This window comes from Fischerella major NIES-592, from assembly GCF_001904645.1.
GTDB classification, from domain to species: Bacteria; Cyanobacteriota; Cyanobacteriia; order Cyanobacteriales; family Nostocaceae; genus Fischerella; species Fischerella thermalis.
In genome coordinates, this window is record NZ_MRCA01000010.1 from 1 (window position 1) to 57,671 (window position 57,671).

38 protein-coding genes, 1 tRNA gene and 2 pseudogenes (1 of these 41 running past the window's edge) are annotated in these 57,671 nt (G+C 40.7%); 26 read left to right on the plus strand and 15 right to left on the minus strand.

The genetic code is table 11. The features are described 5' to 3' along the window. The first annotated feature begins 150 nt into the window (after positions 1 to 150). From glyQ to NIES592_RS16985, 4 genes are all read left to right on the plus strand, one after another. The gene (gene glyQ, locus NIES592_RS16970; RefSeq protein WP_073556373.1) at positions 151 to 1,029 is read left to right on the plus strand and encodes a glycine--tRNA ligase subunit alpha; all 879 of its coding nucleotides are present in this window, start codon (positions 151 to 153) and stop codon (positions 1,027 to 1,029) included. 138 nt (positions 1,030 to 1,167) lie between these two features. Then, complete coding sequence (locus tag NIES592_RS16975) at positions 1,168 to 1,647, plus strand: DUF4079 domain-containing protein (protein ID WP_073556374.1); 480 nt, start codon at positions 1,168 to 1,170, stop codon at positions 1,645 to 1,647. A gap of 119 nt (positions 1,648 to 1,766) precedes the next feature. Continuing rightward, positions 1,767 to 4,103: a ComEC/Rec2 family competence protein gene (locus tag NIES592_RS16980; RefSeq protein WP_073556375.1), complete on the plus strand. Its 2,337-nt coding sequence runs from the start codon at positions 1,767 to 1,769 to the stop codon at positions 4,101 to 4,103. 508 nt (positions 4,104 to 4,611) lie between these two features. Continuing rightward, positions 4,612 to 4,696: transfer RNA gene (locus NIES592_RS16985), tRNA-Ser, on the plus strand. Between the two features lie 344 nt (positions 4,697 to 5,040). On the opposite strand, the gene NIES592_RS16990 is transcribed toward NIES592_RS16985, so the two are convergent. Together NIES592_RS16990 and NIES592_RS16995 are read right to left on the minus strand one after the other, a co-directional pair. After that, positions 5,041 to 6,570, minus strand: coding sequence for an SAM-dependent methyltransferase (locus tag NIES592_RS16990; protein ID WP_178379572.1), 1,530 nt, complete (start codon positions 6,568 to 6,570; stop codon positions 5,041 to 5,043). Continuing rightward, a complete protein-coding gene (locus NIES592_RS16995) occupies positions 6,563 to 7,222 on the minus strand; it encodes a restriction endonuclease (protein WP_073556376.1) in 660 nt (219 codons plus the stop codon). Before NIES592_RS16995 ends, NIES592_RS16990 begins: the two co-directional genes overlap by 8 nt. Before the next feature lie 135 nt (positions 7,223 to 7,357). On the opposite strand from NIES592_RS16995, the gene NIES592_RS17000 reads away from it, so the two are divergent. From NIES592_RS17000 to NIES592_RS17010, 3 genes are all read left to right on the plus strand, one after another. Continuing rightward, positions 7,358 to 9,979, plus strand: coding sequence for a U32 family peptidase (locus tag NIES592_RS17000; protein WP_073556377.1), 2,622 nt, complete (start codon positions 7,358 to 7,360; stop codon positions 9,977 to 9,979). 187 nt (positions 9,980 to 10,166) lie between these two features. Beyond that, the gene (locus tag NIES592_RS17005) at positions 10,167 to 11,099 is read left to right on the plus strand and encodes a tetratricopeptide repeat protein (RefSeq protein WP_073556378.1); all 933 of its coding nucleotides are present in this window, start codon (positions 10,167 to 10,169) and stop codon (positions 11,097 to 11,099) included. Positions 11,100 to 11,427: 328 nt separating this feature from the next. Beyond that, positions 11,428 to 11,937 carry a hypothetical protein gene (locus tag NIES592_RS17010; RefSeq protein WP_062245502.1) on the plus strand — a complete coding sequence of 170 codons (510 nt, stop codon included), beginning with the start codon at positions 11,428 to 11,430 and terminating at the stop codon, positions 11,935 to 11,937. Between the two features lie 241 nt (positions 11,938 to 12,178). On the opposite strand, the gene NIES592_RS17015 is transcribed toward NIES592_RS17010, so the two are convergent. Then, positions 12,179 to 13,327, minus strand: coding sequence for an extracellular solute-binding protein (locus NIES592_RS17015; RefSeq protein ID WP_073556379.1), 1,149 nt, complete (start codon positions 13,325 to 13,327; stop codon positions 12,179 to 12,181). A gap of 362 nt (positions 13,328 to 13,689) precedes the next feature. Here NIES592_RS17015 and NIES592_RS17020 point away from each other — a divergent pair, with 362 nt between their 5' ends. Then, positions 13,690 to 14,067 carry a hypothetical protein gene (locus NIES592_RS17020; RefSeq protein ID WP_009458143.1) on the plus strand — a complete coding sequence of 126 codons (378 nt, stop codon included), beginning with the start codon at positions 13,690 to 13,692 and terminating at the stop codon, positions 14,065 to 14,067. 71 nt (positions 14,068 to 14,138) lie between these two features. Here the strand turns inward: NIES592_RS17020 and cobT are convergent, their stop codons facing one another. The 3 genes from cobT to NIES592_RS17035 all read right to left on the minus strand — a co-directional run bounded on the left by cobT (position 14,139) and on the right by NIES592_RS17035 (position 16,945). Further along, complete coding sequence (gene cobT, locus NIES592_RS17025) at positions 14,139 to 15,293, minus strand: nicotinate mononucleotide-dependent phosphoribosyltransferase CobT (RefSeq protein ID WP_073556380.1); 1,155 nt, start codon at positions 15,291 to 15,293, stop codon at positions 14,139 to 14,141. A gap of 75 nt (positions 15,294 to 15,368) precedes the next feature. Then, positions 15,369 to 16,040 (minus strand): DUF2232 domain-containing protein, encoded by a 672-nt coding sequence (locus NIES592_RS17030; protein WP_009458141.1) that lies wholly within the window; start codon positions 16,038 to 16,040, stop codon positions 15,369 to 15,371. Positions 16,041 to 16,246: 206 nt separating this feature from the next. After that, positions 16,247 to 16,945: a Crp/Fnr family transcriptional regulator gene (locus NIES592_RS17035; protein WP_009458140.1), complete on the minus strand. Its 699-nt coding sequence runs from the start codon at positions 16,943 to 16,945 to the stop codon at positions 16,247 to 16,249. 412 nt (positions 16,946 to 17,357) lie between these two features. On the opposite strand from NIES592_RS17035, the gene NIES592_RS17040 reads away from it, so the two are divergent. After that, positions 17,358 to 21,587, plus strand: coding sequence for a hypothetical protein (locus NIES592_RS17040; protein ID WP_073556381.1), 4,230 nt, complete (start codon positions 17,358 to 17,360; stop codon positions 21,585 to 21,587). Between the two features lie 276 nt (positions 21,588 to 21,863). Here the strand turns inward: NIES592_RS17040 and NIES592_RS17045 are convergent, their stop codons facing one another. Then, positions 21,864 to 22,703: a carbohydrate ABC transporter permease gene (locus tag NIES592_RS17045; RefSeq protein WP_073556382.1), complete on the minus strand. Its 840-nt coding sequence runs from the start codon at positions 22,701 to 22,703 to the stop codon at positions 21,864 to 21,866. A gap of 716 nt (positions 22,704 to 23,419) precedes the next feature. On the opposite strand from NIES592_RS17045, the gene NIES592_RS17050 reads away from it, so the two are divergent. The 6 genes from NIES592_RS17050 (at position 23,420) to NIES592_RS17075 (ending at position 30,053) form a co-directional block, all read left to right on the plus strand. Next, entirely contained in the window at positions 23,420 to 23,944 is a 525-nt protein-coding gene (locus NIES592_RS17050; RefSeq protein WP_009458136.1) for a hypothetical protein, read from the plus strand. A gap of 177 nt (positions 23,945 to 24,121) precedes the next feature. Next, positions 24,122 to 25,192, plus strand: a complete 1,071-nt coding sequence (locus NIES592_RS17055) for an Mrp/NBP35 family ATP-binding protein (protein ID WP_073556383.1) — start codon at positions 24,122 to 24,124, stop codon at positions 25,190 to 25,192. Between the two features lie 117 nt (positions 25,193 to 25,309). Next, on the plus strand, positions 25,310 to 26,623 hold the full coding sequence (rodA, locus tag NIES592_RS17060; protein WP_073556384.1) for a rod shape-determining protein RodA: 1,314 nt from the start codon (positions 25,310 to 25,312) through the stop codon (positions 26,621 to 26,623). 113 nt (positions 26,624 to 26,736) lie between these two features. Then, complete coding sequence (locus NIES592_RS17065; protein WP_009458130.1) at positions 26,737 to 26,934, plus strand: NAD(P)H dehydrogenase subunit NdhS; 198 nt, start codon at positions 26,737 to 26,739, stop codon at positions 26,932 to 26,934. A 90-nt stretch (positions 26,935 to 27,024) separates the two neighbouring features. Next, the gene (locus NIES592_RS17070; protein ID WP_073556385.1) at positions 27,025 to 27,681 is read left to right on the plus strand and encodes an HAS-barrel domain-containing protein; all 657 of its coding nucleotides are present in this window, start codon (positions 27,025 to 27,027) and stop codon (positions 27,679 to 27,681) included. Positions 27,682 to 27,911: 230 nt separating this feature from the next. Continuing rightward, positions 27,912 to 30,053, plus strand: coding sequence for a cation:proton antiporter domain-containing protein (locus NIES592_RS17075; RefSeq protein WP_073556386.1), 2,142 nt, complete (start codon positions 27,912 to 27,914; stop codon positions 30,051 to 30,053). Positions 30,054 to 30,213: 160 nt separating this feature from the next. Here NIES592_RS17075 and NIES592_RS17080 read toward each other — a convergent pair whose 3' ends face one another. Further along, on the minus strand, positions 30,214 to 32,886 hold the full coding sequence (locus tag NIES592_RS17080; protein WP_073556387.1) for a two-partner secretion domain-containing protein: 2,673 nt from the start codon (positions 32,884 to 32,886) through the stop codon (positions 30,214 to 30,216). A 735-nt stretch (positions 32,887 to 33,621) separates the two neighbouring features. Here NIES592_RS17080 and NIES592_RS17085 point away from each other — a divergent pair. Together NIES592_RS17085 and NIES592_RS17090 are read left to right on the plus strand one after the other, a co-directional pair. Beyond that, positions 33,622 to 34,557, plus strand: coding sequence for a UDP-glucuronic acid decarboxylase family protein (locus tag NIES592_RS17085; protein ID WP_062245472.1), 936 nt, complete (start codon positions 33,622 to 33,624; stop codon positions 34,555 to 34,557). A gap of 120 nt (positions 34,558 to 34,677) precedes the next feature. Next, on the plus strand, positions 34,678 to 36,069 hold the full coding sequence (locus NIES592_RS17090) for a UDP-glucose dehydrogenase family protein (protein ID WP_073556388.1): 1,392 nt from the start codon (positions 34,678 to 34,680) through the stop codon (positions 36,067 to 36,069). 169 nt (positions 36,070 to 36,238) lie between these two features. On the opposite strand, the gene NIES592_RS17095 is transcribed toward NIES592_RS17090, so the two are convergent. Beyond that, positions 36,239 to 36,685: a TOBE domain-containing protein gene (locus NIES592_RS17095; RefSeq protein ID WP_009458119.1), complete on the minus strand. Its 447-nt coding sequence runs from the start codon at positions 36,683 to 36,685 to the stop codon at positions 36,239 to 36,241. A 497-nt stretch (positions 36,686 to 37,182) separates the two neighbouring features. On the opposite strand from NIES592_RS17095, the gene psaC reads away from it, so the two are divergent. The 4 genes and pseudogenes from psaC to NIES592_RS17120 all read left to right on the plus strand — a co-directional run bounded on the left by psaC (position 37,183) and on the right by NIES592_RS17120 (position 42,217). Further along, positions 37,183 to 37,428, plus strand: coding sequence for a photosystem I iron-sulfur center protein PsaC (gene psaC / locus NIES592_RS17105; RefSeq protein ID WP_009458117.1), 246 nt, complete (start codon positions 37,183 to 37,185; stop codon positions 37,426 to 37,428). Between the two features lie 345 nt (positions 37,429 to 37,773). After that, the gene (gene glmS, locus NIES592_RS17110; protein ID WP_073556389.1) at positions 37,774 to 39,675 is read left to right on the plus strand and encodes a glutamine--fructose-6-phosphate transaminase (isomerizing); all 1,902 of its coding nucleotides are present in this window, start codon (positions 37,774 to 37,776) and stop codon (positions 39,673 to 39,675) included. 504 nt (positions 39,676 to 40,179) lie between these two features. Further along, positions 40,180 to 40,350, plus strand: a pseudogene (locus tag NIES592_RS17115) (ATP-binding cassette domain-containing protein); the annotation flags it as partial. Positions 40,351 to 40,405: 55 nt separating this feature from the next. Continuing rightward, positions 40,406 to 42,217, plus strand: a complete 1,812-nt coding sequence (locus NIES592_RS17120; protein ID WP_073556390.1) for an ABC transporter ATP-binding protein — start codon at positions 40,406 to 40,408, stop codon at positions 42,215 to 42,217. 196 nt (positions 42,218 to 42,413) lie between these two features. Here the strand turns inward: NIES592_RS17120 and NIES592_RS24640 are convergent. Then, positions 42,414 to 42,560: pseudogene (locus tag NIES592_RS24640) on the minus strand (IS701 family transposase); the annotation flags it as partial. 9 nt (positions 42,561 to 42,569) lie between these two features. Here NIES592_RS24640 and NIES592_RS25300 point away from each other — a divergent pair. Then, complete coding sequence (locus NIES592_RS25300; protein ID WP_178379573.1) at positions 42,570 to 42,710, plus strand: hypothetical protein; 141 nt, start codon at positions 42,570 to 42,572, stop codon at positions 42,708 to 42,710. A gap of 59 nt (positions 42,711 to 42,769) precedes the next feature. Here the strand turns inward: NIES592_RS25300 and NIES592_RS25965 are convergent, their stop codons facing one another. From NIES592_RS25965 to NIES592_RS17140, 4 genes are all read right to left on the minus strand, one after another. Continuing rightward, positions 42,770 to 43,099, minus strand: a complete 330-nt coding sequence (locus tag NIES592_RS25965; RefSeq protein ID WP_256678164.1) for a hypothetical protein — start codon at positions 43,097 to 43,099, stop codon at positions 42,770 to 42,772. 661 nt (positions 43,100 to 43,760) lie between these two features. After that, the gene (locus NIES592_RS17130) at positions 43,761 to 44,723 is read right to left on the minus strand and encodes a chlorophyll a/b binding light-harvesting protein (protein WP_062245458.1); all 963 of its coding nucleotides are present in this window, start codon (positions 44,721 to 44,723) and stop codon (positions 43,761 to 43,763) included. 118 nt (positions 44,724 to 44,841) lie between these two features. Continuing rightward, the gene (locus NIES592_RS17135; RefSeq protein ID WP_062245457.1) at positions 44,842 to 45,876 is read right to left on the minus strand and encodes a chlorophyll a/b binding light-harvesting protein; all 1,035 of its coding nucleotides are present in this window, start codon (positions 45,874 to 45,876) and stop codon (positions 44,842 to 44,844) included. 792 nt (positions 45,877 to 46,668) lie between these two features. Beyond that, on the minus strand, positions 46,669 to 47,325 hold the full coding sequence (locus tag NIES592_RS17140) for a DUF3386 domain-containing protein (protein ID WP_073556391.1): 657 nt from the start codon (positions 47,323 to 47,325) through the stop codon (positions 46,669 to 46,671). Between the two features lie 107 nt (positions 47,326 to 47,432). Here NIES592_RS17140 and NIES592_RS17145 point away from each other — a divergent pair, with 107 nt between their 5' ends. Both NIES592_RS17145 and NIES592_RS17150 read left to right on the plus strand, forming a co-directional pair. Next, positions 47,433 to 48,104 carry a LuxR C-terminal-related transcriptional regulator gene (locus tag NIES592_RS17145; RefSeq protein WP_062245450.1) on the plus strand — a complete coding sequence of 224 codons (672 nt, stop codon included), beginning with the start codon at positions 47,433 to 47,435 and terminating at the stop codon, positions 48,102 to 48,104. A 407-nt stretch (positions 48,105 to 48,511) separates the two neighbouring features. Next, entirely contained in the window at positions 48,512 to 51,907 is a 3,396-nt protein-coding gene (locus tag NIES592_RS17150) for an alkaline phosphatase (protein ID WP_073556392.1), read from the plus strand. A gap of 189 nt (positions 51,908 to 52,096) precedes the next feature. Here the strand turns inward: NIES592_RS17150 and NIES592_RS17155 are convergent, their stop codons facing one another. Then, entirely contained in the window at positions 52,097 to 53,608 is a 1,512-nt protein-coding gene (locus NIES592_RS17155; RefSeq protein WP_073556393.1) for an AAA-like domain-containing protein, read from the minus strand. Positions 53,609 to 54,397: 789 nt separating this feature from the next. On the opposite strand from NIES592_RS17155, the gene NIES592_RS17160 reads away from it, so the two are divergent. Then, positions 54,398 to 56,788, plus strand: coding sequence for a response regulator (locus NIES592_RS17160; protein ID WP_073556394.1), 2,391 nt, complete (start codon positions 54,398 to 54,400; stop codon positions 56,786 to 56,788). Positions 56,789 to 56,876: 88 nt separating this feature from the next. Continuing rightward, positions 56,877 to 57,671, plus strand: partial view of a PAS domain S-box protein gene (locus NIES592_RS17165; RefSeq protein ID WP_073556395.1) — the 5' portion only. Its footprint extends 4,140 nt past the window's final position; only the first 795 of its 4,935 coding nucleotides appear in the window; it begins with the start codon at positions 56,877 to 56,879; its stop codon lies beyond the right edge, outside the window.

Genomic DNA, 57,671 nt, shown 5'->3' on the forward strand with positions numbered 1-57,671 from the left:
GGCACTTTCTTATAGTAGCTAACCCCCCTCATCTTGTCAACTACTTCTAAGAAAATATTTTTCTCCATTTTTTAGTAGCCAAAAGCTGCTTGCAACAACGACTTTAAGCAACAATGGGTTAGGCAATGTTGACTTTACGGAAGGATTGTTGTGAATTTTCAGTCGGTAATAGAGGTTTTGCATAAGTTTTGGAGCAGTCGCGGATGTTTGATTGCCCAACCATACGATATAGAGAAGGGAGCAGGAACCAAGAACCCCCATACATTTTTAAGAGCCTTGGGACCAGAACCTTGGGCTGTAGCCTACGTTGAACCTTGTCGCCGTCCTACTGATGGGCGCTACGGCGAAAATCCAAATCGATTTCAACACTATTATCAGTACCAAGTACTGATCAAACCTTCACCTGATAATATCCAAGAAATTTATCTAGACTCTTTGAGGGCTTTGGGTATCCGTCCGGAAGACCATGATATTAGGTTTGTGGAAGATAACTGGGAAGATGCAACTGTAGGTGCTTGGGGTACTGGTTGGGAAGTTTGGCTAGATGGAATGGAAATTACCCAGTTTACCTACTTTCAACAGTGTGGGGGTATTGATTGTCGTCCAGTCTCGATTGAGATTACCTATGGTTTGGAACGTTTAGCAATGTATCTCCAGGGAGTGGAGGCTATGGTTAAAATCCACTGGACAGATAACATTACCTATGGTGATGTTCACCTTCAAGGCGAGATAGAACAGTGTGTTTATAATTTTGAAGCTTCTAATCCTGAGATGCTGCTGACTTTATTTAATATGTATGAGCAGGAGGCACAGCAATTAACAGAGAAAGGATTGGTTTTACCTAGCTTGGATTATGTAATGAAGTGTTCACACACATTCAACTTGCTGGATGCGAGAGGGGTAATTTCAGTGACCGAACGGACTCGCTACATTGGTAGAATTCGACATTTGGCACGCAAGGTGGCACAACTTTATGTAGAACAGCGAGAAAAACTAGGTTTTCCACTGTTAAATAAGACAGGTGGTTAAATTGGCATCTAACAGAGATTAAATAGCTCAGTGGCAAATGTAATTAAGTTATAACTTACGCATATATTCCCCTTGTCTCATACCAAATAGGTGATGTGAGGGGAAACTTGGCAAATAAGTGATGGTGTGGGATTAACGATGATTAACTTTACTGAGATTTTAGAACCGATCGCAGCTTGGTTCCGTTCTTTGGGAGTTCCCGAACCGATTGTACATTGGGGACATCCGGCGATGATGGGTATTGTCATTTTTATTATGGGCAGCTTTGTGGGGTTCAGTGGCTGGCGGGGACGACTTGCTGAAGATAAAGAAGTAGCCTTGAAAAGTCGCAGTGATCATCGCAAACTTGCACCGTGGATGTTTTTGTTTATGGTGTTGGGTTATACCGGAGGAGTGTTATCCCTGGTGATGCAACATCAGCCAATTTTTCAAAGTCCTCACTTTTGGACTGGTTCAATTTTGCTGTTATTGCTGGGGATGAATGGTGCAATTTCTTTAAGTAAATTTGGTGGTAATAAACCTGGTTTACGTGCCCTTCATGCATACTTGGGTAGTAGTGCGCTTTGTTTAATGCTTGTTCATGCCTTATTAGGATTACATTTAGGTATATCTTTGTAATCTAAATTAAGTTAAGGCGATCGCAATCGAGTATTACAAGTCCACATGAGTGGACTTTTTTACATTTATACTTAGTTTAATTCCAGGCGTGAGGCGCTAATTTTTTTACAAACAGTCTCATGATTCAGACCAGTGGTGTAATTATTTGTCTAGGCTATATTCTTGGGTTGTTGTTTACAGCAATTCCTTGGGGCGGAGTTTGGATACTGCTTTTAGGTATAGTAGGAGCAGTTTTTTTGCAAAGACGACGCCTATATTTACAGAAAATTTTGTCAAAAACTCAGACAGCAACACAGTTGTCTAATATTCCTCATGCCAGAGTATGGTTAATTGCTGGAGTAGTTGGCTTATTGGCGACTTTATATTTTCCACTACGAGTTCCCCAAGCAGGGGAAAACGATATTAGTAAATTTGTTCCGCCAGAAAGTAGTAATCAAGAACAACTTTTGATCGTTCGGGGTGAGGTAATCAGTACACCACGCCTCACTCGTAGTCAAAGAGGACAGTTTTGGTTAGAAGCAAACAAGCTAGATGAAGTTAAAAATGATAAGGGCCCAGTAGGTTTAGGTAAAGGTGTAACGGGTAAATTGTATGTAACAGTACCAATACTTCAGGCTACTGGATTGTATCCTGGTCAGGAAGTAGCAATTACTGGGATTTTATATAAACCCAAACCGCCATCCAATCCTGGCGCTTTTGATTTTCAGAAATATCTCCAACAGGAAGGGGCGTTTGCTGGTTTAGTGGGACGATTAGTAAATGTGTTAGATGAAGAACAACCTCAATGGGGATGGTGGCAAGTCAGAGAACGCATTGTGCGATCGCAAGTAAAATTATTGGGTGTTCCAGCAGGGCCACTTGTGAGTGCAATGGTGTTAGGTAGCAAGGCTGTTGATTTACCTTACAATACCCGTGATACTTTTGTCCAAGCTGGTTTAGCTCACGCCTTAGCAGCATCTGGGTTTCAAACTTCGTTGATTTTGGGTGTAATCCTGGGCTTAACAAAAGGCTTTAAAAAATCAACGCAAATTACTCTGGGTAGTTTAGCTTTAATTCTATTCTTATGTTTAACAGGTTTCCAGCCTGCGGTATTGAGAGCTGTAATCATGGGATTTGCGGCTTTAATTGCTTTGGGATTAAAACGCAAAGTCAAACAATTGGGATCATTACTAGTTGCGGCAACTATATTATTGTTATTTAATCCTTTATGGATTTGGGATTTAGGATTTCAGTTAAGTTTTTTAGCAACACTGGGGTTAATAGTTACAGTCCCGGCTTTGACTGAACGTTTGCAATGGCTACCGCCTGCGATCGCTTCTTTAATTGCTGTTCCCCTAGCTGCGATGATTTGGACTTTACCACTCCAACTTTTTGTTTTTGGAGTTGTACCAACTTACAGTCTGCTATTAAATATCATTAGCACGCCTTTAATTTCAGTAATTAGTATAGGTGGAATTATTAGTGCAGTAGTTGCCTTAATTATTCCCGATGCTGGGAGTACTTTAGCTGGATTATTAAACTACCCTAGTAATTGGTTAATTAAATTAGTAGAATTTTTTAGTAGTCTCCCAGGAAATTCTTACGCTGTCGGCAAAATTGGCATTTGGCAACTACTTACTGTTTATGCACTTATTATCTTGGTTTGGGTAACAACTTGGTGGCAAAAACGATGGTGGTTTGCCAGTTTTATTGCTTTTGGTTTGGTATTGATTCCGGTTTGGTATTCTGCTAGTACATTATTTCGGATTACAGTTTTAGCAGCTGATGATCAGCCCGTGATCATAGTGCAGAACCAAGGTAAAGTAACACTTATTAATAGCGGAGATGAAGGAACAGGACGCTTTACAATATTACCATTTTTACAACAACAGGGAGTCAATCAAATTGACTGGGCGATAGCTTCAGATTTTCAACACAATGGCAATAGTAATAGTTGGTTAGAAGTAATGCAAGCTCTACCAATCAAATTTTTCTATGATTATGCTCCCTCACAAGAAAATTTTCTCATCAGTCAGGTAATTCAACAGTCAGTACAAAAGCAGAAGGGAGTTTACCAAGCTTTACCAGTAGGTCAAACACTCACTACTGATATCATCGTGGCTCAATTAATTAATCAAGAATCACCCATTTTACAAATGCAAATTCAAGGTCAATCTTGGTTATTAGTAGGCAATATTAAATCTGCAGAAATACGTCAATTAATTCAAACAGGAGGACTACCTCGTCCACAAGTTTTATGGTGTTCCGGTGAATCCTTAAAAGAACTAGTGAAGGCTCTGCAACCACAAGTAGCGATCGCCACTAGCCCTAATCTTGATCAAAAAACTTTGTCAGAAATTAATCAAGGTCAAACAAAACTATACTTTACAGCAAAAGATGGGGCAATTCAATGGACTCCTCAAAGAGAATTTGAGCCATTTATCCAGACAACGGAAAATAAAACTTCGGTATTGTGAAGTTTGAGCATTAGAGGATGTTTGAAAAGTACTTAGCGATGTATCAAATACGTTTGGATCCCCCTAAATTCCCCGCTAATTTGGGGGACTTTAATAAGCTTTCCCCCCTTGGGAAGGGCAGGGCTGTTTAATTCGCTCAGGTAAGGTTTTGTCAAGAGTACTCGCTGTGAAATTTAGGGAGGTTGGTAATCGAAAAATTACCGATTCGACGATGAAATTTCAGTGCGATCACCATGATAATTATGCAATCTGATTTTTTTGCATTGGATGCTTGTAAATTAGCGTCTTTTAGGGGATGAAACAGCCCTGTTTTTTAAGGGGCTGGGGGAGCAACAAGTGCCTAAAATCACAGCAAATCACTTTTCAAACAACCTCTTAGTAAGGAAGATTAGGGAGGGATTTTATCCATGTATTGTATTTTTTTCCAAATTGATATTAATAATGATATGGTGCTATGATAGGAAAAGCGTAGCTATAGTTTCGTTGTAAAAAAGTGTAAATCTTTTTTGGAGAGGTGTCCGAGTGGTTGATGGTGACGCACTCGAAATGCGTTTAGGAGAAATCCTACGGGGGTTCGAATCCCCCCCTCTCCGTTTTACTAGGGGTTCTAGCCGTTTCAGTAAAGTAGTACTAAGCTAAATTGCTTTAGCTGGTTGAGCTAGTCAATGAAAAATTCATTCTGGCAGTACTCTGGTTAAATCCACATCTAATAAACTTGTCCGATAAATTATCGGACAACCTCAAATAAATGATTTAAAGCTGGTTATCTACTCAGCCTACTAACAACTTGATTGCATTCCTGACTAATATTTGCGACTTCTGAAAGTACGTCCTCCGCGTCTACAAAACAGCCATAAAGCTCAAAATTAAAGCCTTTGGATTTTTGACTTTTGACTTCACGGCGGTATTAGTGCGATCGCTTCACTGTAACAAAACATTATCTGGATAACAATTCTAAAGAAGAATGCCATTCTGGATTAACTATATCTGAGTTAGGTTTGTAGCGTTGGTACTCAACACTTGCTTGCATGATTAGCTTTTCTAGTTCTATACAACTCAGTAGTGCTTTGAAATTAATAGATTGAAGCAGCTTTTTTGTAATTGGTCTTTTTGCATCTGCAAACGCTTTTGACATAATAAATTCTAGACAAACAGAACTATTTAGTAAGCAAGCTATAAGAATAGCTTTATCAAGAGAGTTACATGAAATAAAGTAACAAGTATCATCTAACATCACAGGACGATTATTTATTGGAATAACTACCCGAAATTTCGGAACTTTGTGTAGACCGGAAATAGCAACTTTATAGTAAGAGAAAGAATAATCTCCTATTCCAAATATAGAAAATGGTGGTTTACCTTTATAAATAGATGATTTTCGTTGAGTAAAAATATCCACATGACTACAGAGATACTCCCAAAGCTGCGGAGCTTGTTTTTGTAAAATATATGTATCCTCACCTACTCGTTTCTGAGTAACTATGACACCCCGTTGAGAATCAGTTTTTCCATGAAACAAGTCAGAGCATTTTAGTAACGGATAAATGTAGTCTGGCTCAATATCGACTATTTCCTTAAACTTGTTTTGAAAAAAATTCTGTGATGTTAGAGTTAGTTCCATTACTGAAGCAGCATCATGTTTAAGTCCTTGTCGCCAATTCCAAGAACTAACTCCTTCAATAAATGCAGAGCGTTCATAAGCTTTAACATCTGCAACTAATTGTTCACCAATAATACCTATAGTTGATTGTGGCTCATTTGTATACAAATCAGAATAGACATCTGCTTGATAACAAGGTTTATCAGCACCAACCTCTATAGAAAATAAACAAGCACTTACAGAAGCCTTAAACCATTTTTGAGCGTCAATCAATCGAATAGAAGCATTGTTAATTTTAAGTTTGGCATCAAAAGCAAATTTCAGTACATTACGTGCTACAGAAGTTTTACAAAGTAGAGCTATTGTTGGCTTTTCAAAAGCAAGTTCTCTGATAAGTTTTATCCAAATGTACTCTGCAATATCAAAATTAGAAGATCCGGTTAAAGCATCAATTCCTCTTAAACCTTTGAAGTTAGTTTTTATTGGAAGATTATTGCTTTCTAATACACCAAGTTGAGAATTAGTCACCCACGGTGGATTACCTATAACTAATAGATCACCCGATTCGCTCCAACTTAAGTTATGCTGTAAGTCTAAATCAAAAACTTTAGCTTGCTGAACAATAATACGAGTTGCAGAAGTTTGTTCAGCAATACTCTTTGCAGTTTTAAAGTAAGCTAAATCAAACTCTATTGCCTGAATTTCTCGTGGAGGTACAGGAAGGGCTAGTAAAGCAGAAATAAAATTTCCACTACCACATGTTGGCTCAAGCACTCTTTTCCAACGTTCTCCACTGACATTCAGACATTTCAACACATCTGCGACAAGTGCAGGAGGTGTCTGAAAATCACCAAATTCCTTAGACAAGCAGGTTCTCTACTCCCATATCAGTTTTCGAGTTGGCAACATCAATAATTCGACTATACTGAAGTCGCCACTGTAAGGCATTAGAAATTGTAAGATATCCCAGTTGAGGAGGAAACTCTAATATTTGTTCTGCTAGAAGATTACGTCCTATCTCATCTAGCGGAAGATTACGCTCCTCCAAATAAGCAATTATGTCATCCTTGTTTCCTTTGCGGTTCAAAATTCCTATCAATCCGTAGGTTGTTTGATAATCACCTGTCTTTTCTCTGGTCACAAAAATAGCATCTCGGAAATCTAGACGAGTAGTTCGCGTTGTGGTATCGTCAAATTTTTCATAAGTAAAAACTAGCAGATGATAACCAAGACCATAAACTTTTTGACTAGCATCTCGAAAGGGACAGGAAGATTGTGGCTGGCGAATCGAAGTTACTTTGAGATCAACGCTCAAGTCGGGAAAGTCAATACCAAGTGCAGCATTGCCAGGTAGGTAATTATAGGTAGCTCTGAGGTAGTGATTAAATGCTTGCTCAACGTATGTACCAACAGCCTTACCATCAGTAGAACCAAATAAATCTGGAATAGGCGTTCCGCTCATTGCTTTCACAAATTGAGCTGCGGCAATCTTAAGGTTGAGAAGTGTTAGCTGAGTCATTCAATTTTTTATACTTAACATATGTAGAATATCGACTTAGCATAAACCGAAAATAATTTATTAAGTACTCAGTCTCCTCCTTCCCCCCAGCAACGATAAAATCACTAAGGTATCACCTATCCTGCCTTAGTACCAATGAAAGCCGATCGCCTACAAACTTCCGAAACCACTTCACCCAAATTCCAACTTCCCGAACTCCTCGCCCCAGCTGGTAATTGGGAATGTGCCAAAGCTGCTGTCGAAAATGGTGCAGATGCAATTTATTTTGGTTTGGATCGGTTCAACGCCAGAATGCGGGCGGAAAACTTTACTGAGGCGGACTTGCCAGAATTAATGGAGTACCTGCACAGTCGTGGTGTCAAAGGTTATGTTACTCTTAATACACTAATTTTTCCCCAAGAACTGAGAGAAGCACAACAATATATTCGCTCAATTATAGCGGCAGGTGTGGATGCGGTAATTGTGCAGGATATCGGTATTTGTCGTCTCATTCGTCACCTATCACCTGATTTTCCGATTCATGCTTCTACTCAAATGACGATCACGAGTACTGCTGGTGTGGAATTTGCGAAATCGCTAGGGTGTAATTTAGTTGTGCTTGCCCGTGAATGTTCTCTCCACGAAATCAATAAAATTCAAAGTCAACTAGCATACAGAGGCAGTTCGTTACCTTTGGAAGTGTTTGTTCACGGCGCGTTGTGTGTTGCTTATTCCGGGCAATGTTTAACAAGCGAAGCACTAGGAGGACGTTCTGCTAACCGGGGTGAATGCGCCCAAGCTTGTCGGATGCCTTATGAGTTAATTGCTGATGGGGAAGTGGTGAATTTAGGAGATAGAAAATACCTCCTCAGTCCCCAAGATTTGGCAGGGTTAGAAGTTTTGCCTGATTTGGTGAAGTCCGGTGTAGCTTGTCTGAAAATAGAAGGACGGCTGAAGTCTCCAGAGTATGTTGCAAATGTGACTCGTGTTTATCGGCAAGCGTTGGATCGGGTGATGGTGGAGTTGGAAAAGGAAGAGAAAAGGGGACAAGGAGAACAGGAGGATGTCATTCAAAACTTTTCCGTGTCTTCTGAGGAACGGTACAATTTGGAGATGGCTTTTTCGCGGGGAATTTATACTGGGTGGTTCCGTGGAATTAACAATCAAGAATTGGTTCATGCCCGCTTTGGGAAAAAGCGGGGGGTTTACCTGGGAGAAGTAATCCGCATTAGTAATGAAAAGGTGATCCTCAGGCTAGAAGCACCAGTAAAACCAGGTGATGGTGTTGTATTTGACTGCGGACATCCAGAAGCTAAGGAAGAAGGCGGACGCATCTATGCAGTAGAACAAAAGGGAAAAGAAACCATCTTAACCTTCGGACGACGGGATTTGAATTGGCGGCGAGTGCATGTAGGCGATAAGGTTTGGAAAACCAGTGATCCGGAACTTGATAAGCAATTGCGGCAGAGTTTTGCCGGCGACATACCACAGTATCAGCGTCCGATTCAGATTGAAGTATACGGAGAAGTTGGACAAAATTTAGTGGCGATCGCACGTGATGAACTCGGTCATGTCGTTGAGGTAGAATCTTCTACACCACTAGTCGCAGCCGACAAAAAACCTCTGACTCCAGAACGTTTACAAGAACAATTCGGTCGCCTCGGTAATACTCCTTTCCGTTTGGGTGAATTGACAACTAACCTCACTGGAGAATTGATGCTACCCGTGAGTGAGTTAAATCGAATGCGACGAGAAATAGTCACCCAATTAGATAACCTGCGAAGAAAACCCAAGCGTTGGCAACTCAATCCCAATGCATCCCTTTGTGACCTACTCCCCTCTCGATCATCCCACCAACCTACTACCCCATCTCTCATCGTACTAGTACGTAATCTTCAGCAACTACAAGCAGCACTCATAGCAGGCGTTGATACTATCTACTGCGAATTTGAAGATCCCCGTAAGTATCGCCAGGCGGTGGAGATGGTACGCCAACAGAGAAGATGCGGAGAAAATTTCACCCCACCACCCCATCTCAGAAGCGACTCTCCCACTCCTACGATCTGGGTTGCACCACCCCGAATTACTAAGCCTGGAGAAAATTGGATTTTACAGCAAGTGCGTTCGTGTAAAGCTGATGGCTACTTGGTACGGAATTATGACCATCTAGAATTCTTTGCTGATGAACGTTGCATTGGAGATTTTTCTCTCAATGTTGCTAATCCTCTCACAGCAGACTTATTTAAAAACAATTTTCATTTAGAACGCCTTACTGCTTCCTACGATTTGAATATAAACCAACTGGAAGACCTACTTAAAAGTAGTCCCCCTGATTGGTTTGAGGTGACTATCCATCAACATATGCCGATGTTTCATATGGAACATTGTGTATTTTGTGCTTTTTTATCTAGCGGTACAGACTTCCGTAATTGCGGGCGACCGTGTGAAAAGCATGAAGTGAAATTACGCGTGGACGCAAAGGGGCTGGTCGACAGACATCGCATTGGTGCAGAACACATTCTTCATGCTGATGCTGGTTGTCGAAATACAGTATTTAATGGTACAGCGCAAACAGGGGCAGAGTATGTACAACCTTTAATAGAGTTGGGCTTACGTCACTTCCGGATTGAATTTGTCAATGAGTCTCCTGAGTATGTCACTCAAACCATACACCAGTACCAACAATTACTGGAAGGCAAAATCACAGGTTCCCAACTTTGGCGCGAGTTGAAGTTGCAAAATCAGCTAGGTGTAACCCGTGGTTCGGTAATTCATTAGGTTGTTTCACTTAGTATTCCTAAACACAAATAATTGAAAATTTCCTTGGATAAGTGGCTTAATTTGGAAATTTCAGCAAGTTCCTAAGGAATGGTTTTTTATTTGCATTTAACAATCAATAACGAATTTAGTTATTAAGTTATGTTATTGTTTTTGACATATAAAAGAAAAATCATTCTAGGGTATGATGCCAAACTCGTTTAAGCTGACTCTCAACCTGGAAGCAGAGTTTTTTTTCCAGCAAGGACTTCGACGCAATAGGGTTCAAGAATTTGAAGTGGCGATCGCCAATCTCGATACAGCACTCAGGTGTAAGCCAGATTATCCAGAAGCTTGGTTCCAAAAGGGTTTTGCGTTGGGTTCGTTGGGTCGTCACGAAGACGCGATCGCTTGTTTCGACGAAATGCTGAAATTACGCAGCAATGATAGTTGGGTTTGGCATAACCGAGCTATTGCTTTAGGGAAGCTAGAACGATATCAAGAAGCACTCGACAACTTTGATCGTGCCATCGAGTTTAACCCCAATGCTGCCACTATTTGGCATAATCGCGGATTGACTTTGTGCGACTTACAGCAGTACCAACAAGCAATAGTCAGCTTTAACCAATGTTTGAAGTTACAACCAGATGCCTATTGGGCTTGGAACAACAAAGGTAATGCTCAAAGAGAACTCAGGCGTTATGAAGAAGCTCTCAACAGTTATGATCGCGCCATTGAATTCCATGTTGATAACGTCATGGCTTGGTTTAACAGAGGCGTAACATTGAATGAATGGAAACATTATCAAAAAGCAATCAAGAGCTTTGATCGTACGTTATCTATTCAGCCTAATTACTATAAAGCTTGGTTAAACAAAGGTATAGCGTGGGAACATATAGAAAATTACGATGAGGCGATCACTAGCTACAATCAAGCTGCAAAATTGCAACCAAACGACCCTGTGATTTGGTACAACACAGCTCGTTGTTATGCCCAAAAGCATAATATCCCAGTTGCAGTTGCCAACCTAGAACAAGCAATTAGCCTTTGTCCAGAATATTTAGAAACCATCAAAAGTCACTCAGATTTTGACAAAATTAGTTCTGATCAACGCTTTCAAGCTTTGTTTCAAAGTCCTTAGTGGAAAATTTTGAACCACTAAGACTCCAAGACACGAAGTGGTGTATGAAATCTACGTTTATAGTCTCTGTGTTGGCATCTGTTTACCTCGGTTGGTTTCGCCGAGGTCTTTTGTTGCTGTTATGTAAACATCTAACTCTCGCTTCATTAGTTGCAATTTATAGTCATTATGACTATTGTGTTAAAAATGGCAACACTCTGCGTCCCTCAGTGCTTTCCTCAGCTACCTGGTGCGTTTTAATAAAATTACAAACTTATGCAACTTTGTACTTAGTGACGCTCAAGTAAATAATTTTATATGTTGAAATGAGCAACAATCAACAGATTTTATGCGCCAGCTTGCTCTGATTTTAGGAACCTGCTTAACTACAATTTCTTGGTTAATTACCCAACCCTTACTAGCAGAAAGTCCATCAATTCCCTCTCCTTCTGATGCCCCTTTAGAATTAGATTTGTTGACTAATCCTAGAGGCTCTATCATTACAGCTAATATCATTGACCAAGGAAAGTTGAGTGTTCCGAGTTTATGGTGGATTAAAGAAATTTCTGAAAACAAACTTCTAGATAACTGGATAGCTTATCCATTCACAAATCACCAAACCGCACGAGTAGATGTGATTGTGAATCAACAAATATGGAGTTTATTAGATTATCTGGAGCGATACGATTTTGTCAATAATTTGGGAGATATTGCTAGAAGTTATGGCTATAACATTCGGGTTTTTAATTATCAAAAGGAAAGTTTAGCAAGCTATACATGTAATTTTGATACAAATCCATTATCTTGTAAGATAAAAATCAATTCTCAAAACAACTTTGGTTTAGGAAATTCTTTGTAGGAAAGTTGGTTGTTGGTTGTTGGTTGTTGGTTGTTGTTTAGAATAATTATTGACAATGAACTAATAACTAATGTAAAGGCGAAGCATTTGTACGAAGATATTTAAACTTAGAAAAATGTATTCATATAAATGCCACTCTGCGAGAAGCTGATCGGCACGTCTATGCTCCTACCCACGAACAACTATTGTACAGACGCGATGCTCCTCGCGTCTCTACCTACTACTAACTACTAACTACTAACTAGCTCTTAATTTTGGCAAAAATTGATTTATATTGAGCAGCTACAGCAAGAGGCAAAGGGAGCAGAAATTCGCTTTTCCCTAAAATTTCATCGTTATTTAGTAAGAAATTGCGTATTTGTTCTTGAATATTAGAAGCTCGAATATTTGTAGGAATCGGTGAATTGGTTTTAGTGAGGATAAAAATTTGCTCAGCAATGTTTGGTTGCCAACAAAAATCAATCCATTTGTAAGCTAAGTTTGCTTGGTTAATACCCATAGGTTTTACCCAAACATCTGCCCACAATGCTGTTCCTGAGAGAGGAGTGACTACAGCAAGTTGCGGATAGCGGGTTACTACCGGCAATACATCATCTGACCAACCAACCGCTAGCCAAGTATCACCAATAATCAGTGGCTCTAAATATCTTGTAGAATCGTAAAACTTTACTTGTTGATTTAAAGCACGTAGTTCTGCTTCTAAACCGGGAATTGCATCTAGATTTTCTGTATTATAAGATTTTCCCAACTTCTTTAAGACCAAACCAATGACCTCTCGAGGGTGGTTCAGCAAAGAAATGCGATCGCGTAGTTCAGTTCGCCACAAATCACTCCAGTCTGTTGGTGTCCACCCCAATTGTTCAAATTTATCACGACGATAAACTATCACTGTACTACCCCAGCGATAGGGAGCTGCCCACACTTTTCCTTGGGTATCCAAAAAACCTTGTTCGTTGCGTGTCACTAATTCTCGCCAACGTTGTGGTAATACAGCCCACTGTTTTAGCTGTTCTACTTCTAGTGGTTGAATCAGTTTCTTTTCTATTGATGTTTTGAGCCAGTAATCTCCTAATGTCACTAGGTCAGCAATATTAGGTTTTTGTGATGAGCCAAAAGGTAGATTAAACCTCAATCCCTTCTGATGATTAGCTTGAGGCTGATTGTACCAACTTTGTAATTCTTCAAATAAGCTTTGTAACTGCTCTACAGGGGCAAAATTTAAATTTACTTCCTTTTCCAAATTACGGCGGAATTGATCAACCACTTGTCCAGGAATTGAACCTTTTAATAACTGAACGCTCAAGCTAGTTTGTTTGTTACCACCACACCCAATCAACACCTGCGCCAGAGCTAATGTCGTAGCACCTTGTAAAAACGACCGTCTGTACATTGATTTATAATTTGCGATTTTGATTAGATAATTTTATTAATTGTTTCAACCTCAGCTATTCTAGCTGGTTAGACAATTTGTCAAGTTTTGATCATACATCTTACTTATTTCTTGCTTTGATGCTGGCGAAAGCTAGTGTAATCAAACTAAATAGCTATTTTTTGGCTAAAATTCCTCGACATTCATCTTTCTCAATAAATAATTTTAGTTGCATTCTTAAATATATTGAGATTTATTGCTAAATGAGTACTTAAATATTTTATTTAAAAAAATAATATTGAAGCTTAAAAAATTCATAAGTATGTTTAACGTTGCCGCTATATTGAATACCATAGAGAAAAATAAGTGAATGAGCATATTAAATGGAGCCATTACAGAAGCAGATGCTATCTCTAAGTTCTAAGTTAGATTCCTTATATCAAGTAATAGAACAGCTTGATAATAAGGTATCTCAAGCTTTGTCACTTTGTCGCTTAGATGTCAAAGACGAGGATAGAGAGAATGTTCTAGAAAATAGCGATTCTAGTCGCTTTCATTTTAAAGGGCATATCAGCTTTAATCCAGAAATGGAACATAAGGATGTGATAGCAGACGAAATTTATTCAGACTCGAATCTTCAGGGAGGAGATAAGCACATTGCACCAGAAATTCAAATTCAAAGACTGACAGCCCAATTAACAGCGGCATATAATCGAATTGCTGCTTTAGAAGAGCAATTATTACTAAAGAGAATTCATTAATTTTAGTTATTGGTCAATAGTCATTTATCATTAACTTTGAATAAATGACATAAAGACTAATTACTATTGATTTAGAGCATTCGCTCAATTTGATTTTCAATTGCTGATAAAAGCTGATTTTGCTGCCAGTTTTGATATAAATGAGCGGCAATTACCGCACCCCCAGCCCCCATACCCTCTTTGACAAATCCTTGCTCATAAGCTTGGAGTTGGGAATAACGAGAGTTAGAAAAAGTTAATTCAGTAGCGAGTAAAGGGACAGGACTACCACTACAGTTAATCAGTTGAGCTAATTCGACAGTACTACCTGTGGGATCTTCGGCTACCCAGCGAGTTGTACCCACTACTACTTGTTGCGATCGCCAAGGTAACGCATAAGTCATAGCGATCGCTCTCATGAGTGCATATACTGCCAGCATTTGGGTTCCCCCAGCCAATAAAACACCGCAACTGCGACTCAGGGCGATCGCCATTGCTGCCGTACTTATTTGCATCGGATCGCCAACTGCGGCAACTAGTTGGAGGGGATCGATCTGGAAAGATGGGGATGTGTGAGGAGTGTGAGGAGTATTTTCTCCCCCCACTCCCCCTACTCCCCTTCTCATCTTCTCAAGTCCCGCCTGTACCACTGCCAATTTTTGTGTGTGGTTACAAATAGGGTGGCTACTGTTGACTTTTCCAGCTGCGTTTATTCCCAAACCAAGTAAAATAGCCAAGGCCGTTGTCGTTCCACCGACTACACACTCACCCAAAACCACGTAACTTCCTTGAACCTTGGCAGCTAAGCGTTCGCCCCAAAGCAGTCCCACTTCCAATAAATGCTCTACTATTACTGGTTTCAAAGCATTACCATGACTTAAACATTTAGCGGCTGTACCACCCAAATCAATAACTGGGATATTGGGAGGGTAGGGTAAACCAGCATTAAAGAAATAAACTGGAATGTGCAACGCCTCTACCACAGCCCGAGAAATTAATACGGGTGATGCTCCAGCAGTGAGAGGTGGTAAAGGATACTGAGGTTTGTGTGCTGCACCGTAGTAAAGAAATTCAGCATCAGCAACAGCCGTGAATTTGCGATCCTCACTCGTGCGACCAGCTGCGGAAATTCCTGGGATTAAACCAGTTTCGGTAAAACCTAATACATAGGCAAACAAAGGTGGACAGCCACGATATTGGGCAATCCATTCCTTACCCTGCTCTATTTCGGTATAAATGCGAATCATATGTAATTTGTTAGTAGTTAGTAGTTAGTAGTTGGTGGAAACTCCTACTAACCAATAACCACTAACTACTAACTATTATTCATAATCCATTAGAACTTGTACCCAGCGAGGAGGACGAGGGATGGGATTACCAAGGCGATCAAGTAATAGCCAGGCTGCTATATGGACGATAAATAGGTACAAAAAATTGTTGAATATAATTAACGCGATCGCTCCCGAATTAATCAACGATGTACTGGGGGATGCCAAAATTCCCAGCCTCAAGAAGATCCACTCCACAATTTCTGTAACTTGGTTAATAACATAGACCCAAAGGTCTTCCCCTGATAACAAAGACAGCAACCACAACCGAAAAAACACCCCTAAAGTACCCAACACAGCACCCAAGCTGATAGAAACAATCCAGGGAACACGACGATACCAAGCAGCCCCTAAAAGTACGCCCATAAAAGCAAAGGGCATGACAAACAACAAGCTGCGGATTGGCCCCATTAATACCGACAACAGCAACCCAGAAGTTACAGCCCCCATCCATGCGGCTCTTTTGCCCCAACGTAGATAGACCAGAGCGATCGGCACTGGAAAAAATATCCGCAGTAATGGTCCTAAAGGAAAATAAAAATTAATAAACCAAATCAAGCTAGCAGTACTTGCTAAAAACGCCGTTTCCATCATCCGCAAAGGCGCATCTAGCTTTAATTGTGGTTGTCTTAAATTATTTTGTTGATCTACGGGTTTTTCTGTCATTAGTAATTAGTAATTAGTCCTTGGTCAATTGTCAATGGTTAATAGTTTGTTGCTAATAGGACTTACGCACGCAGTGGTCACGGTAAAATGAACCGCAAAGGACGCAAAGAAGGCAAAGGAAAGAGGCTTTCAGAGGGTTTTTGCGTAAGTCTTCGCTAATTACTAATTGTTTACTGCGATTAACCATTAGCCATTCACAACTAACTTCACACAATCATTTTTTCTAAGGCTGACAAATCTGGGATACAAATTAGTTCCTGATCTCGTTTGATTAAACCTTTCTTTTCTAACTTCGTTAATACTCTGGTTACAGTTTCCCGCGCCAATCCACTTAAACTACTCAATTCCCGGTGGGGTAAATTAGGAATTTCGGTTCCTGTTTGCCCTTTTTTCCCCTGCCCCTCTGCTAAAAACAATAATGTATCTGCTACGCGAGACTGACTGTCAGATTCCCGCAACCGTAACCGCCGATTTACTTGTCGTAGGCGTCGTGCCATTAATTGCGCTAACCTTACTCCTGCTAAAGGTTCTGTTTGAAGTAACTTCAGAAAATCTTGGGCAGGCATACTACCAATCACGGTTCCAGTCAAAGTAATTACATCTGTAGAACGAGGCACTTCATCTAGTGCAGCCATTTCACCAAATAATTCCCCCTTGCCGAGAATATTCAGCGTTACTTCTTTACCTTCAAGATTGTAGGTGCGAATTTTTACCCATCCCTCGATGATAAAATAAACAGAGCCTCCCCAGTCATTTTCCAGCAAAATCACCTGATTAGCTGGGTGAGTGCGAGTAACAAGATGAGTTAAAGCTACCTCGACAACAGTTTCAGGCAACCCTTGAAAAAAAGGAGCCGAATAAATCCACGGATTGACGGGTGTTTGCACGCTATATCGCTCTTCCATTACGACATCTTATTGATCATTGATCAACACTGCAATCTACACAATAGACTGCATACAAAAAGTCAGTTATTTTCTCTTTTCCTGCTTCTGCAAGAAGTTTAATACACAAAAGCATGATTTTGAGCCTTAGCTTTTTCAACACAAGACTATCCAAGATCAACAATACTCAAGCTACTTGATTTTTGCTAGCTTAAATTTTTTGGTAAATATGTCTAATACTCAAAGTCCTGTCTTGAAGCTAGAACCCCAGGGGTAATAGCCCACAACGAGGAGATAAAAATCTCTTCCCCAATACCTGACCGATCCTTGTAAAGACTCGCCTGATGCGTAACATAATGGCAGTAGTTATAACAAAGTAAAGTATTCGCGCACCACCAGACGTGACGTACAGTTCTAGTTAAGGTGAATCAACGTGACTTTCCGCACAACCGAAATTCAAACACTAATCGCAGACATTGACAGTTTACTTTCCAACAAGCGCCTTTCCCGGTTTCTGGCCAGCGAGAAGGAACAGCCAAGACAGATATTAGAAAGAATTCGTAACTTTCTAGTGAACTGTGCGGAAACAGAGGAGAGCATCACCCCCAAGGAGGAACAGCCAAAACCACAGTCATCACCTTTATTAACAAAATTTATTAATCAAAATAATTACTCTTTGGGGTCACAACCAAATCAACCCAGCCAACAAGCAGGTAGTGAGGCAGATATACTATCGTCCTTATTAGCACCATTGCAAGCAGAGTTACAAACACTTTTGCAAGAACGAGCAAATCTTGTTCAGGAAATAAAAGAATTAGAGCAAAGGCGGCTACAAAACTTTTCTTTAGCACAGCAGTTGGCAAATCAAGAACAGCTCATAGCAAATTTTTTGCAGGTGCTGACCAATCGTCTTGGGGGTAATCTCCAACCCAAAATGCCAACAAATATTCTCAATTCAACACCACAAACACCACTAGCGCTAGGGGAAGCTAGTTCTGCCAAGACGACGAACACAGACAACACAGACAATACAGAACAACTTGCTTTTGCTACTTCACCTATATTAGAGCCACAGGAGCAGTTGGAGCGATTAACACGTCTTGCTAGTGAATTAGATCAAAAATTACTTGCACTCGATGGAACTGTTAATGTAGTCTTTGAAGCTTTACAACGTAATATTCACACATATCATGAGTCTCTTTCCCAGGCGCTAGCAAGGATGTATAGCCAAGGCTTGCAAGGAGAACAGTTATTTGGCAACTTGATTAATAATTTGGCACAACAGGCACAACTACAATTTGCTTCTAAAGAACCATTTACTATTGATATTCAAAAACAAACACTAGCTAATGACTTAAGAACTTTACAATCCAGCAATAAAATTGAGCAATTCAAAACTGATGCTCAAACAGCAGAACTTGATACAGATCTTGACCAGCTTAATCAGGATACGCCAAAATCTCCAGGCACTGCTAATGAGTTCACAATTGATCAATTACACCAAGATAATTCTGTATCAATTAGCGACGAAGTAGACCAATTATACGCTAGTTTGTTTGGGGTTGATAATTTAGCTACAACCAACTCGGAATTTTCTTCCCAAGATACAAATTTTAACGTCTTAGATTCAATTGAAAATTTACCCGGAGAAGAAATAGCAACTAATCAAGAAAAATCAGAGTTCATAGTTTCAGATTTCACAGAATTATTATCTGTGGATGAGGTAAAATTTGCAGAGCAAGAAGGAGCAGATACGTTTATCCAAGAAATCTTGTTTGAAGTTGCAGACCCCACAGAATTACCTGTAGATCAACAAGCAACTACTAATGAAGATGAAGCAGAATTAATTCTTCAAGAAGTCATATTTGAAGTTGCAGACCCCACAGAATCACCTGTAGATGAACAAGCAACAATCAATCAAGATGAAGAATCAATTCTCCACGAAGTTCTGTTTGAAGTTGCAGACTCTACAGAATTATCTACAGAGGAACAAGCAACCACGAATCAAGAAGAATTAGATTTAATTCTCCAAGAAGTGCTTTTGGAATTTGCAGACCCGACGGAAGAATTACCTGTAGACGCTGCTGCTTCCGAGAGTGTGAGTATTATTGATACTTTATCTGCACCGACAATTAATGAAACACAACCAGATCAGCCTTCTATTCCTACATCTGATCCTTGGTTTGACGAGCCAGATGCAGGGCTTTTAGAAAGTGGAAATATTCAAGTAGAAGATACACAAAAAGCTACTACTGAAAAGATTAGACAGCAGTTATTAGAATTATGGGAAAAAATCACATTTACGGAAGCAGATAGTGAAACTCCCTCTTTAGCAGTTGAAGAACCAACGACTGATAAAATTACGAGTCTGAATAATTTGTTATTTGATACAAGCAATGAGCAGCGGCTTTTAACAGTAAATTCTGTCGATGAATTTGTAAGTACGACAAAACCAGACCTAAGTCCAACACAAGTAAACAGCGGCGATCGCACTTTAGATGATTCTTCAGATAACTATATTCCGGCTTCACCAAAAGAAAATTTATTAATACAAGCAGAAAACCAGAATGCAGCTATCCCAGGAATTGCATTAGATGCAGAACAATTGTTGCAATTAGATCGGGATTTAGCTAACTTTGGTGAACAAACTAATCCTCAATTACAACCTCATACTGATTTAGAAATTCCAGAATCTGCTCATAGCGCTCAATTAGCTGAAACAGAAAAAAAAGAATCTACAACAGTTTCTTCAGAACAGATTTTGCCTGGATATTCTAACTTTATAGACGATACGGAAATTAGAGCCAATATAGGAGACTATATTTGGTATCTGGGAATTGATATAGGGACAACGGGAATTTCTGCAACTTTATTAAATCGCTCCACAAACGAGGTTTATCCTCTCTATTGGTCAACGGAAAACCCAGCAGAAACTGTATCTAAGACACGAACATTCCGTTTACCCGCAGAAGTTTATTTACCACCTGCACAGGAACAAGATACTACAAACTCAAATCTTTTTTCCGCGCAGTTAAAACCTTATTTACAAATAGCCCTTCCCTACAAAAATGAGCAGCAAAAATGGGAGCCAGCATTGCAATTTAATGAAGTTGCTACAGTTCCCCTGGTTTGGGTTGTACGATCGCTCTCCAAATTGCTGTTAACCCTAAAATTAGACCGCAGTAGCACTACTTTAGGTTTAACTGCGGCGGGAGTTGGTTTACACCAACAAATCTTCCACAGCGCCATCAACAATTTGGCTGGCGTGATCTGTACCTGTCCGTCTGACTGGTCAGAACAATATCGCTTTAATATCCGTGAAGCTTTGCTGCTAAGCAAAATTGTTCAGCATCCCCAACAAGTATTTTTTGTTGAAGAAGCGATCGCTAGTTTACTTTCTGAACTTGATGGCGCTAATGGTGAAATTATTCAATTCGGTAATAGCCAAGAATCTCATTGTGCCAAAACTAGTGAGCATCCTTTAGTTGGTAATACCCTTGTGATCAATATCGGTGCAGCAGCAACAGAAATGGCACTAGTTGATTTACCAGAAAGTCTGGAAGAATTAACTCACAGCGATTTTATGCTGCACAATTTTGCTTACGCTGGTAAGGGAATTGAGCAAGATATTATTTGTCAGTTGCTACTACCAACTAAATGGCGCAAACCACGTAATTCTTCCCAGGAGGGCAACAACACTACTATTACGAGTAGTCCCTTGCAATGGCAACCGATGATTGCTGGTATAGAGCAGATGAGTTTTGCGAGTTTGGGGTTGGAAGAATTAAAATTACCAAGACCAGGAGAACCTGACACGAGCGATCGCATTAAGTTACAGCAACGCCTAGAAACTTCTGTTTTGGGTAAAGCTATTTTGGACGCAGCAGTAGCCCTCAAGTTAATTTTACAACATCAAGAATCGTTTACTTTGGAATTGGCAGATCAGTGCTGGGTCTTGCAAAGGCGAGATTTAGAGAGTCAGGTATTTGTGCCATTCGTGCGGCGGCTTAACCGTGAACTCAACAAATTATTAGTAGCAAAAGGCATACCTACAGAAGCAATCAATCAAGCAATCTTGACTGGCGGGACATCTAGTTTAGCTGCTGTTTCTCGTTGGTTACGACAAAAACTCCCCAACGCAAAAATCATTCAGGATTTGTATTTGAATGAGAATGGTACTCCTAGTTGCAGTCGTGTAGCCTACGGCTTAGCTATGCTTCCTTTGCATCCCCAAGTTTTAGAAGTACCTAGACAACAGTACACTGACTATTTTCTGTTTACAGAATTGCTGCGACTCATACCAGATCGAGCCTTATCTTTTAATGAAATAATTCAGTTATTTGAGGGGCGTGGTATCAACACCCGTAGTTGTCAACAACGGCTGTTAGCTTTTTTGGAAGGTGAACTACCTCCGGGTTTGCTCCCCAGCAATGTGGACTTTTCCTGGCTGACTCTCACTTCCCGAGAAAATTTTGATTATAAAGCGATCGCTAATGCGCCTTTATTTGAAAAACAAGGAAGTCTCACATATCGTGCCAATTCCACGCAATTACAATCTCTACGTCGTCATCTTGATGCTATCAAGGCTAGTACTCAACAATCACTAGAGGAACCCTATACTGTAAATTTCGTGATCAGCGTTTCTTCACAAAGTGTTCTCTGAATGCTGGTATCTCGGTAAGTACTCTAATTTAATGGTATGGTTTCATTGCAGACACTCAGGCTTGATAAGAAACTAAGCGAGAGAGTTTTCTCGCTTGGTTGAATTTTTGGGTGTGATGCTTTTTCTGTTTTTTTACGGTGTTCCTTGTTCGCTTTTAAGTTTTAGAAATCGAACACAGATGAACACAGATGTAGACGCCCTTAAGGGCGGCTTCCCGCAGGGTAAATCGATGGACATTGATAGATTATTTGTTGGGATTATAATCCATAATTCAATTTATCCTTTCACGCCGCTACCAGCTTCTGTCGGTACGATGTAGCGTTGTAGAAAGAGAAATAATATCATTACTGGCAGAATGGAAATTACTGAGCCAGCAGCTACTAAGCGCCAATCGAGAGAAAAAGTACCTGCTAGTTTTGCTACGCCTAAAGGTAGGGTGTACAAGCTTTCATCTTGAATCACAATCAAAGGCCACAAAAAGTCACTCCAAGAACCAATAAAAACGAAAATTGCCAGAGTGACTAGTGCCGGACGAACTGCTGGTAACATTACATACCACCATATACCTAACTCTGAACAGCCATCCATACGTGCTGCTTCTTCCATCTCTTTTGGTACACTCATAAAAGCTTGTCGTAATAGAAAAATACCAAAGGCAGAAGCTAGGCTAGGAAAAATTATGCCTAAATAAGTGTTTCTTAAACCCAACTGGACTGTCAAAATATATAGGGGGATCATCACAATTTGAAATGGGATCATAATTGTGGAAATAATTGCGATAAAAATCCAGTTTCTGCCTGGAAATGAGAGTCTAGCTAAAGGATAAGCAGCCAAAGCGCAAAACAGTAAATTTAATCCCACAGTTAGCACAGCAACCAAGGTACTGTTGAATAAGTATTGTCCAAAAGGATTAGATTGCCAGACACTGACAAAGTTCTCAAAAGTTGGTTGAGTTGGAAATAATTGTGGTGGTGACTGAAAGATATTTTCAGTTTGAGATTTGAGTGCAGTACTTACAAGCCAAAATAAGGGGAAAAGTGTCACTATTGCGATCGCAATTAGTATAGTATACGTCCCTATGTTTTTTACTTGTGAGTTGCGACTAGAAAAACTCATATTATTGATTGCGAATGAAGTTCACCGATATTTGATCTTATTCAAATTTTATTCACAACAGGCAATTAGACCCAGTACGCAAATTAAACCTGTTGATAGAGTCATAGCAGCTGATGTTGGATAGAAAATGAAGTGGTAGTTTCTATGACTATGTATTTTATGTCAGTCAGTACGATTGAGGTTGTTCTAACCCAAGCTGCGATCACATCACCTAGCATTAGGGAGTAAATATAAAGCAAAAACATGCTTTTATGCTTGGACGTGAGTAAAAACTCCCAGAATCCATTACAAAAATTTATGAGGAATTTTTAAAAAATATAGTCAAAAGAAAAATACCAGTCGTTACACCGAAAAAATCCGCAACCGCACTTTGCTTTCCTTTTACCTAACTTCTGTAATAATTTTTAGTTGGGTTGTAAGACTCTAAGCCAGCAAATTTAAAAACAAAGATGTATAATCGCATACCACTTTTCTGTGAACTTCCGCAGTAAGTAGGAAGACATTAGACACTGATTAATTATATTTATAAAAAAATAGAAAAAATGGTTTCTCTTGCAGATTTTACTTGAAGTCAAAAGGGAAGGGAGGCGCGGGGATAAGAGGACAAGGCAGACAAGGGAGACAAGGGAGATACAACTAATCCTCAATCCCCAATGTCCAATCCTTGCTCCCCGACCTGAATTTATCAAAAAGCGTGTAGCGAGGAGATAAAGAAAATGCGAGCTTGGTTGTCCAAATTCATCCAGCGCAAACGTCGTCGGTTTTGCGCATCTTTGGTGCGAACATATCGCGAGATAAGTTCTGCTTCTGTTGATGAACTCTGGCAAAAGCTAGTTAACTTGGCAGATGTCTCCTGGCATCCATTGCTTAAGAGTACCAATGTTCCTTATGGGTTAGTACCCAAACCAGGGCTTATTTACAAAGCGGTGACACGGTTATCACCCATTCCTATACATATTTTTGTAGAACGTGTCAATCCTAGAGAATTATTAAGCATCAGAGTACTAGCAATTCCTGGTGTTGAAGAACGGGTCAGTTACAAAATAGAGTCTACAGTTTGTGGTACTTATTTGTCGTATTCTGTAACATTACGTGGTTGGTTATCACCATTGATTTGGTTATTTTCTCGCCCTTATACCGATCGCGTTGCCAAAGCTTTGATTGAGGCAGTAGAAAAGGGCACACTACCAACAGTTCCAGGGAAGAGAAAATCTCTCAACGACAGTTGTTTTGATTTTTAGAATTTGGTTAGTGGTTAGTGGATAGTGGTTAGTGGTTGATGACTAATAACAATTACCAGTCACCCATTACCAATTACCCATTACCTACTAACTACCAACACTTTCAAATTAAGATGCAAGTAGATAATCATTGCAGTTTGTTAAAAATGATTGCGGCAGTAAGCGTGAAATAAATTTATGAACGATGTTCTCGATTCTCAGTCAGTCTTAGAAGTGTTGCGACCAGTTCAAGATCCAGAACTTCGCAAAAGCCTGGTAGAAATGAATATGATTCGTAACGTCAAAATAGATGCAGGCAAGGTCAGTTTTACTTTGGTATTGACTACACCTGCCTGTCCGTTACGTGAATTCATCGTAGAAGACTGTCAAAAAGCAGTCAAAAAGCTGCCAGGAGTTACAGATGTATTTGTAGAAGTCACAGCGGAAACTCCTCAGCAAAAAAGTTTACCCGATCGCACTGGTGTGACTGGGGTCAAGAATATTATCGCTATATCCAGTGGCAAAGGTGGCGTCGGTAAAAGTACAGTGGCTGTGAATGTAGCAGTTGCTCTAGCACAGGCAGGAGCCAAGGTAGGTTTACTGGATGCCGATATTTATGGCCCCAATGATCCAACTATGCTTGGTCTAGCTGATGCTCAGATTGTAGTACGTACCTCTGATCAAGGGGAAATACTCGAGCCAGCTTTTAATCATGGAGTCAAACTAGTGTCAATGGGCTTTTTGATTGACCGCGACCAGCCCGTAATTTGGCGTGGGCCAATGCTGAATGGCGTGATTCGTCAGTTTCTCTATCAAGTGCAATGGGGAGAACTGGACTATTTACTCGTAGATATGCCACCAGGAACAGGAGATGCTCAGTTAACATTGACACAAGCAGTCCCAATGGCAGGGGCAGTAATTGTAACAACACCACAAACCGTTGCTTTGTTAGATTCTCGCAAAGGTTTGCGCATGTTTCAACAGATGAATGTACCTGTTTTGGGTATTGTAGAAAACATGAGTTATTTCATTCCTCCAGATATGCCAGAAAAGCAGTATGACATATTTGGTTCTGGTGGTGGCTCTAAAACAGCAGCAGAATTGGGAGTACCCTTATTAGGATGTATACCTCTAGAAATCTCTACTCGCATTGGTGGTGACAACGGTGTACCAACAGTAGTATCCGATCCAGATTCAGCGAGTGCCAAAGCATTCAAAGCGATCGCTCAGACAATCGCAGCCAAAGTATCAATTGCTGCTCTAACATAAAAAATGGAAAACATAAGAAAATGTAATTTTTGTCTGGGTAGAAAACTACGGGTCGGAATACAGATTTTTAGTACTCAGTAAATTTAAAATCTAAAAACTAAAGTCTATAGTCGCCCAATGTTGTTAAAAAGGTCACGTTCTTCACTTTTACAAATTCGCTGGAAATATTGGTTTAAGCCTTGGCAGCAAATGGACTGGTTGTTGTTGTCTTTGCCAGTCGGCTTGACAATATTCGGCGGCATTATGATCCGTAGTACCGAATTGAATCAAGGACTCACTGATTGGTGGTGGCACTGGTTAATTGGTGGGATTGGTTGTGTAATTGCTTTATTGCTGGCCCGTCTACGTTATGAAAATCTGCTGCAATGGCACTGGATTACTTATGCACTCACCAATATCAGTCTCACTGCTGTCATGATAGTTGGTCACAGTGCCAAAGGCGCCCAGCGATGGGTGAATATCTTTGGTTTCAATGTCCAACCGTCAGAATTTGCCAAAATCGGCGTAATTATTACCCTCGCGGCGTTATTACATAAACGTACTGCTGCCAACCTGGATAATGTATTCCGCGCTTTGGCGATTACTGCTATTCCTTGGGGATTAGTATTTATACAGCCAGATTTAGCAACATCACTTGTGTTTGGTGCGATCGTCTTAGGGATGTTGTATTGGGCAAACGCTAACCCAGGCTGGCTGATATTAATGATTTCTCCCATTATTGCCGCAATTTTGTTTAGCATATCTTGGCCCTTTGCGATCGCTTTTTCAGAAGATCTCAAATTTGGACTATTGGGACTAATTTGGTCAGTAGCAATGGGCATTGTGGGTTGGCGCACCCTCCCTTGGCGGCGATTTTATCTGAGTGCGATCGGCGCATGGGGTTTGAACATGTTTGGTGGTGAATTAGGGCTATTCGCTTGGAACCACGTATTGAAGGACTATCAAAAAGATCGACTCACTTCATTTATTAACCCCAATGCTGATCCCCTTGGTGCTGCTTATCACCAAATCCAATCTCGTATTGCCATCGGTGCAGGAGAATGGTGGGGATGGGGCCTTTTTAAAGGGCCTATGACGCAACTGAATTTTGTCCCTGAACAGCATACAGATTTTATTTTCTCTGCCGTAGGTGAAGAATTTGGTTTCATTGGCTGTTTGGTAGTGTTGGCAGTCTTCTGCTTAATTTGTCTGCGCTTGTTACACGTCGCCCAAACCGCTAAAGACAACTTTGGCTCTTTGTTGGCTATTGGGGTTTTGTCTATGATCGTTTTTCAGATGATAGTCAATATTGGCATGAACGTTGGTTTAGCACCAGTGGCAGGAATTCCCCTACCTTGGATGAGTTACGGGCGTTCAGCAATGTTGAAAAACTTCATTGCTCTAGGGATAGTCGAGTCAGTGGCGAATTTTCGTCAAAGGCAGAAGTATTAGTTAGTTGTTTGTTGTTTGGAACAATCAACAACCCACAACCAACTATCAACTACTAACCAATGACCAATCACAAGTATTAAGCTAATAACAGGAAACAAGCGAGGATAAAAACCATGATCCTGCCTGGAGCAACTGTTCGTGTCAAGAATCCAGCAGACACCTACTATCGATATGAAGGACTTGTACAGAGAGTCAGTGATGGCAAGGTTGCTGTACTGTTTGAAGGTGGTAACTGGGATAAACTAGTTACCTTTCGTCTCTCTGAATTAGAAGCTGTAGAAACAACCGCCGGACGTAAAAAAGCAAAATAGTCAAAAGTTCAGAGTCAATGGTCAATAGTCCACAACTTTTCGACAATTGACCATTGACAATTGACCATTGACAATTGACCATTGACCACTATGCGCCTTCCCCTGCCACAATTTAAGCGAGGCGATCGCCATCCTAACCATTTTGCAGAGGTGATCGCAACCAGTACATGCGAGTTTTTAGCCCAGTGTTTGGAACCGGAAGACTTAAGTTTTCCCTCCATGCCTCCCTTTGGTAGCTGGGTTTGTTCTGTGGATGAAGAGTCGGGCAACCAGATTTATGCTGTGGTATATTATGCCACAACTATGCCGATAGATTCCGTACATAGACCAGTGGCTTTGGGATTATCGTTGCAGGAATTGCGGGAGGAACAACCCCAAATTTTTGCTATGCTCAAAACAGAATTTCGTGCTGCGATCGTGGGTTTTGCAGTCACATCAAATGAACGGAATTCTAGTAGTAATTTGTATCAATATTTACCACCACGTCCACCACAAATTCATCAACCAGTTTATAGATGCGAACCAGAAGCAATCATTAAATTTACAGAACAACTAGATTTTTTGCGGACTCTACTTACTGTAAATGGTGCGCCAGTAGATTCTTTAACCGCAGCAGCTATTCGGGAAGTGTATTGGTTACGCAAAGCTGACCGACAATGGTTAGTTCAAGCTGGACGTACTCTCAGCGTGCTGCTGAAAGATGACTACGATCGCCTACGGTTTATTTTGAGTCAAATCAACCCATAGGTAGTTTTCCAATCATTAGCTTAGTTAAGCATAGTAAAATTTTTATATTTGTCTTCTGAGTAGATTTTGATCAGTGATCAGTTATCACTCTATTGTTAGAAGTACAGTAAAAAGCATTTCTTTATATCTGAATTCTTATCTCCAGGGGCTTGCAACCTTTTTGATAAATCTAAATCTTTGATAACTGATAACTCTTCGTTGTCTCACCATCACCCCTGCTAGTCCTACCTATGGAACTAATGTTACAAGTTCTTGCTGTTGAACCTACTGCCCAAGTTCTCGCTAAAGAACCCATTATTCCTTTTGCTATTCTGCTAGTAGTCATCTTAGTGGTCCCAATCATCTTTGAGCGACTACGACTACCTGGTTTAGTTGGTTTGGTGTTATCAGGGATATTACTAGGTCGTCATGGCTGGAATGTATTTCCCACTGAAACACCAACCATGAGTTTGCTCTCAGACATTGGGTTAGTTTACTTGATGTTTGTAGCGGGTTTAGAAATTGACTTAGAAGAGTTTCGCCGCAAAAAGATTCCTGCTTTTGGCTTTGGCAGCTTAACCTTCAGTTTACCTTTGGTAGTAGGAGTGTTCCTCAGTCGGAGTTTTGGGTATGAATGGAATGCTGCTATATTCATTGGCTCGATTGTGGCATCCCACACCCTTTTAGCATATCCTCTGATTAATCGCTTAGGAGTCACAAGCAACGCAGCAGTCAGGACAACGATTGGGGCGACAGTGATTACTAACTTAGGTGCATTACTGGTATTAGCTTTATGTTTAGTTGCAAACAGCGATAATTTGAGCTTTTGGCAGGTTCTTCCTTTTTTTAACTCGTTGATTGTCTACACAATCGTTGTTTTAATTGGCTGCAATTGGATAGGTAAAGAATTCTTTCGTCGTTCAGGAGATGACGAAGGAAATCAGTTTTTGTTTGTCTTATTGTCTGTTTTTCTTGTTGCTTTAGTAGCTCAATTTCTCGAGATAGAAAAAATTGTCGCTGCTTTTTTAGCTGGTTTGGCAGTAAATGAAGCTGTTGGCGAAGGGCCAGTCAAAGAAAAGGTTATTTTTGTTGGCAGTATACTATTTATTCCTATTTTCTTTGTTCACCTGGGCTTACGCATTGATTTGCCTACTTTTTTTAGTAGTTTGATCACACTTCAGTTCACAATTTTATTGGTGGTGAGTTTATTTGCTAGTAAATTTATTGCTGCTTTCGCGGCAAAATTACTTTACCACTACAACTTGCAGGAAACGTTAACTATGTGGTCGCTGTCATTACCTCAAGTGGGTGTGACATTAGCCGCAGCTTTAGTAGGGTATGAAAATGGCTTACTCTCACCAATATTATTAAACAGCGTCGTTGTCTTGATGTTGGTGAGTTCAATTGTAGGCTCATTCATGACTAGTCGGTTTGCTGTTGGTCTAACTGCTTCAGTTATCAAAGAACTACCATTTACTAATCAAACTCACATCGATGCTGGAAAAACAGACAGCAGCCCTTCCACTATAGTTGTGCCAGTTTATAATCCTCAAACACAGCAATATTTGATTGAAATGGCGGCTTTATTGGCACGTCAGGCAAAAAATGGCAGGATTGTACCATTAGCTATTGCTACGGCTGTGGCCCATATGGATGCTCCCCAGTTAGAAACGTCTATAGAACGCGGTGAACGTTTACTGCTAAAAGCTACAGCCTTAAGTAGAGTCTTGGGTGTGGAAGCACAACCACTGCTGCGAATTGATGATGCTTTTGCCCAGGGAATTAGCAGGGCAGCACGTGAACAAAAAGCTGATTTAATTTTAATGGGTTGGGGTAAGCGAACAGGGTTAAGGGCGCGTTTGTTTGGGAATGTAATTGATAGTGTTCTATGGGCTTCCCATTGCCCAGTGGCTGTAACTCGTTTGCTGGAATCACCGAGAAAAATTCAGCGGATTTTAGTTCCGGTAGAAAATTTTATGGCACCAGCCTTGCAACCTATACAATTTGCACAAATTCTTGCAGAAGCAAATCAAGCACAAGTAACTGTGTTGAGTGTCTGTGAACGCCGTACTAGTTCCAGTAAAATTGCATCCAGGCGATCGCAGCTTTCTCAAATAGTATCAAATGTATCTTCAGCTCATCCACCAGAAATTCAAATTATCGCCCATGAAAATGTTGCTCAAGCAATTTTACAGGCTGCACGATTATATGATTTAGTTGTCCTACCTTTTGTACGTAATCGTACTAGTCCGGGTGGGTTAGCAATTAGTGATGTGACAACTTATTTAGCTAGACAATTAACCTGTTCTATTGTCATGCTAGGAGAACCACAGCGTACTGAAAAATCAGTAACTGTAACAGTTGGTGTTCCTAGCCCTATACCTGTAACTTAAAAGATTTTCACCCTTCTCCAAGCCTCTCCTTGTTGCGGGGAGAAAGTTAATTGAACCACCAAGACGCCAAGACGCCAAGGGTTCGTAGACTGTGCGTAAGTCCTAGAAGGAAACTGGAGGAGAGGTCAAAGCAGAATTTGTCGAGATGACTGATAATTGATTAAAAGGGTGCAGGACAAGCCGCTGTTGATTTAGAAGTGCGTTGGGGATTGGTGGTGTTGGGGTCATAAGCTGTCAGCACCACCTCACCTTTGTTGTTAAATATCCAGCCTTGGGCGGGGATAATTTGTTTAGCAGTGGGTTGGGTTGTGGGTTGGTTGATATTAGAACTTTGGGAATTGCTGCTAGTGGTAGATGGCTTGACTAAATCAACGCGAACATTGTCGCTGTTGAAGCTTTCATTTGGGCTGGATGGCAAACCACCTCGTCCGATGATGGTAAATGAGCTACCAGCACCTTTTTGACAGGGATTTTGAGCGATTTGATCGGTGGGATCTGTCAGATTTTCTGGTAGTTCGACTAATCCCTGGCTGGGGTCTACATCTGGGGTGTTAATTTCCACAGTGCCACTCAACGTGGGATTTTGCTGTGAAATAGCAGTAATATCATTTGTCTGTAATTTACTGGGGTCTAAATCTTGAGGACGTAACCTTTCAAGCTCTTGCCGACTAAGAGGATTTATGCCAAACAGACCTTGAGTTCTAATCACGATTTTCCCACCGCTACCTCTGAAAGCATTGGCAGTGATGTCACTATTTTCCAAAGGGAAAGCAACGATGAATGGAGTATCAATCGTTATATTACCGCCATCTCCACCAGTGCCAGTAGTGCCTGCGGTGGTGGAAATTTGACTGTTATTACGCAATAACAAGAAGTCTTGCGATCGCAGTGCAATATTGCCGCCTTTACCGCTAGCTGTTATTGCTGAAAGTAATGCTCCACGATCAAGGGTAATTTTGTCTGCTTGAATTTGCAAGTCTCCTGCGTTTCCTCCTCCTCGACTGTCTACCGCAATGCGATTGCCGTCAGTGATAGCTAACTCAACGGGATTACTAATGATGATACTGCCACCGTTACCTGTGGAGTTAAGTTCTGTGATCGCAAATAACCCACTGACCGCTCCTTGATTTTTAACAACATCACTCAATACATCAGTGTTTCCAGGAGTTGATTTTAACCGTTGTTCAACTTGGGCGACTCGATTTGCGAAATTAGAATCGCTCCCGGACAGCGTAATTTTGTCTGTAACATTAAGCTTGATGTTCCCAGCTTTGCCACTAGTGCGGGTGGTAGTGAGCAACTGTCCACCATTGAGCGCTTCAAAGTTTTTGGCATTAATTGTAATGTCACCCGCATCACTCGTCGAGTTGAAGGTGCTGACAGTTATAAAAGCACTATCGGTGATGCGAAAATTACTAGTAGTAACAGTGATATTTCCTGCTGAACCGAATGTCTCTCTCTCAGCAAGCGCCAACAATCCACTAGAAAATCCTGTAGAACCGTATCCAGAAAGTGTGACAGAATCAGAAGCATTGACTTGAATGTTTCCTGCACTTCCTTGTGCGCCAGGGCGATCTCCAAATGGCCGGAAAAGCGAAGTACTAATTTGAGAGCCATTTGTTACCAACAGCGATCCCACTTGGATGTTGATGTTAGATGCCTTACCGTTACCTCCAGCCTCCACAATGCCCCTCACTTGAGCGTCATTGGTCAAGGAGAGTAATTTAGCTGTGATATTAATCTCACCTGCACTACCCCTTCCTCCAGAAAGTATGTTGTTTTCTATTCGGGCATCTAATGAAGCATTAAAGAAGTTAGTATTGATATTGATATTACCTGCATCGCCAGAGGCATTTGCTACTAATTGCTGATATATTCCAGCACCCAATCCACTTCGCCCAACACCGGAGATATTAAACTCATTAGATTTGACTGTGATATCGCCTCCTTTCTTTGTTGCTGTACCTTCAATACCACCAACCAACCGTCCACCATTGGTTGCTGTAAATATATTCGTATTGACTGCTATATCTCCTCCCCCGTTTCCCCGCACAGCTACTCGTGCATCATTAGCCAAAGTTACATTCGACAGCAAAATATTAGAGGGGAAGTTAAGCCTAAATGTATTACTATTTGTCTCTAACCCAACTGTTCCCGCTTGTGCTAACCCTCCTAACTCGATTCTTCCTCCTGCTGCTGTTAGTCTCCCACCATCTAATAAATTAACGTCACCGCCCACAAGTGCCAGACTATTTCCTTTTTGCACCTGAAGCCCAACAGGATTACCACTGTTATCAACAGCTATAGATTGATTGGTAATATTCCCCGGATTATCCCGAAATCTCAATCCAATCGGAATATTCACACTTAACACTGGCGGTGTTTGCAAATTCGTAGCACTAAACTCCACCCCATCAGGAAACAACAAACTGTTAGCCGTCGTGGCAAAAAATGAACCACCGATGTTGAGGCTAGCATTCGGCCCAAAAACTATACCCGCCGGATTGAGTAAAAATAAATTCGCGCTACCTTGGGTTCTAATCAAACCATCAATATTAGATATCGACCCACCTGTCACCCGACTAATAATATTTTGCACATCGACAGGATTTTGGAATACCGCTGAACCACCAGTAGGGACAGAAAATTGGCTAAAACTGTGAAAAAGATTTCCTCCGGCTTGATCCCCATTCTCAATAGTAAAATTTGAGCCATCAGGGCTAGTGACGGTAGTGGATAATGTTCCATCACTTGACACTTGCGCTTTAACTGGGTTGATAGATGCAAGACAGCCCAAAGTAAGTAGGGGTAAGATGACCAAGAGCGATCGCATATTAATTACTCTATTATTTACAGTAAAATCCTGGACTCCTCTGTTGTTTATTAAACAGCTATGTGAATATCAAATTTACTTTAATAATGAGTAAAAATATCAAAAACCACTCCCTGTTTTACTGCAATTTTAGGGAGTTAATGTAGGTATTGAGGTTTATTTTTACCCACCTTTAAGAGAAATAGTATTATTGATGAATGTGATTGCTAATACTTAAGTAAACTAAGTAAATTTATATCGAGATCACCTTCAATGTGTGATTTTACGCAGTGCTACCACTTGTTTATTCCGTTAATTTTTTATGGTGTTGATAAGTTTGTAGTTAGGACTTTAGTCCTAGCTACCAAAAGCGCTTAAGCGCTCACTACCAACCACTAACTACTGTACAGGCGGGTTTTGATATCAATCTGGTGATTAACGCCAATAAATTTTGTGGTTCTTACCCATACACCAGCTACTACAACGTAGGGAACGGTTCCCCTACTTTAAAAATCTTTATCTTCTTGAAGATTTCATGAAATATTATCAGCGGCTTCGGTATTCTTGAAAGATGTTTGATAACTTTGCATAAAGAATTGTTTAGCAATTGAATAAAATAAATACTCACGTACAAAAATTTTTGACCAAAAATATTTCTGTGAGTACTCCAGCTTGTGCTGTATTTTTATTCCCATTATGGGTACTCTAAGCACAAGCGCGATCGCGACTAATAATATCGTAACTACCTAGAAGACTATGAGAATTTTGGTGACGGGCGGTGCTGGGTTTATTGGCTCACATTTAATCGACCGATTAATTGCTGACGGACACGAAGTAATTTGTCTAGATAACTTTTATACAGGTCATAAACGCAATATCCTCAAGTGGATGGATCATCCGTATTTTGAATTGATCCGTCATGATATCACTGAACCAATTCGGTTAGAGGTAGATCAAATCTACCATTTAGCTTGTCCAGCCTCCCCAGTGCATTACCAATACAACCCCGTCAAAACCGTGAAAACCAACGTTATGGGTACGTTGAATATGTTGGGGTTAGCAAAGCGGGTGAAAGCACGCTTTTTGTTAGCTTCCACTAGTGAAGTTTACGGTGATCCAGAAGTTCATCCCCAAAACGAAGAATATAGGGGTAGTGTTAATCCCATTGGGCTACGTTCATGCTACGACGAAGGCAAGCGTATTGCTGAAACTCTAGCATTTGACTATTACAGACAAAACAAAGTTGATGTTAGGGTTGCTCGCATTTTTAATACCTACGGTCCTCGTATGTTAGAAAACGATGGTCGGGTAGTAAGTAATTTTGTCGTTCAAGCCTTGCGCGGTATTCCTTTAACCGTATACGGAGATGGTTCACAAACACGTAGTTTTTGTTACGTATCAGACCTGGTAGAAGGACTGATGCGGCTCATGAATAATGAGTACACAGGGCCAGTTAATTTAGGAAATCCTGACGAATACACAATCCTAGAATTGGCTCAGGCTGTGCAAAATCTCGTCAATCCTGATTCACAAATTAAATTTGAGCCACTACCCGCTGATGACCCGCGCCGCCGTCGCCCCGATATTACTCGAGCGAAGACTTGGTTAAATTGGGAACCTACCGTTCCGCTGCAAGAGGGGTTAAAACTGACTGTAGAAGATTTCCGCGAACGTATAAAAAATGGTCAATAGTGATTGGTTGTTTGTTGATTGTTGATTGTTGGTTGGAACAACTAAACAAATAAAACAAACAATAAAGGGAAACTTCTTTTTGAACATTTAACCCCAAACTAAAGCGAGGAATTAAGTAAAATGCGTGTTTGTGTAATTGGTACTGGTTATGTTGGTTTGGTTACAGGCGCTTGCTTGGCTCACATTGGTCATGATGTAATTTGTGTAGATAACAACGAAGAAAAAGTTAAGTTAATGAAGTCTGGGCAATCACCTATTTTTGAACCTGGGCTTTCAGAAATCATGCAAAATGCCATCAGTGCTGGTAAAATCCAGTTTACGACCGATCTTGGTGCAGGAGTCAATCACGGAGAAATTCTGTTTATTGCTGTAGGGACACCACCCTTACCGACTGGCGAAAGTGATACTCGTTATGTGGAAGCTGTGGCTCGTGGTATTGGCACTCACCTTAATGGTGGCTATAAAGTAATTGTCAACAAATCTACTGTACCGATTGGTTCTGGTGACTGGGTAAGAATGATTGTTTTGGATGGTATTGCTGAACGGCAAAAAACACTCGTACCTGCTGGCGGGGTGCGTGATGATGAACAGTTACCAGAAATTACAGCCCAGTTTGATGTCGTCAGTAACCCAGAATTTTTGCGGGAAGGTTCAGCAGTTTATGATACTTTTAACCCAGATCGCATTGTTTTAGGTGGCAATAGCTCCAAAGCGATCGCGATGATGGAACAATTATATGCTCCAATTGTGGAGCGTAAATATGCTGAGGATCAGTCTTTACCTCCAGTACCAGTGTTGGTAACAGATTTGAGTTCAGCAGAAATGATTAAATATGCTGCTAATGCCTTCTTAGCAACCAAGATAAGTTTTATTAACGAAGTTGCTAACATTTGCGATCGCGTCGGTGCTGATGTTACCCAAGTCGCCAAAGGTATCGGTTTAGACTCCCGGATTGGGAATAAATTCTTGAATGCTGGTATTGGCTGGGGTGGTTCCTGCTTCCCCAAAGATGTTGCAGCCCTGATTCACACCGCCGATGACTACGGCTACGAAGCCCAGCTACTCAAAGCCGCAGTCAGCGTCAACGAACGTCAGCGCTTGATTGCTGTGGAAAAACTCCAACAAGCCCTGAAAATTCTGAAAGGTAAAACTGTGGGACTACTCGGTCTTACCTTTAAACCTGATACCGATGACATGCGCGACGCCCCTGCACTCAACTTAATTGAGCAGCTCAATAGACTAGGAGCAAAAGTCAAAGCATATGACCCCATTGTTTCCCAGTCTGGTTTGCGTGATGGTCTTACTGGTGTGTTAGTTGAAACCGATCCACAAAGACTAGCTGATGGTTGCGATGCTTTAGTGATTGTAACCGAATGGCAGCAGTTCAAAACTCTTGACTACGCTCAGATGGCAAAATTAATGAACCACCCCGTCATGATCGACGGTCGTAACTTCCTCGACCCAGAAATGATGCTGAGGGCTGGCTTCCAATATATTGGTATAGGTCGATAAATAATGTTTCCAAGACTTTTTGTTGCGTGTCTTTGGAAAAAATAAATATTCTTTCAACACTCCCATCTCTTTCACCGAGGTGGGAGTTTTAATTTTGGTGCAAGATATTTGACTTCAGCTTTCATATCATGTCCAGCAAAAATCTCCTGAAATTATAGTCAGGAAATTATCAATCTTTGGCAATTACTATGTCTGTAGATTTAATTACAGCATATGCTTCTCCTCCGACAGCCAATTCTAATTCTTCACTTGAGACTTTCGTGATCACAGAGGTGAGCTGGACTTTGTGAACAATCTCTAGTGTGACTTCACTATTGACTGGCCCATTCACAATTTTAGTAACAACTCCTTTAAGAACATTTCGAGAACTTACTTTTAATGGTTTCTTTTGAGTAGTAACTTCTGCTGAGTTAGTGCTAGCATCTTCTTCTTTGGGCATAGTTGGTAATGAAGCTAGAGAAACTGAAGACACTGGAGACTCTTTGTTCAAACTGCGTACAAATTCCCGTAGAACCTCTGTCTTTGTGCGTTGAGATTGCTGACAAAACTCCTCCAGCATTTTTCGTTCCTCCTCAGAGGTTTGAAATGTAATCCATCCTTGTTCTTTTCTTGGCATAACCTTACCAAATCAGTTGGTATTTTGTTGGTAATTTTGGTAGTATTCTACCAACCGTCGATTTTATAAAAAAATCTCTCAAGCTGTTGTCCTATAAAAGGAAAAAGCTTTTTGATTTTAATTTTTGCAGAATTTATTAATAATTTACTACTGGCAATTTGTTTGCGATCATTTACCCTCTTCACATTATTAGCATAATCAAACACCAACTTAACTTGTCTGTGCTGGCTTCTCAATCTTGGTAAGTGAAAAAAGATGAGCCAGAATACCGTCAGTCTTTATACTTATCGTCAGTACCAATTCCGTTAAAATTCGGGATCTCCACCTGTCCCAATTCCTGATCACCAATCTCTAATCCTCAATCCCTAATCTTCAATCCTATTACGTTGTTTAAAGTTATGTAGCCTTTTGATTACGACAGCTAAGCCACTGCGGTAAACTAAGCCTTGATATATGATTCTTTCGCGGAGAAGAACACCTCATTTAGGAGTTTTTTAATGTCTCATACCGTAAAAATCTACGATACCTGCATTGGCTGCACCCAGTGTGTCCGCGCTTGCCCAACAGATGTGTTGGAGATGGTTCCTTGGGATGGCTGTAGAGCTGGTCAAATAGCTTCTTCCCCCCGTACAGAAGATTGTGTGGGTTGCAAGCGCTGTGAAACTGCTTGTCCCACCGACTTCTTGAGCATCCGGGTTTATCTAGGAGCTGAAACAACTCGCAGTATGGGTCTGGCTTACTAAAAGCCAGAAAAAGCCCACACCATAACTGATTGTGTCAGGTCGGTGTGGGAGCAGTCACTTTCTTAATTAGCAAACTTTTTTAAAAGATAGGGTAGACATTAGGCTTCTTATAGAGGTTTAATGCCTACCCTATAAACTTATCGTTTTTTTATAAAAATTAAAAAATCTTAGCATTTAATCAATAGTTATTGGGAATTGGGTGGAGCAAATTTTGGGAAAGGCGATCGCATCTTATTTGATCTGTGCCTACGGTCGTGGGGAACGGTGAGTTTCCCAATCTCCGATCCCCTGACTTAGCATCTATACTGGAATTTAATCATCCTGAAAATTGTAGTGGTGTGAGTAATGTGCGGTATCGTCGGTTATGTAGGGACTCAAGGGGCGACAGAAATTCTCTTATCTGGGCTGGAAAAACTGGAGTATCGAGGTTACGATTCAGCTGGAGTTGCTACGATTTGGGAAGGAGAAGTTAATTGCGTCCGAGCTAAAGGCAAACTATCTAACCTACGTTCCAAGTTAGAACATTTACAAACTCCTGCCCAAATTGGCATTGGTCATACTCGCTGGGCTACTCACGGCAAACCAGAAGAGTATAATGCTCATCCGCATATGGATACAGCAATGCGCGTGGCTGTGGTGCAAAATGGCATTGTGGAAAACTACCGCGAACTACGCGAACAACTCAAAAATCAAGGACATCAGTTTCGCTCAGATACAGATACAGAAGTTATACCCCACCTAATCGCTCAATTTCTCAAAGAAGAAATGGCCCTAGGACAGATTAATTCTGATTCTCTGTTCTTGGAGGCTGTGCGAAAAGCTGTTAACGAATTACAAGGTGCGTTTGCGATCGCGATCATCAGCGCTGACTACCCTGATGAATTAATTGTTGTTCGTCAACAGGCTCCCATAGTCATTGGTTTTGGGCAAGGAGAGTTTTTCTGCGCCTCCGATACTCCCGCGATTATTTCCCATACCAAGGCGGTGCTACCCCTGGAAAATGGCGAACTGGCCCGTCTCACTCCTTTGGGTGTAGAAATTTATAACTTTGCTGGTCAAAGGTTGAAAAAACACCCCCGTCTACTCAGCTTGAATCCGATGATGGTGGAAAAACAAGGATTCAAGCACTTCATGCTCAAGGAAATCTATGAGCAACCAGGAGTAGTGCGGGCAACTTTAGAAGCATACTTTCACACTGATTGGCATCCAGAAAACAGTAGCAGTTCTCCAATCAATATTGGTTTACCAAGTGAACTATACGCAGATATAGAACAAATTCAAATTGTAGCTTGTGGTACTAGTTGGCACGCCGCTTTAGTCGGTAAATACTTACTCGAACAACTAGCACAAATTCCCACTCAGGTACAGTATGCCTCTGAATTTCGCTATGCTCCCTCACCCTTGACACCTAATACTCTAACTATTGGCGTAACTCAATCAGGTGAAACTGCTGATACACTAGCAGCCTTAGCAATGGAACAGGAACGCCGCCAAGGTCGAGAACCAAAGTATCAAGCACGACTTTTAGGTATTACCAATCGTCCCGAAAGTAGTTTGGGGCATATGGTTCCCCATATTATTAATACCCTTGCTGGTATTGAAATTGGAGTAGCAGCAACCAAAACTTTTATTGCTCAATTGATGGCGTTTTACGCTTTAGCGTTGGATTTGGCTTATAGTCGCCAAACGCTTCCCTATGAAAGCTTAGAAGATATCCTCAAAGGATTACGGCAAATTCCCAAAGAAATAGAAGCAACTTTGGAAAGTCAGGAAAAATTAACCGAACAATTAGCCCATGAATTTGCTGAAACCACAGATTTTATCTTTTTGGGTAGGGGAATAAATTTCCCCATTGCTTTGGAAGGAGCATTGAAATTAAAAGAAATCAGCTACATTCATGCTGAAGGATACCCAGCTGGAGAAATGAAGCATGGTCCGATTGCTTTACTAGATGCAAAAGTGCCAGTAGTAGCGATCGCTATGCCTGGTAGTGTCTATGAAAAAGTAATCTCCAACGCCCAAGAAGCAAAAGCCCGTGATTCTCGCTTAATTGGTGTTACCCCCGTCAAAGATGGAGAAGCAGGAGAAATTTTTAACGATTTAATTCCTGTCTCTTTTGTAGATGAATTACTTTCTCCCATCCTGACAGTAATTCCCTTGCAATTACTGGCTTATCATATCGCCGCCCGGCGTGGTTTGGATGTTGATCAGCCTCGTAATCTTGCTAAGAGTGTGACCGTAGAATAGTATGAAATTATACTGATATACAATTGTGGAAAGATAATATAGTTGTAAAATTTATCCTGTAGGTGCATATGCAAACATCTACAGGAGTTTTTCTAGCTAGAAAAAGCAAGATTGCACACAAGCCAAATATGAGCGTTACTGTAAGGAAGGTCTCAACGGAAGCGTATTGCTTTATCTTTCCTTTATCGAGCAGTGATTACTCGTGTGAATAGAAGAATTGTCTATGACTAATACAGTCTGATTTTTTAACGTTTCACAAAATTTATCAATACAAGCTATGAAAAAGTGAATTCAGTTGAAAAATTATATCAACGTTCGAACAGTATTAGACATCTTCATCTGATGAAAAAGAATGTGGAGACGCGCCATGAAAAGAATGTATAGACACGCTATTTGAAGCGTCTCTACAACGATTTTGGATAACGCATAATTAATGTCTATTATTTAGACCTGTTTCAAAATCAGGAAATGGCTGTACAATCTGCATAATAATGTAATCTATATAAAGATGAGAACAGTGTGCAACAAGCACTGGAAATTACAAATATGCGATCATTAGCAGAGCAAGAATTAGATACTTTGTCTGGTGTAAAACGACAGCAAGCCTGGATTGCAATAGCGCTGACGCAAGATACAAATATTTTGCTTTTGGATGAGCCGACTACTTTTTTGGATTAGGCGCACCAGATAGAAATTTTAGATTTTAGGTAACTACAAACAACAAACAGTCGTGACAACAACATCAAAACCTCCTAGAGTATCTAACAAGCGTAGGAATTCAGCCCATCCTTTACATCGCTTGCTAGACTATGGAAGCCAATATCGCCAACAAATTTGGCAAGCAACAATATTTTCTATCATCAATACAATTTTAGACTTAGCGCCACCGTGGTTGATTGGGACTGCGGTAGATATTCTCGTAAAGCAGCAAGATTCTGTACTTGGCAAGTTGGGAATTCAAGATATATTTTGGCAATTTTTGTTCCTGTCATTTCTGACTGTCATTATTTGGATATTCGAGTCACTTTCTCAGTACGCCTATGATCGACTTTGGCGGAATTTAGCACAAAATATTCAGCATCATTTACGCTTAGATGCCTACAATCATGTACAAGAATTAGATTCAGCTTACTTTGAAGAAAGTAGCACAGGCGGTTTGATGTCAATTTTGAATGATGATATCAACCAACTAGAAGACTTTTTGAATTTTGGAGCGCATGAAATTATCAGCATTAGCACGTCAATTATCATTTTAATTGGTGGTGCTTTCTTGATTTTGCCTCCCTCTATTAGCCTAGCAGCAATGTTGCCAATGCCATTTATTGTTTGGGGTTCCTTTAATTATCAAAAGCGTCTGGAAGATCGTTATGCTGAGGTACGAGAAAAGGTAAGTTTTCTCAACTCACGACTAGCAAATAATCTCACTGGCATTAACACAATTAAGAGTTTCACTGCTGAAGAATATGAAAGTGCTAGATTGGCAGAAGAAAGTGAAGCATATAGAAGGAGTAATATCAAAGCAATTAAACTTTCTGCTGCATTTATTCCTTTGATCAGAATGCTAGTTTTAGTAGGGTTCACAGCCTTACTATTTTGGGGAGGTATGGCAACATATGCTGGTGTGATATCTATTGGTAACTACAGTGTTTTACTAGTTTTAGTACAGAGATTATTGTGGCCCTTAGTAGAACTAGGAGAAATCTTTGACAAATATCAAAGGTCAATGGCTTCTACCAATCGTGTCATGGATTTATTAGATACTCCCATCAATATTATTAGGGGAGATATATCTTTACCAATTGATAAAGTACGTGGTGAAATTGAGTTCAAGAAAGTCACTTTTGCCTATCAAAATAGAGAACCAGTCATTAAAAAACTATCCTTACATATTCCGGCAGGAAAAACTATTGCTATTGTTGGTTCTACAGGTTCCGGAAAAAGTACTTTAGTTAAATTAATACTGCGATTTTATGACATTTCTTCTGGAACTATTACTATTGATGGAATTGATATTCAACAATTAAATTTACGTGACTTGCGTCGTAGTATCGGCTTGGTAAGTCAGGATGTATTCTTATTTCATGGAACTGTTGCTGAAAATATCGCCTATGGAACTTTTGATGCTACCCATGAACAAATAATTGCAGCTGCGAAAATCACCGAAGCTCATGATTTCATTATGCAACTCCCTCAAGGTTATGAAACAATAGTTGGAGAACGAGGTCAAAAATTATCTGGAGGACAACGCCAAAGAATTGCTATAGCTCGGGCTGTTTTAAAAAATCCGCCTATATTAGTTTTAGATGAAGCTACATCAGCGGTGGATAACGAAACGGAAGCTGCCATTCAGCGTTCTTTGGAACGGATTACTTTGAATAGAACGACGATCGCGATCGCCCATCGTCTTTCTACTATCCGTAATGCTGATTGCATTTATGTGATGGAATATGGGCAATTTATAGAGTCAGGAACTCATGAAGAATTGTTGGATAAGAATGGGGTTTATGCTAGTTTGTGGCGAGTGCAGTCGGGTGTGAGTTAACAGCCAATAGTGAACAGTCAACAGTTATCAGTAACCTGTGTCTTAATCACTGTTTGCTGTTCACTGATTGAAATAATGATTTTTATTAGATGAATTTTGTTTTGTGTAAAGGTGAGAAAAATTTATTTCAACTTTATTCAAAAATTTATCCCTATTCTGTTACATTCCAAAGTAAGCAAGTAGTAAATAAGTGAAATTATCCAGAAACATACCAGGGTTTAAATTGATTCATTGCAGCAATTAAATGATGGAATCCCAGCAATAAATGTGAATTAGGTAAAATATCTAGCCAGGAATAAATTAACCAAAATAGTAAGAGTGATTGAATAATTAGGCGTTGCTGAATCAAAATATGAATTTACAATTCACTGGTATGACCAGACGTAGTAGAGACGTAGCATTGCTACGTCTCTACGTCTGGTCAATGATTTGGCATCGAACTACAAAAATGTATGCACACATAATTCATGACCAAATTCAGCAAGGCCCCTAATCATGCGTGGGAAATAGTGTTGGGGTACGACTAAGAAAAAATCATGAGCGATCGCGCTGCTAAATCTGAATGTATTGTTGAATTTGGCTTTCAATCGGCGCACGTTTAATTTCTCCCTCACAATAACCTAGTTCGTACATACTTGCAGCTTGAGAATCTTGTTGTGGTGGTATTTTAGGTTGTCCAGCCCACGCATCAGATTTTCCTAAATTAAACCAATCTTCATCAGTTATCCCAGAACCAGATTTGTTCTGCATTGTTTTTTGCATTTGGGCATCCCTAGTTCTGTTATGCATATCAGTTTCTTTCATAACTATCCCAGAGCGCTGCAAACAGCGTTTGTGCATAACGCCATTACCACAATCATAATAATAGTCCTGGTCATACATTACCTCTTCCCTAAGTATGAATCGCCATTGCTTTCCCCAAAGTAGAACGCGAAAGAAGAGCAAAAGAATAATCTTTTTTCCTCTTTCTTTTTGCCCTTAGGGTCTTTGCGGTTTTTTATTTACACAGTTTGTAGAATTGTCCCTACTTGGGAAGAAGCCCGAAGTTTGATTTTGGTGCATCGATAAGGTGTGCGAGGCGGTCAACCCTCTGAGGGTGTCAGTTACTATCTGATTTGACTCAAAGTCACGACAGCCAATAGCATCTTCTGTACAAGCCATGATTGGATTGACTGTGCATTTTAGGCGATGATCATTGGTGAAATAAGCACAACCACTACAAGGTACTTGATGTAGTTTCTTAACATGCTTAATTCCTTTCTTCATGGAAATCAAGATACTACAGAAACCCGAAATCAAAATCGTCCAAGCACATAAACCAAAAAACAACTTACTCAGCAGCATAAATCATCCTCTAAATTTCCCAAAAAATAGCCCGCAGCTAACAGCTGTAAAGCGCAGGCATGAATCTTATTGAGCTAGTGTTGGTGTCAAAATCCGAGAATTGAGAAAATAAAAATTATGAGTTTTTAGTTCTTAATTAACACCTCAAACTGAGCAAATATTTGTGTAAATTCAATTCGTTATTCTTGTTTCCTAATTTCTAATTCGATTGATGGGAACGCCAATAATGCCAGAAATAACCTGCAAGTGCTAATATTCCCAAAAAACACTGAATTGTTGCTAGAACATCACGCTCATCACCGTAAAACTCTTTAGGATAAACAGTTTCGTTATATCCAACAAATACAGCAGATATAAAACCCATCAAAGCTAAACCTAGCAAACTATAAGACAGAATTTCCTCACCATTGTCTATTGGTAAAATTTTTCTTACCCAAGTAAATGGTGGTACAAGAATATGCCACACACCACCAAATATTAAAATTAAACCAATCCAAATATGACCACCTATAACGTCTTCTAAGTTATCAACACTTGCCATTCCTAATAAAGTCCAATTACCATCTTTTAGTCCCACCAAATAACTAAATATTTTGACTGGGTCTAAATTCGGGTTACTAATCAAACGCACATCTCCTAAATGGGTATCATAAACTCCTCCAAAAAACATGGCTTTTAGAACTAATAAGAATGCACCAAAACCCAAAACAATCAGGTGATGTCCTAAGATTAAACCCAGTTTTTGCGAGTCATTCCACTCATAGTGAAATTTGGCAACTTGTCCGCCGCTACTGTATAAAATTTGTGGGCCGCGAAAAACATGAAACAAACCACCCGCCCCCAAGACAGCAGATGCAATCAAATGTAAAATGCCAATCACAAAATAAGGATAAGTATTGATGACTTCACCCCCAGCACCTACACCCCATCCTAAAGTTGCTAAGTGGGGTAACAAAGTCATTCTCTGCTCGTACATTGGTATGTCGGGAACAAAGCGCGTTACTTCTGAGATGGTAATTGCTCCTGCCCAAAACATAATTAAACCTGCATGAGCCACATGAGCTCCTAATAGTTGACCAGACAAATCTATTAAACGAGCATTACCAATTAACCAAGGTGAGTTTGTATTAGCTGCAAAGGTTTTATCAGTCGATATTGCCACTGTTCAACACCTTTTGAATGTGGATTTTACAAGTTTTAAGAAGATGACTTTTGCTATTAGCCTAGAACTAAAGTTCTAGGCGTACTTAGAATTAAGATGCAAGATATGTGTACAAGCTTTACGAGCTTGTTTCAATTGCACTCAATGCTCTTTCAACTCGTTTGAAGTCAAAACCAATAGCTCGTAATGCGTGCCACAAGTGACCTTGCAGGAAAAAGAAAGCTAGGAAGAAATGAGTGTTTGCTAACCATGCTCTGGAAGTGTAATTTCCATAAGGTAACTGAATAGTGTCAGCAAAATAGGGACAAACACCAAACTTGATCTCTAACGCAGGGCCGTAAAATTCCACAGGATAAGCTAGGGTGTTAACTGCACAAAAGTAAGCTGCAACAAAACCTGCTAAGGCAATACCACCCAAAGAATAAGAAAGAATTGCTTCACCAGAGAAAATGAGTAGTTTCTTAGCCCAAGGTAGAGGCTTGACAAGAATGTGCCAAACGCCGCCAGCAATCAAAAGTAAGCCAACGCAGATATGTCCACCAACTACGTCTTCTAGATTGTCGACACTAGCAAAGTGAGTTTGATAGCCAAAGATGACGAATGGGTTGAGAGTAGGTTCAGTAACTACCCGGACATCATGAATTGTGGTATCGTACAGTCCGCCCCAGAACATGGCTTTTGCTACTAACAGCAAAGCGCCAGCACCTAAGAAAAGTAGATGATGTCCCAAAATAAAGCCAAGTTTATTGGGGTCATCCCATTCAAAATGAAATTTACGCGCACGACCTGTTGCATCTTTTAGGTTCTCAGGACCCTTAAGAGTATGAAAAATCGCACCTGCACCCAAAACTGCTGATGAAATGATATGCAAGGCTCCAATGACAAAATAGGGATAAGTATCGATAACTTGACCACCTGCTCCCACACCAAAACCTAAGGTAGCTAAGTGAGGCAATAATATTAGTCCTTGCTCACCCATTGGTATATCTGGTTGATAGCGTGAAAGTTCAAACCAGGTAAAAGCCCCCGCCCAGAGAGTTGTTAAGGCTGCTTGTGCAACGTGAGCGCCAATAAATAAGCCAGAAAGATTGGCAAAACGAGCGTTACCTGCCCACCAATCATATTTGACTTTGGGATTATCGTAAGTTTGCATTGCCTAGCTGTTTACTCCTTATTGCTAGTAATAATCAAAAACTATTTGCCCTAATCTAAGGAAACACTTGCTTGTAAAGGTATTTACAAGCAAGCTATTTACTTGTTTGCTTGGACGTTGAGAGGAAACACAATTGAACCGTGGAAGATTCTGCCTAACTATACAAAAACAAACTCAATCCATAAGCAGATTTTGCAAATGGAATTGTACGCTGCTGAATCTGTTGAACGTAATGAGCAACAGTCCATGATTTAGAATTAAGTTTATTGAGAATTAGTATTAACAAGCAAGAGTATTTACAAAATGTAATAATTACCAGATTACTGAAAGTCCAAAATCTATATCTTTTCAAATAGGTGAAAACGCCTGTCCTGGGAACGTTTGCTTGATTTATCTGAGATATTGCAGTGTAGAGCGATCTTAAAGAGATAGATTAATCTTAGAAGTAAAATTTACTCTGCATAATTATGCTACCAAGTCCGGCTAATTACTTACGATATTATTCTGATGCAGTTGGGCATTGGGAATTGATTTTTCCCATTACCCATTATTAATTACCAATTACTGGCTTTCACAGATATGATAAGTCTTCAAACGCACAACTATAGTGAACAACAAGATCCCCGACTTCTTTAAGAAGTCGGGGATATGGCTCTCTCATTTTCACTTTTGCAGATAGGATTGCTGTAGATAAACAACTAAACTCGATTTAGTGGGGATCTGAATCCCCCCACTAATTGCCTTCTAACTCCTGTTTTATTCAATTATCTTAGATGCAGTCGATGAAACGACTTAAGCAGCAACAGGTTCCAACAATTGGATGTTAGAAAAGATAAACTCTTGAACAGAGGGTTGGTTCTTGGTATCGGTGCTGATAAAACGGCGATTCAGAATAAAGTAATTACCAACCTTTTCGTATTGATCTTCAAATTCACTCCTACCACCTTTTTGTTCGCCTGTTTGTGGGTCATGGTATACGGAGTCGTAAGTGTGAGAGAGGTAGCCTTCTCCAGTGTCATGCACGCTAAAGGTGTTAATTGTGACAACAACACCGTGGATATGACGATGAACAAGGCTGACTATGTTATTGCGGACTTTGTATTTATCGCCTGTGGACTTACCACCAACGATAATTTCAACAGCGCCTGTCTCATCGGTATCACCGTAGCTAAAAGTATTGGCTCCGTGGGTTTCTTCAAAGCTACGACGGATACGATGAACAGCTATTTCCCAAGCTTGATGATTAATCGCCTGCTTGGCTTGTTCATCTTCTACTTCAAACACTTCTGCTTTGAGATTGGCGTTAACGCGAATTTTGCCTGTAAATACCTGCTCATCTTGTTTGTAGGTTATATCTGCGGTGTATCCAGGGAAATTATGATCCCAAGTGTAACGGTTCTCGTAGGCAGCGCGGAAGAGTTCTTGAGCAGATACTTGTGTTGCAGTCATTGGTTTCTCGTATATTTGTTAGTTTATGTTAGTTTTTTAGCTTTGCTACTATTAGCTAGCATAGAAGTAATTCTAAAGCCCGCCTAGTCCCCAAGTGGGTACACTCTATGGTTAGTTCTCTCCACAGTCTCTTTGATGCGATCGCCAAAGCTAATAACGAACAAGAACTACGACTCGCTGTGACGAACACAGTCGGGGAGCATTTTCGTGTGGAACGTTGGGGTCTATATCTCTGTGATGACCTATCTACAGCAGAAAACGTTGAGGTACAAAAGATTCCGGAAGTCTGTTTAGAAGGAAATCCGGTTGGACGCTATGTGGTTGAACGTCATGCACCCGCCCATGAAGAACTGATTTTAGCCCCTGGAGATTGGCAAGATATTTGCCCACGCCACGATCACGCCCACGTCATGAGTGGACCGATTGTTTGTGATGGTCGTCTGGTAGGAACGCTCAACCTCGCCCGCGCTGAGGGTCATCCTCCTTTTGACGCCAATGATTTAGCTGATTTGAGTGCTTTATGTTTACATTTGTCAGCCAAGCTTGCAACATTGAGGGCGAAACCAAAAACCTTCAATTCCCCCTTGGTTGGTCGCCTAACACCACGAGAGTTAGAAATTGCTGAGTTGGTAGCCCAGGGGTTAACCAATGCGGAAATTGGGGAAAAGCTTTTTATTACCCAAAATTCGGTGAAGCAAGCGTTGAAAAGAATGTTTCGCAAGCTGGGTGTTTCAGCAAGGGCGGAAATGGTGGCGAAGTTGCAGGATGTGATTTTATAGTAATTATCCCGGTGATAAGAAATCACATTCTTACACCAAGACGCGATCGCTATTATTTCTATATTTTTTGTGTTAAAAAATTAGGCGTTGCTGAATCTGGTCATGAATTATGTTTGTATACATTTTTGTAGAGACGTAGCATTGCTACGTCTCTACATATCCGTGAATTGTAAATTCATATCTTGATTCAGCAATGCCAAAAATTACGCTTCTTGATCCAGTACTACCCACATTCCGCAGGTAAGTGAAGAGATTGATGGTTGTTCTTATGGTTGACTTTCTGTGAGATATGCCATACAAAGTATAATCTTTTTTTAACCTCTAAGTATGATTTTCCTTAATCTGTATCATGTTTTCTAGTTTTTAGAGATATTTCACCAAAAGTATTTACTGAATTTAGAGGTTGTATGACCAGGGGTAACCACGTTATCTTCATTCACCCAGATGGAACTAGTCCATCTCACTACGCATTTGCACGGTTTGTAGATCTAGGTCCAGATGGTCGGTTGAATTGGGATAATCTTGACTATGCTGGTGTCTATTTGGGTCATATGAAAGACCAGCTTGGCGGAACTTCTAATGCTGGTGCTGTCACTCATGCTACTGGCGCTAAGGTTTACGCAGAATCTTTTGGCTTAAATGAAGATGGCTCACCAATCAGTTCACTTTCTGGTAACACTGGTAAAACCATAGTACAGGAAGCGATCGCAGCTCAAAAAGTAACCGCCTTAATTCAGTCCGGTGCTATTTATGAGCCGGGTACAGCGGCTTTTGTAGCTCAGGTGGGTGAACTTGAAGTTGATGGTAGAAGGATTCCACCCCGTCAACAAACTGCTGAGATTGCTAAGCAGGTAATTTTATCAGGTGTAGACTTTATTCTGGGTGGTGGCGAACTCAACCTTTTACCTGTAGGTACAGACGGCTTCCATGCCACAGCAGAAGAACTGAATGCTCTAAGTACCAGTCCTATTCAACGCCCCACAGAAAACCTCATTGAACTAGCCAAGAGCAAGGGCTACACTGTTGTTTACACAGAGGAACAACTGCGTGATTTGCTCGACCCATCTAAGTATCCCACTCCTCCAACCAAGGTTCTGGGTGTTTTTGCTCCGGTTCATACCTTCAATGATCGTCCAGAGGAAGTTTTAGCAGAACGAGGACTACCTCTATACGTAGAAACAGCACCGACAATCGCAGAAATGCTGGAAGTCACCCAGCAATTGATGGAAAAACACCCCAACTTTGACAATGGTTCCATCGCCATTGTCGAAGAGGAAGGAACTGATAACTTTGGTAATAACAACAATGCTGCTGGTACATTAGAAGCTTTGCGGCGTAGCGATGCTGCCATCGGTATAGCGCAGAATTTTCTCCAGAAGTACAATAATACCCTGATACTGACCGCTGCTGATAGTGACGCAGGTGGTTTACAAGTACGCGATCCACTGAATGCCAACAGACCAGTAGGTAACATCAACAATAATCCTACCACAGAACCACGTCTAGTTCCTCTAGACGGTATCACTGGCGCCAACACTTTACCCTTTGTCAGTGCGCCAGATGCAGACGGCGATGTCTTTAATTTCGGTATTGGTTGGGCAGGTACACCAGACTTTAGCGGTTCGATTGTTGCAAAAGCAGAAGGTCTCAATGCCGACAAACTACCTGCTACGGTAGATAATACTGGTATCTACGAGTTGATGTATGAAACTCTATTCGATACCGAACTAGAATCCCGTAACCCAACACCCAAAGCAGCGACAAAAGCCACCAAAAATACTGGCAATGTCATCTTTATTCACCCTGATGGAACTAGTCCTTCCCACTACATGGCATTGCGAAATATTGACAAAGGTCCAGATGGCAGACTCAACTGGGATAGAATGTCTCATGCAGGTGTGTACTTAGGACATATGGAAGACCAGTTAACTGGTACATCCAATGCTGGTGCTGTCACCCACGCCAATGGCGTGAAGGTATTCGGAGAATCTTTTGGTTTAAATGAAGACCAATCTCGTATTACCCCAGCTTCTGGTAAAACTGGTTACACGATATTAGAAGAGGCGATCGCTGCTGGAAAAGCTACTGCCTTGATTCAATCTGGGCACCTAGCCGAGCCGGGTACTGCTGCTTTTGTTGCAGAAACTACCAACCGCTTTGGTGACAATATTCGAGCCAGGGATAAGTACGCTGAAATCATCGAACAGGTTATCCGCTCCGGTACCAATGTCATCATGGGTGGTGGAGAATTATACATGTTGCCAGTGGGTACTACTGGATTCCATGTCACCGCTAAAATTGATGCTTCTGAAACCCGTCCCGAACGCCGCCCAAAAATCAACTTAATTGAACTAGCCAAATCCTTGGGCTACACGGTTGTTTACACAGAGGAACAGCTCAACCAGGTAGTCAATAGTCCAAATCCTCCCGAGAAACTCTTGGGTGTGTTTGCCGCTATTCATATCTACGACGACCAAACAGAAGAAGAACTGGGATTAAACACCCCTGACCCCTCACCACTGTACGTTTCCACAGCACCGACAGTCGCTGAGATGCTGGATGCTGCTTTAAAGATTATCTCTAAAGATCCAGATGGTTTCTTCGCCGTGGTCGAAGAAGAGGGAACAGATAATTTTGGTAACAATAACAACGCTGCCGGTACAATCGAAGCAGTACGGAGAGCAGATGCTGCTATTGGCGTAGCGATGAACTACGTTGATAATCAAGACCCCAACACCCTAGTAATCACGGCTGCTGACAGTGATGCTGGTGGTTTACAAGTGTTTCAATATACGCCATACAGCCGTCCTAGTGGTAATATCACCAGTGAACCAGAGCTAGCAGATAGCGAGCCTAGCGTACCTTTCATCAACGTAAATCCCACAACTAGTAACACAACTCGCAACTTCTTGGATGGTGAAAAAGGTAGCACAGCTAGCCTTGAATACCCCTGGATTCCTTTCTCTGCTCAAGACAGCATAGATGGGCCGATGGGCAACTTTGGCATAGCATGGGTTGGTACTCCCGATTTCCCCGGTAGTATTGTTTCCAAAGCCTATGGCATGAATTCAGATAAACTGCCCAGTACTCTGGACAACACAGAAATCTACGCCCTCATGTATGAGACACTATTTGGTGTTGCACCAGAAGTAGCTGCTGCTCAGCGAGAAACTCAACTCATATCTGGAACCCCTGGAGATGATTTCCTTTTTGCAGGTGCTCCTGATAGTCAGTTTGATGGAATCAATGACATTGTTTTCTTGGGTAGTGGTAACGACGAAGTTGATTTACGATTAGTAGTTTCTCCCATTGCTGGTAACAATCGTATAGATTTGGGTAGCGGCGATGATGTCATTTTTCTCAACAAGAATGATCGCGTTTTTGGCGGTAGTGGTGATGACATCTTTGATGCAGCTTATGGACAAGGTGGTAATCGTATTTCTGGTGGTGCTGGCGATGATATTTTCTTCCTTGGTAGTGGCGATCGCATCTTGGGTGACCATGGTAATGATCAATTCTATGTCCAATCCGGTGGTGATAACCAAATTAGCGGAGGTGAAGGCCAAGATCAATTTTGGATTGTCAGCAATGAACTGCCCCAAAGTGCTAACACAATTGTTGATTTTGAGATAGATCGTGATGTCATTGGTATTCTTGGCAGCACTGGCTTAGGCATTAGTGCTGATACTCTATCGCTGAATGTATTGAATGGTAACACTGAAATTGCTTTCGGCGATCACACTCTGGCTATTCTCAATGGTGTTACAGGTATAGATACTAACACTAGCTTTGTTTTTGCTTGATAGTTATTACCTCATCAGCATTGCGTACAGACGTAGAGACGTAGCATTGCGTACAGACGTAGAGACGTAGCATTGCTACGTCTCTACAAAATGTAGACAAACACAATTCATGACCAGATTCAGCAACGCCCAATTTTTAATCCCCAGCAGGGGGGATGTTTGCAGTAGAGGGCGATACGAGACAAACAACTAAATTGAACTTGAGGTAAAAGTTTTGTATCTAGAATTGCTGGAGTGGATAACCCGAAGTCTGCCGTTAGACAAGTGCTTACTAAAGTAAATACGATACAATTCACGACTGATGCTTATTCCATCCATCTGAAACTTCACCAACCCCATACTCTCTAATTGATGAGCAATCATTGGTTCTAGGTAAATACTGGGTTCTGAACTGACTAAGGCTGCAAAAGCTTCTACTAAGTTAGGATTTTCTTGCAGCATTACCAGTAGTCGCCGCAAATGAGTGCGATAAATTCCTGCTTCTGTAGCTGCTTGTTGCAACAGTTGCGATAATGAAATTTCTTGACGGCAAAGGTGGTAAAGAGCAATCCGCACCAAAGCTGGATGTCCACCAACCATTGCGATCAATTGTTCAGTTTCCTTGCTCTGCTGCCAATTGAGTCCATGACGTTTTGCCAATTCCTCAATTTGTGAGTGAGTAAACTCAGGTAACTGTAGTGGTAACCCTACGTTGCATAGAGATTGGCACAGATTTAGGGGTATGTAAAACTCTGTAGAGTAAGTCATGACGAGCCTTAGTTTTTGCCATATCTCCTCTTGTTGGGCTTCTTCATGCCACGAACGTAACAAAGGGATAAATTCTTGAGCTAATTCAGAGTATTCAAAAACTCGGTTTAGTTCGTTTAAAGCCAAAACCACGGGAGTATCAACAGACTCCATGAGATAGTTTTTGAAGTATAAGCTACAGCTTACCTTGGTACCAGTTTCTTGATCCCAGTATTCATCTAGCTTGGGTTCTAATTTCAGTTGCACAGAGACACTTTTACACAACCATCGCAAGAATCTATCAAGGTTGCTGAGAATGGCGACATCAACTTGATTGAAATCTAAACTCACAATTCGATAACCTAAAGCTTTGGAGCGTGCCAAAATCCTGAACATGAGGGAGGTTTTCCCCATTTCTTTAGGAGCTTTGATGTGAATCACGCATCCCGGTTGCGTAATTTCTCGATAAGCCAGTTCTTCAATTGGAGGACGACGAATGTAATATATCGAATCTAGGGGTACAGGACCACTAGGATATTTCAGGACAGTAGCCAGAGATTGGTAACTACTACAATCTTTTGTTGAATTTTGTATTTGTCGCCGTTGTGTTTCAACCACATGATGCTGACTAGAATAAATATTTACGTCTTCTTGATGATCCAAAAGATGGATATAGTCAAGTGATCTATAAAATTCACCACTTTTATCTGAACAAGTGTAATCTTCTTTTCTTAACTCAAGATTAAAGGCACTGAAGCAAAATTTCAAAGTCCGCTGATCTAGCCCAGTAGTAAGAGACCATAGGCGACTAATAGTTTTTGTAGATACTTTCATCCGCTCACTGAGTTCTTCTTGAGTAAAACGTTCTCCATTGTTTTCTTGTACTTCTGCTAACTCAATCGCAGCTTGTAAACGCTTCAACCCTATGGCAGTTAAGATGACACCGCGAATACGTTTTGTTTTTTGGTTTTCCATATATCTGTAGATAGATGCGTATCTACTTAAATTGATATAACTGGCTAGATTAATTTATTTTATTCATTTTATGTACATGCTCATTCTAACTTCAACTCCTCTGTTTAGAGAAACTTAAAGTTAAACAATTAATAATCTTAGATCTGATTCAAAATATTAACTTCTCAGTCTACAAACTTCGTTATGATATTCATTTATATCTGATTCATTTCAGATACTCAAATATATCATCTATGGGAAAATAACATTTGATATTGAGCTGATTAATAAGTAATATTTTTATTTTAAAAAATAAAAAAGTAACTCCAGAAGAACAAATATACCAAACAAATAGATATATTTATTATTAAAAATTTTATGATTTTTATGCAGTCTTGCTCATTGAATTATCTTTAATTATTTGCTCCGATATGATATGACAAATTTATTGGTATTTTTATATATTCATCATAATAAAGCCTTATGGTTTATTATCTGTTGTAACTACATAGTTGCAACCATATATTTGCTTGATATTGACAGTCAAAGCAGATTGTCGCTCGACGAAGCTCCCAGATCTAGAACTTTCATTTTTATCTTTAGTTATAGTTTGCTTAAGTTTTGTATTTATTCAAAAAAATGTGTAACTATCTAACTATCTTTTTTCCTTTGCTATAGAGCTTTTTGCCTTGAAATGTATATGAGATTACTCATAAAAATAACTCTGTAGATAGATTCACGCTCGCAGGATTTTTTAGATAAATTGCTAAGAAGTTTTTATGATTGGTTGTAAGTGAAGGTTAGTCCTTCATGAAAATTCTGTTAGTCGAAGACGATCTATCTATAGGTGAATTTCTCTCAACCACACTGACTGCCTATCGATATACCGTCGATCTTGCCACAGACGGTCAACTTGGATTGGAATTAGCTATCCAAGGAGAGTACGCCGTCATCGTGCTGGATGTTATGCTTCCTAAACTCGATGGATTGAGTATATGTCGTAAGTTACGTGAGCAGAGATGCCAAACTCCAATCCTGATGCTAACAGCAAAAGACTCAGACGAGGATGTTGTTGTCGGTCTAGATATGGGAGCAGACGATTATGTAACAAAGCCCTGCGAACCCTCTCAGCTGATAGCGCGAATTCGTGCTTTGTTGCGTCGTCAAGCAACTGCAATGTCTTCTTCAGTTCTGACATGGGGAAAATTGTGTCTCGATCCAAACTTGATTCAAGCAACTTATCAACAACAACTCATTAACCTTAGCCCTAAGGAATACAGCTTACTAGAGCTTTTTTTACGGTATCCTCAACGCATCTTTAGCCGTAGCGCCATTATTGATCACCTGTGGTCAATTGATGAATCACCTACAGATGCTGCGGTGACGAACTTGATTAAAGACCTGCGGCGTAAACTGAAAACAGCGGGGATGATGGAGGAGCTAATTGAGACAGTGTATCGGTTGGGATACCGATTAAAGGTTGCGCCGAACGGAGACATACAAGAGAAACAAGATCAAGCAGAACCAAAAGATGAGAAACAGACTGATCTAGAGCCAGAGGGCTTAGGTCTGATTCAAGAGGTAGCACAGGACTTTCAGGCTTCATTGGCAGAAAGAATCGATGTTTTGGAAAAAGCCGTGCGATCGCTCCAAATTGACAATTTTGACTCTGCACAACGAGAACATGTCATCGACGAAGCACATCGATTAGCAGGCGGTTTAGGGACGTTTGGATATGCTAAAGGCTCAGAGTTAGCGCGAGCCATTGAACACCTATTGAGAGAGAAATCTGAATTTGGCAAGCAAGAATTGAACCAATTTCTGCAACTGCTAGCACAGTTGCAACAAGAAATCGATCAGCCACCAGTCTCTATGATCTCCCAGCCACAAACCGGGATCATGCCTTTAATATTGGTGATTGACGATGACCATCTCTTTTGTGAGTCACTACGACAAGCCGCACCCATGCGAGGACTGCAAATCGAGATTGCTGACAAGTCAACTCCACTACATCAAATCGCCAACAATCCCCCTAGTGTGGTTTTAGTCAGTTTTGATCGTAATTCCATGGCGGCGAGGTTAACTTTACTGGAAAAGTTGAAAGTACATTTTCCGGCAATTCCAGTGCTTACCCTAGCTGAGGAAGATAGTTTAGACACTCGAATTACCGTTGCTCGTTGGGAAAATGGTCGTTATCTGCTCAAACCCACCACTACAGATGAGGTATTTGAGGCGATCGCCAAAATTTTGCCATCACCCACCATTCCCAATGCCAAAGTGATGATTGTTGATGATGACCCGGTGCAACTGCAAGCCTTAACAGCTCTGTTGCAACCTTGGGGAGTTCAGGTGACATGTGTTTGCAATCCGCAACAGTTTTGGCAAGTGCTAATCTCTACCGAACCAGATTTGCTGCTGTTAGATTTGGAAATGCCCAAATTTAATGGATTTGAACTGTGTCGGGTTGTGCGGCAAGACTCAAAATACGCAGATTTACCCGTACTCGTTGTCACTGCTCATACTAGTACTAGCTCTATTCAGCAAGTGTTTGCAGCCGGAGCAGATGAATTCATTGCTAAGCCTATCGTTGGGCCAGAACTAGTGACTCGTGTACTAAGCCGGATTGAACGAACTCGGATGCAACAACAACTGCTGCGTTGCCAGCAACAGCAATTGCAAGTATCTCCAAAAGAAACAAAAATTGATTTATTAACTCAAGTGGCAAGTCGTCACTATTTGGCTGAATTCCTGGAGCAGCAATGGCAACGCCTCATCCACAAACGAAGTTGGCTTTGTTTAATTATCTGTGATATCGATCATTTTCAGGCTTATAATGATCACTACAGCTATCAAACTGGGAATACTTGTTTGCAACAAGTAGCCCAAGCGATTTGCCAATGCATTGACCCTAGCTGCGATTTAGTAGCCCGATCTGGTGCAGACGAATTTATGATTGTCTTGCCAGATACGTCTTTGGATAGTGCGTTGCAGGTCGTAGAGCGAATTCAGCAGGCGATCGCTAATCTCCAAATTCCCCATCCCTCTTTGACCAGAAATAGCCACATCACCTTAAGTTTCGGTATCACAGGTGCTATACCAACCCCAGAAAAATCCTATAGAAATTTGATTGCGACTGCTAATCAAGCACTTTCTACTGCAAAGGCAAGAGGGTGTAATACCTACTGCTTGTATTCTTTGTAAATAAAATCAGCGTGTAATTCCCTAATTGACATGGCTATTCTAATCTCCGCAACTCCCATTTCCCTTGTGTATCCAAGTGTAGGAGAACATGAGCAAATCCCCATCACACTTACTGGCTGAGGCAGAGAAAGCACAAGTTCTGGGTAAATTCACTGAAGCAGAAGAATATTATGAACAAGCGATCGACACAGCAAAAGCAAATGGATCTCTGCAAACAGAAGCTTTAGCCTATGAATTAGCTGCGAGGTTTTATCTCGAGCGGGGTAGGCTCAGGTTTGCTCAGAATTACATCAAAGAAGCACACTACGCTTACATACGCTTAGATGCAACGGCAAAAATAAAAGAGTTAGAAACACAATATCCCCAGTTACGATCTGAACTATCACCAGCCGACAGCCACACTTCAACAGATTTAGAAGCTGTTATTAGAGCAAATCAGGCAATTGCGAGTGAAATTGAACTCGAGCGATCGCTCAGTGTCTTGATGAAAATTCTGATTGAGAATGCTCAAGCACAAACGGGTTATTTAATTTTGCCTTGCCAAACAGCATCAACAAGCACAGAAAAATGGGCGATCGCAGCCTCTGGCACAATAGATATTGCCACAAACGAGCAAATCATTTTATTGCAATCTCTGCCGATTGCTGATCACCTGCCTGCATCGGTGATTGATTATGTGATCCAGACTTTAGAAAGCGTAGTTGTGGATAATGCTACCCGTGAGGGCAATTTTATTAATGATACTTATATTCAACAACACCAAACTAAATCAATATTGTGTGTGCCACTGCTTCATCAAGAAGAATTGCTCGGCATTGTATATCTGGAAAATAATATTACTAATGGGGTATTTACAAAAGAGCAATTAAAAGTAATAAAACTA

Coding starts and splice junctions, on each gene's coding strand:
- NIES592_RS16975 (WP_073556374.1), top strand. CDS start 1,168: ATGATTAACTTTACTGAGATTTTAGAACCGATCGCAGCTTGGTTCCGT.
- NIES592_RS16980 (WP_073556375.1), top strand. CDS start 1,767: ATGATTCAGACCAGTGGTGTAATTATTTGTCTAGGCTATATTCTTGGG.
- NIES592_RS16995 (WP_073556376.1), bottom strand. CDS start 7,222: ATGACTCAGCTAACACTTCTCAACCTTAAGATTGCCGCAGCTCAATTT.
- NIES592_RS17000 (WP_073556377.1), top strand. CDS start 7,358: ATGAAAGCCGATCGCCTACAAACTTCCGAAACCACTTCACCCAAATTC.
- NIES592_RS17005 (WP_073556378.1), top strand. CDS start 10,167: ATGCCAAACTCGTTTAAGCTGACTCTCAACCTGGAAGCAGAGTTTTTT.
- NIES592_RS17010 (WP_062245502.1), top strand. CDS start 11,428: ATGCGCCAGCTTGCTCTGATTTTAGGAACCTGCTTAACTACAATTTCT.
- NIES592_RS17015 (WP_073556379.1), bottom strand. CDS start 13,327: ATGTACAGACGGTCGTTTTTACAAGGTGCTACGACATTAGCTCTGGCG.
- NIES592_RS17020 (WP_009458143.1), top strand. CDS start 13,690: ATGGAGCCATTACAGAAGCAGATGCTATCTCTAAGTTCTAAGTTAGAT.
- cobT (WP_073556380.1), bottom strand. CDS start 15,293: ATGATTCGCATTTATACCGAAATAGAGCAGGGTAAGGAATGGATTGCC.
- NIES592_RS17030 (WP_009458141.1), bottom strand. CDS start 16,040: ATGACAGAAAAACCCGTAGATCAACAAAATAATTTAAGACAACCACAA.
- NIES592_RS17035 (WP_009458140.1), bottom strand. CDS start 16,945: ATGGAAGAGCGATATAGCGTGCAAACACCCGTCAATCCGTGGATTTAT.
- NIES592_RS17045 (WP_073556382.1), bottom strand. CDS start 22,703: ATGAGTTTTTCTAGTCGCAACTCACAAGTAAAAAACATAGGGACGTAT.
- NIES592_RS17050 (WP_009458136.1), top strand. CDS start 23,420: ATGCGAGCTTGGTTGTCCAAATTCATCCAGCGCAAACGTCGTCGGTTT.
- NIES592_RS17055 (WP_073556383.1), top strand. CDS start 24,122: ATGAACGATGTTCTCGATTCTCAGTCAGTCTTAGAAGTGTTGCGACCA.
- rodA (WP_073556384.1), top strand. CDS start 25,310: ATGTTGTTAAAAAGGTCACGTTCTTCACTTTTACAAATTCGCTGGAAA.
- NIES592_RS17065 (WP_009458130.1), top strand. CDS start 26,737: ATGATCCTGCCTGGAGCAACTGTTCGTGTCAAGAATCCAGCAGACACC.
- NIES592_RS17070 (WP_073556385.1), top strand. CDS start 27,025: ATGCGCCTTCCCCTGCCACAATTTAAGCGAGGCGATCGCCATCCTAAC.
- NIES592_RS17075 (WP_073556386.1), top strand. CDS start 27,912: ATGGAACTAATGTTACAAGTTCTTGCTGTTGAACCTACTGCCCAAGTT.
- NIES592_RS17080 (WP_073556387.1), bottom strand. CDS start 32,886: ATGCGATCGCTCTTGGTCATCTTACCCCTACTTACTTTGGGCTGTCTT.
- NIES592_RS17085 (WP_062245472.1), top strand. CDS start 33,622: ATGAGAATTTTGGTGACGGGCGGTGCTGGGTTTATTGGCTCACATTTA.
- NIES592_RS17090 (WP_073556388.1), top strand. CDS start 34,678: ATGCGTGTTTGTGTAATTGGTACTGGTTATGTTGGTTTGGTTACAGGC.
- NIES592_RS17095 (WP_009458119.1), bottom strand. CDS start 36,685: ATGCCAAGAAAAGAACAAGGATGGATTACATTTCAAACCTCTGAGGAG.
- psaC (WP_009458117.1), top strand. CDS start 37,183: ATGTCTCATACCGTAAAAATCTACGATACCTGCATTGGCTGCACCCAG.
- glmS (WP_073556389.1), top strand. CDS start 37,774: ATGTGCGGTATCGTCGGTTATGTAGGGACTCAAGGGGCGACAGAAATT.
- NIES592_RS25300 (WP_178379573.1), top strand. CDS start 42,570: ATGAATTTACAATTCACTGGTATGACCAGACGTAGTAGAGACGTAGCA.
- NIES592_RS25965 (WP_256678164.1), bottom strand. CDS start 43,099: ATGTATGACCAGGACTATTATTATGATTGTGGTAATGGCGTTATGCAC.
- NIES592_RS17135 (WP_062245457.1), bottom strand. CDS start 45,876: ATGCAAACTTACGATAATCCCAAAGTCAAATATGATTGGTGGGCAGGT.
- NIES592_RS17140 (WP_073556391.1), bottom strand. CDS start 47,325: ATGACTGCAACACAAGTATCTGCTCAAGAACTCTTCCGCGCTGCCTAC.
- NIES592_RS17145 (WP_062245450.1), top strand. CDS start 47,433: ATGGTTAGTTCTCTCCACAGTCTCTTTGATGCGATCGCCAAAGCTAAT.
- NIES592_RS17150 (WP_073556392.1), top strand. CDS start 48,512: ATGACCAGGGGTAACCACGTTATCTTCATTCACCCAGATGGAACTAGT.
- NIES592_RS17155 (WP_073556393.1), bottom strand. CDS start 53,608: ATGGAAAACCAAAAAACAAAACGTATTCGCGGTGTCATCTTAACTGCC.
- NIES592_RS17160 (WP_073556394.1), top strand. CDS start 54,398: ATGAAAATTCTGTTAGTCGAAGACGATCTATCTATAGGTGAATTTCTC.